Annotated in this window: 45 protein-coding genes, 2 tRNA genes, 1 pseudogene and 2 riboswitches; of the genes and pseudogenes, 39 read left to right on the top strand and 9 right to left on the bottom strand. The window is 44.0% G+C overall.

Annotated features, from left to right (window positions below; translation table 11 throughout):
• The 6 genes and pseudogenes from C232_RS19375 to C232_RS0108885 form a co-directional block, all read left to right on the top strand.
• Positions 1–161 (top strand): annotated as a pseudogene (locus C232_RS19375) (tRNA uridine-5-carboxymethylaminomethyl(34) synthesis GTPase MnmE); the annotation flags it as partial.
• A 207-nt stretch (positions 162–368) separates the two neighbouring features.
• Entirely contained in the window at positions 369–2,258 is a 1,890-nt protein-coding gene (mnmG, locus tag C232_RS0108905) for a tRNA uridine-5-carboxymethylaminomethyl(34) synthesis enzyme MnmG (protein WP_018663495.1), read from the top strand.
• A 75-nt stretch (positions 2,259–2,333) separates the two neighbouring features.
• On the top strand, positions 2,334–3,050 hold the full coding sequence (rsmG, locus tag C232_RS0108900) for a 16S rRNA (guanine(527)-N(7))-methyltransferase RsmG (RefSeq protein WP_018663493.1): 717 nt from the start codon (positions 2,334–2,336) through the stop codon (positions 3,048–3,050).
• A gap of 196 nt (positions 3,051–3,246) precedes the next feature.
• Positions 3,247–4,095 (top strand): nucleoid occlusion protein, encoded by an 849-nt coding sequence (gene noc, locus C232_RS0108895; protein WP_018663491.1) that lies wholly within the window; start codon positions 3,247–3,249, stop codon positions 4,093–4,095.
• A 226-nt stretch (positions 4,096–4,321) separates the two neighbouring features.
• Positions 4,322–5,083 (top strand): ParA family protein, encoded by a 762-nt coding sequence (locus C232_RS0108890; RefSeq protein WP_018663488.1) that lies wholly within the window; start codon positions 4,322–4,324, stop codon positions 5,081–5,083.
• The gene (locus C232_RS0108885; RefSeq protein ID WP_018663485.1) at positions 5,076–5,936 is read left to right on the top strand and encodes a ParB/RepB/Spo0J family partition protein; all 861 of its coding nucleotides are present in this window, start codon (positions 5,076–5,078) and stop codon (positions 5,934–5,936) included. The genes C232_RS0108890 and C232_RS0108885 overlap by 8 nt, the downstream gene beginning before the upstream one ends.
• A 283-nt stretch (positions 5,937–6,219) precedes the next feature.
• Here C232_RS0108885 and yyaC read toward each other — a convergent pair whose 3' ends face one another.
• Positions 6,220–6,843: a spore protease YyaC gene (gene yyaC / locus C232_RS0108875; RefSeq protein WP_018663481.1), complete on the bottom strand. Its 624-nt coding sequence runs from the start codon at positions 6,841–6,843 to the stop codon at positions 6,220–6,222.
• A 313-nt stretch (positions 6,844–7,156) separates the two neighbouring features.
• On the opposite strand from yyaC, the gene C232_RS0108865 reads away from it, so the two are divergent.
• The 25 genes from C232_RS0108865 (at position 7,157) to C232_RS0108745 (ending at position 31,786) form a co-directional block, all read left to right on the top strand.
• On the top strand, positions 7,157–8,065 hold the full coding sequence (locus C232_RS0108865; protein ID WP_018663477.1) for a mechanosensitive ion channel family protein: 909 nt from the start codon (positions 7,157–7,159) through the stop codon (positions 8,063–8,065).
• Positions 8,055–8,258 (top strand): DUF951 domain-containing protein, encoded by a 204-nt coding sequence (locus tag C232_RS0108860; RefSeq protein ID WP_018663475.1) that lies wholly within the window; start codon positions 8,055–8,057, stop codon positions 8,256–8,258. The genes C232_RS0108865 and C232_RS0108860 overlap by 11 nt, the downstream gene beginning before the upstream one ends.
• Positions 8,259–8,474: 216 nt before the next feature.
• The gene (ychF, locus tag C232_RS0108855; protein ID WP_018663473.1) at positions 8,475–9,575 is read left to right on the top strand and encodes a redox-regulated ATPase YchF; all 1,101 of its coding nucleotides are present in this window, start codon (positions 8,475–8,477) and stop codon (positions 9,573–9,575) included.
• Between the two features lie 83 nt (positions 9,576–9,658).
• Positions 9,659–9,799, top strand: a riboswitch (FMN riboswitch).
• A 133-nt stretch (positions 9,800–9,932) separates the two neighbouring features.
• Positions 9,933–11,045: a bifunctional diaminohydroxyphosphoribosylaminopyrimidine deaminase/5-amino-6-(5-phosphoribosylamino)uracil reductase RibD gene (ribD, locus tag C232_RS0108850; protein ID WP_018663471.1), complete on the top strand. Its 1,113-nt coding sequence runs from the start codon at positions 9,933–9,935 to the stop codon at positions 11,043–11,045.
• Entirely contained in the window at positions 11,026–11,679 is a 654-nt protein-coding gene (ribE, locus tag C232_RS0108845) for a riboflavin synthase (RefSeq protein WP_018663469.1), read from the top strand. Before ribD ends, ribE begins: the two co-directional genes overlap by 20 nt.
• A gap of 26 nt (positions 11,680–11,705) precedes the next feature.
• The gene (locus C232_RS0108840) at positions 11,706–12,899 is read left to right on the top strand and encodes a bifunctional 3,4-dihydroxy-2-butanone-4-phosphate synthase/GTP cyclohydrolase II (protein ID WP_018663467.1); all 1,194 of its coding nucleotides are present in this window, start codon (positions 11,706–11,708) and stop codon (positions 12,897–12,899) included.
• 14 nt (positions 12,900–12,913) lie between these two features.
• Positions 12,914–13,381, top strand: coding sequence for a 6,7-dimethyl-8-ribityllumazine synthase (gene ribH / locus C232_RS0108835; RefSeq protein WP_018663466.1), 468 nt, complete (start codon positions 12,914–12,916; stop codon positions 13,379–13,381).
• 261 nt (positions 13,382–13,642) lie between these two features.
• Complete coding sequence (gene rpsF / locus C232_RS0108830; RefSeq protein WP_018663464.1) at positions 13,643–13,930, top strand: 30S ribosomal protein S6; 288 nt, start codon at positions 13,643–13,645, stop codon at positions 13,928–13,930.
• Between the two features lie 63 nt (positions 13,931–13,993).
• A complete protein-coding gene (gene ssb / locus C232_RS0108825; RefSeq protein WP_018663462.1) occupies positions 13,994–14,494 on the top strand; it encodes a single-stranded DNA-binding protein in 501 nt (166 codons plus the stop codon).
• 92 nt (positions 14,495–14,586) lie between these two features.
• Positions 14,587–14,823 (top strand): 30S ribosomal protein S18, encoded by a 237-nt coding sequence (gene rpsR / locus C232_RS0108820; protein ID WP_018663460.1) that lies wholly within the window; start codon positions 14,587–14,589, stop codon positions 14,821–14,823.
• Positions 14,824–14,946: 123 nt separating this feature from the next.
• Positions 14,947–15,885 (top strand): YybS family protein, encoded by a 939-nt coding sequence (locus C232_RS0108815; RefSeq protein WP_155891556.1) that lies wholly within the window; start codon positions 14,947–14,949, stop codon positions 15,883–15,885.
• Positions 15,886–15,937: 52 nt separating this feature from the next.
• Complete coding sequence (locus tag C232_RS0108810) at positions 15,938–17,911, top strand: DHH family phosphoesterase (RefSeq protein ID WP_018663450.1); 1,974 nt, start codon at positions 15,938–15,940, stop codon at positions 17,909–17,911.
• Positions 17,908–18,351, top strand: a complete 444-nt coding sequence (gene rplI, locus C232_RS0108805; RefSeq protein WP_018663448.1) for a 50S ribosomal protein L9 — start codon at positions 17,908–17,910, stop codon at positions 18,349–18,351. Before C232_RS0108810 ends, rplI begins: the two co-directional genes overlap by 4 nt.
• A 269-nt stretch (positions 18,352–18,620) precedes the next feature.
• Complete coding sequence (gene dnaB / locus C232_RS0108800) at positions 18,621–19,976, top strand: replicative DNA helicase (protein WP_018663447.1); 1,356 nt, start codon at positions 18,621–18,623, stop codon at positions 19,974–19,976.
• Positions 19,977–20,161: 185 nt separating this feature from the next.
• The gene (locus tag C232_RS0108795) at positions 20,162–21,451 is read left to right on the top strand and encodes an adenylosuccinate synthase (protein ID WP_018663444.1); all 1,290 of its coding nucleotides are present in this window, start codon (positions 20,162–20,164) and stop codon (positions 21,449–21,451) included.
• Positions 21,452–21,619: 168 nt separating this feature from the next.
• Positions 21,620–21,695 (top strand) — tRNA-Asp (locus tag C232_RS0108790).
• A gap of 27 nt (positions 21,696–21,722) precedes the next feature.
• A tRNA-Phe gene (locus C232_RS0108785) sits at positions 21,723–21,795 on the top strand.
• Positions 21,796–22,168: 373 nt separating this feature from the next.
• Positions 22,169–22,876 (top strand): response regulator YycF, encoded by a 708-nt coding sequence (gene yycF, locus C232_RS0108780; RefSeq protein ID WP_018663442.1) that lies wholly within the window; start codon positions 22,169–22,171, stop codon positions 22,874–22,876.
• A 3-nt stretch (positions 22,877–22,879) separates the two neighbouring features.
• Complete coding sequence (gene walK, locus C232_RS0108775) at positions 22,880–24,700, top strand: cell wall metabolism sensor histidine kinase WalK (RefSeq protein ID WP_018663440.1); 1,821 nt, start codon at positions 22,880–22,882, stop codon at positions 24,698–24,700.
• Complete coding sequence (locus C232_RS0108770) at positions 24,697–25,986, top strand: YycH family regulatory protein (RefSeq protein WP_018663439.1); 1,290 nt, start codon at positions 24,697–24,699, stop codon at positions 25,984–25,986. The genes walK and C232_RS0108770 overlap by 4 nt, the downstream gene beginning before the upstream one ends.
• Positions 25,973–26,758 (top strand): two-component system regulatory protein YycI, encoded by a 786-nt coding sequence (locus C232_RS0108765; RefSeq protein ID WP_018663438.1) that lies wholly within the window; start codon positions 25,973–25,975, stop codon positions 26,756–26,758. The genes C232_RS0108770 and C232_RS0108765 overlap by 14 nt, the downstream gene beginning before the upstream one ends.
• A 17-nt stretch (positions 26,759–26,775) precedes the next feature.
• Positions 26,776–27,570, top strand: coding sequence for an MBL fold metallo-hydrolase (locus C232_RS0108760; protein ID WP_018663437.1), 795 nt, complete (start codon positions 26,776–26,778; stop codon positions 27,568–27,570).
• Positions 27,571–27,884: 314 nt separating this feature from the next.
• Positions 27,885–29,150, top strand: coding sequence for a S1C family serine protease (locus C232_RS0108755; RefSeq protein WP_026314541.1), 1,266 nt, complete (start codon positions 27,885–27,887; stop codon positions 29,148–29,150).
• Between the two features lie 386 nt (positions 29,151–29,536).
• The gene (gene rlmH, locus C232_RS0108750; RefSeq protein WP_018663431.1) at positions 29,537–30,016 is read left to right on the top strand and encodes a 23S rRNA (pseudouridine(1915)-N(3))-methyltransferase RlmH; all 480 of its coding nucleotides are present in this window, start codon (positions 29,537–29,539) and stop codon (positions 30,014–30,016) included.
• Between the two features lie 264 nt (positions 30,017–30,280).
• Complete coding sequence (locus C232_RS0108745; RefSeq protein WP_018663428.1) at positions 30,281–31,786, top strand: malate:quinone oxidoreductase; 1,506 nt, start codon at positions 30,281–30,283, stop codon at positions 31,784–31,786.
• A gap of 143 nt (positions 31,787–31,929) precedes the next feature.
• On the opposite strand, the gene nspC is transcribed toward C232_RS0108745, so the two are convergent.
• From nspC to C232_RS0108730, 3 genes are all read right to left on the bottom strand, one after another.
• The gene (gene nspC / locus C232_RS0108740) at positions 31,930–33,057 is read right to left on the bottom strand and encodes a carboxynorspermidine decarboxylase (protein WP_018663426.1); all 1,128 of its coding nucleotides are present in this window, start codon (positions 33,055–33,057) and stop codon (positions 31,930–31,932) included.
• 2 nt (positions 33,058–33,059) lie between these two features.
• A complete protein-coding gene (locus tag C232_RS0108735; protein ID WP_018663424.1) occupies positions 33,060–34,259 on the bottom strand; it encodes a saccharopine dehydrogenase family protein in 1,200 nt (399 codons plus the stop codon).
• A gap of 678 nt (positions 34,260–34,937) precedes the next feature.
• Positions 34,938–36,392 carry an alpha-amylase gene (locus tag C232_RS0108730; RefSeq protein ID WP_018663422.1) on the bottom strand — a complete coding sequence of 485 codons (1,455 nt, stop codon included), beginning with the start codon at positions 36,390–36,392 and terminating at the stop codon, positions 34,938–34,940.
• 509 nt (positions 36,393–36,901) lie between these two features.
• Here C232_RS0108730 and ytxJ point away from each other — a divergent pair.
• The 5 genes from ytxJ (at position 36,902) to poxB (ending at position 42,606) form a co-directional block, all read left to right on the top strand.
• Positions 36,902–37,228: a bacillithiol system redox-active protein YtxJ gene (ytxJ, locus tag C232_RS0108725; RefSeq protein WP_018663420.1), complete on the top strand. Its 327-nt coding sequence runs from the start codon at positions 36,902–36,904 to the stop codon at positions 37,226–37,228.
• A gap of 86 nt (positions 37,229–37,314) precedes the next feature.
• A riboswitch (PreQ1 riboswitch) is annotated at positions 37,315–37,361 on the top strand.
• A gap of 118 nt (positions 37,362–37,479) precedes the next feature.
• Positions 37,480–37,980, top strand: coding sequence for a preQ(1) synthase (gene queF, locus C232_RS0108720; RefSeq protein ID WP_018663417.1), 501 nt, complete (start codon positions 37,480–37,482; stop codon positions 37,978–37,980).
• Positions 37,981–37,991: 11 nt separating this feature from the next.
• Positions 37,992–38,633: a queuosine precursor transporter gene (locus tag C232_RS0108715; RefSeq protein WP_018663415.1), complete on the top strand. Its 642-nt coding sequence runs from the start codon at positions 37,992–37,994 to the stop codon at positions 38,631–38,633.
• 247 nt (positions 38,634–38,880) lie between these two features.
• Entirely contained in the window at positions 38,881–40,377 is a 1,497-nt protein-coding gene (locus C232_RS0108710; RefSeq protein WP_018663413.1) for an aldehyde dehydrogenase family protein, read from the top strand.
• 504 nt (positions 40,378–40,881) lie between these two features.
• Positions 40,882–42,606, top strand: a complete 1,725-nt coding sequence (gene poxB / locus C232_RS0108700; protein WP_018663409.1) for a ubiquinone-dependent pyruvate dehydrogenase — start codon at positions 40,882–40,884, stop codon at positions 42,604–42,606.
• 54 nt (positions 42,607–42,660) lie between these two features.
• Here poxB and C232_RS0108695 read toward each other — a convergent pair whose 3' ends face one another.
• Both C232_RS0108695 and uraA read right to left on the bottom strand, forming a co-directional pair.
• A complete protein-coding gene (locus C232_RS0108695; protein ID WP_018663406.1) occupies positions 42,661–43,497 on the bottom strand; it encodes a formate/nitrite transporter family protein in 837 nt (278 codons plus the stop codon).
• Positions 43,498–43,654: 157 nt separating this feature from the next.
• Positions 43,655–44,935, bottom strand: a complete 1,281-nt coding sequence (gene uraA, locus C232_RS0108690; RefSeq protein ID WP_018663404.1) for a uracil permease — start codon at positions 44,933–44,935, stop codon at positions 43,655–43,657.
• A gap of 561 nt (positions 44,936–45,496) precedes the next feature.
• On the opposite strand from uraA, the gene C232_RS0108680 reads away from it, so the two are divergent.
• A complete protein-coding gene (locus C232_RS0108680; RefSeq protein ID WP_018663401.1) occupies positions 45,497–47,011 on the top strand; it encodes a DHA2 family efflux MFS transporter permease subunit in 1,515 nt (504 codons plus the stop codon).
• 69 nt (positions 47,012–47,080) lie between these two features.
• On the opposite strand, the gene pepT is transcribed toward C232_RS0108680, so the two are convergent.
• From pepT to C232_RS0108660, 3 genes are all read right to left on the bottom strand, one after another.
• Positions 47,081–48,313, bottom strand: coding sequence for a peptidase T (gene pepT, locus C232_RS0108675; RefSeq protein ID WP_018663398.1), 1,233 nt, complete (start codon positions 48,311–48,313; stop codon positions 47,081–47,083).
• 294 nt (positions 48,314–48,607) lie between these two features.
• Entirely contained in the window at positions 48,608–51,022 is a 2,415-nt protein-coding gene (locus C232_RS0108665; protein ID WP_040400034.1) for an immune inhibitor A domain-containing protein, read from the bottom strand.
• Positions 51,023–51,415: 393 nt separating this feature from the next.
• Positions 51,416–52,786 (bottom strand): MATE family efflux transporter, encoded by a 1,371-nt coding sequence (locus C232_RS0108660; RefSeq protein ID WP_018663389.1) that lies wholly within the window; start codon positions 52,784–52,786, stop codon positions 51,416–51,418.
• Positions 52,787–53,301: 515 nt separating this feature from the next.
• Between C232_RS0108660 and C232_RS0108655 the strand changes: the two genes are divergently transcribed.
• Both C232_RS0108655 and C232_RS0108650 read left to right on the top strand, forming a co-directional pair.
• On the top strand, positions 53,302–54,480 hold the full coding sequence (locus C232_RS0108655) for a ParM/StbA family protein (RefSeq protein ID WP_018663387.1): 1,179 nt from the start codon (positions 53,302–53,304) through the stop codon (positions 54,478–54,480).
• Positions 54,481–54,491: 11 nt separating this feature from the next.
• Positions 54,492–55,064, top strand: coding sequence for a hypothetical protein (locus tag C232_RS0108650; RefSeq protein ID WP_018663385.1), 573 nt, complete (start codon positions 54,492–54,494; stop codon positions 55,062–55,064).
• Positions 55,065–55,346 lie beyond the last annotated feature (282 nt).

The following is a 55,346-nucleotide window of genomic DNA, read 5'->3' as shown; positions in this document are numbered from 1 at the left end:
CAATAGAAGACGTATTGAATGGCATAAAAATGGGAACCCCGATTGATATAATCCAAATCGATTTAACAAGAACATGGGAACTGCTCGGTGAAATCATCGGCGACACCGTCCAGGAAAGCCTGCTAAATCAACTATTCTCCCAATTCTGCCTCGGGAAATAGAAAAGCGGAGGGCGCTAGATTATCGGCGACAGGCAACTGGGCCGGCACCAGGGAAGTCCGCCCTATGACTTCAATGGGGCAGGACCGGTTGACCGCGAGCCGATAGCGCCCGCAGCTGGACAATAGAAAAGCGAAAAGCTAGCTCATCGGCGACAGGCAACAGTCCTACGATAGAATCTTTTATTGAACAAAGGAGCGATTCAAGCAATGCAACAATATGATGCAGGGCAATATGACGTCATTGTTGTCGGTGCCGGCCATGCCGGATGTGAAGCAGGCCTGGCCGCCGCAAGAATAGGCGCCAAAACTTTAATGATCACGATCAATTTAGACATGATCGCCTACATGCCATGCAACCCGTCTGTCGGAGGCCCGGCAAAAGGGATTGTCGTCCGGGAAATTGATGCACTGGGCGGGGAAATGGGAAGAAATATTGATAAAACTTATATTCAAATGAGAATGCTGAACACCGGCAAAGGCCCTGCTGTCCAGGCATTAAGGGCACAAGCTGATAAAGTGGAATACCAGCGTGAAATGAAACGAACCATTGAAAATCAGGAAAATCTGACCTTGCTGCAAGGTATGGTAGAGGAATTGGTCATCGAGGACGGCGTCTGCAAGGGAGTTGTCACCAAAACAGGCGCAAAATATACAGCTAAGACTGTTGTTTTGACAACCGGCACTTTTCTGCGCGGTGAAATCATTATCGGCGAATTAAAATATTCAAGCGGGCCAAACAACCAGCAGCCGTCGGTCAGGCTTGCAGAAAACCTGCAGGACATTGGTTTTGACCTCGTCCGCTTTAAAACCGGGACACCGCCGCGCGTCAACAGCAATACGATTGACTACAGCAAAACTGAAATCCAGCCCGGTGATGAGGAGCCGCGGGCATTCAGCTATGAAACGACTAAATACATCACAGACCAGCTCCCGTGCTGGCTGACATACACAAATGAACGGACCCACGCGATCATTGATGCCAATCTCGGCCGCGCACCGATGTTTTCCGGCATGATCAAAGGGACAGGACCGCGTTACTGCCCGTCGATTGAAGACAAGGTTGTCCGGTTCCATGACAAGCCGCGCCACCAGCTCTTTCTCGAACCAGAGGGACGCCATACAGAAGAAGTCTATGTCCAGGGGCTGTCAACAAGCATGCCGGAAGAAGTGCAAAGAGAGATCCTTGGCTCCATTGAAGGGCTGGAAAACGCAAAAATGATGCGCCCCGGCTATGCCATCGAGTACGATGCGATCACGCCGACACAGCTTTGGCCGACACTTGAAACGAAGCAATTAGCGCATCTATATACTGCCGGCCAGATAAATGGCACTTCCGGTTACGAAGAAGCTGCCGGACAAGGAATCATCGCCGGCATCAATGCAGCCCGTAAGGCAATGGGTAAAGAGGAAATTATATTAAGCCGCTCGGATGCCTATATCGGCGTTCTGCTTGACGATTTGGTGACAAAGGGGACAAGGGAACCTTACCGCCTGCTGACGTCCCGTGCGGAATACCGGCTGCTTTTGCGCCATGACAACGCAGACTTGCGATTAACCGAAATCGGCTATCAAGTCGGCTTGATCTCTGAAGAACGCTACCAGAAATTTTTAGTAAAAAAGCAAGCCATCGAGCAGGAAATCAAACGGCTGAAATCGATCATCATTAAACCGAATGAGAAGACACAGGAACTGATTCGAAAAGCAGGCGGAAGTGAACTAAAAGATGGGATTCGTGCCGCTGATTTACTGAAACGGCCTGAGATGAACTATCAGCATATCAACATGCTTGCCCCTGCGGAAACCGCGCTTCCGCCTGAAGTGGAAGAACAAGTGGAAATCCAAATCAAATACGAGGGCTATATTGATAAATCACTGCAGCAAGTGGAAAGAATGAAAAAACTGGAAGATAAGAAAATTCCAGCCGATATTGATTATGATGCCATTAACGGACTGGCAACAGAAGCGCGGCAAAAGTTAAACAAAGTCCGCCCAATTTCGATTGCCCAGGCGTCGCGGATTTCAGGCGTTAACCCGGCTGATATTTCAATCCTGCTCGTGTATATTGAGCAAGGCAAAATTGCAAAAATGCATGGATAAGCAAGCAGTGAAGCTGGACAAATAACTTTCCGGCTTCATGCTTTTACATAGCTCTTGATTTGAAAGGATGGAAAAATGAATACCGAACAATTCATTCATCTGCTCGCTGAAAAAGGCATTGAACTTGATGAAAAGCAAATGAGGCAATTTGAAACATATTACGAATTGCTGATCGAATGGAACCAAAAAATGAATTTAACGGCTATTACAGACAAAGAAGAAGTTTACTTAAAACATTTCTACGATTCCGTCACTGCTGCAATGTATACCAATCTGAATCAATCAATCCGGATTTGCGATGTAGGTGCAGGCGCAGGCTTTCCAAGCATCCCGTTAAAAATCTGTTTTCCGCAGCTCGATATTACAATCGTTGACTCTCTGCAAAAGCGGATCTCTTTTTTGCAAAACCTGACAGAGCATCTCGGATTGACCAAAGTTTCATTGTTTCATGACCGCGCCGAAACATTTGCCCAAAGCCAGGCACACCGTGAAAAATATGATCTGGTGACAGCGCGGGCCGTTGCGAGAATGTCTGTCCTTTCGGAACTTTGTTTGCCGCTGGCCAGGCAAGGCGGCCAATTCGTTGCCATGAAAGCCCAGCATGCCAAAGATGAGTTAAAAACGGCTGAAAAAGCCATCAAGTTGTTAGGCGGGGACATAGAAAATATTTTCTCATTCAGCCTCCCTTTTGAAGAAAGCGAAAGAAGTATCATTATCATAAAAAAAGTAAAAGCAACTCCTAAAAAGTATCCGCGTAAGCCGGGCACACCAAACAGGCTTCCGTTGGAATAATCATCCCGGAACCAGGCCCTGTTTGAGGCAGCCCCTTTTTCAAAAAAATGCCATGCCTCACCATAAAATGCCAGTTTTCATCAATCATGGATAGGTATCATTGTTGATTATTCGAAAAATAAACCAGGCGAAGCAGGAACTTGTCTTATAATAGAGAATAAATAGTTAGGGAGAATCTATAAGGTGGTGTACGATCATGAAGCATCCTTTCTCTCGTTTTTTTGGGGTGGATGAAGAAATTGAAGGTGAACTGGAAGTAGAAAATGATGAAATTAAAAAAATATCCGTTGCACATATTATTCCCAACCGGTTTCAGCCAAGATCCATTTTCAATGAAGAGAAAATAGATGAATTAGCCCGCACAATCCATACCCATGGCATCATCCAGCCAATTGTTGTCCGTGAGTATGACACGGGCGAATATGAGATTATTGCGGGAGAACGCAGATTTCGGGCCGTACAGAAGCTGGGATGGGAAACCGTTCCCGCCATCATAAAAAATTTAAGTGATACGGAAACCGCATCTGTCGCTTTAATTGAAAACTTGCAGCGTGAAGAGCTCACTCCGATTGAAGAAGCCATGGCTTACGGAAAACTGTTGGAACTTCACCATTTAACACAGGAAGCTTTAGCACAGCGCCTCGGAAAGGGGCAATCTACTGTTGCGAATAAGCTGCGCCTTCTTAAGCTGCCCCGGGAAGTACAGGATGCCTTGTTGCAAAAAGAGATTACAGAACGGCATGCACGTGCATTAATTCCTTTAAAAGAACCTGAGAAGCAAATTCGCGCCCTCCAGGAAATCATTGCCAAAAATTTCAATGTCAAACAAACAGAAGATTATATTACACGTTTGTTGAATAAACCGGAGAAAAAAGCGAAGCCGCGCCGGCAGGCTTTCAGTAAAGATATGCGGATTGCCGTGAATACCATCCGCCAATCGATGTCGATGGTAACGGACAACGGCATACACCTGGATTCAAAGGAAGAAGATTTCGATGACTATTACCAAATCACAATCCGCATTCCGAAAAAAACAAAATCATGAAGAAAGAAACTTGGAAGACAGGTTTCTTTTTTCAGAGTTCGTTTTAATGAATTTCCGGGCTAAACGAATCTTATAAACTTTGATACAATAGGATTATGTGTTTTTCATTCTATAAAGCTGCGAAAATTGTATAAAGAAGTGCCCCGCAACCGGATGTTTACACGGTATACTGGCACAAATAACAAAAAGGAATCATTTTGTTTTCAAAAAAAGGTAGGTGGCAACCGTGGGAAAAGTGATTTCAATTGCCAACCAAAAGGGCGGCGTTGGAAAAACAACCACTTCTGTCAACTTAGGTGCCTGCTTAGCATATATCGGAAAAAAAGTGCTGCTGATTGATACAGATCCCCAGGGAAATGCGACAAGCGGCGCAGGAATTGATAAAGGCGATGTACAGCAGTGTATTTATGATGTATTAGTAGACGATGTGGATATTAAAGAAGTCATTCAAGCAACAACAGTAGAAGGGCTTTATTCTGTGCCTGCTTCCATCCAGTTAGCGGGCGCTGAAATTGAACTTGTTCCAACGATCTCGAGAGAAGTCCGTTTGAAACGGGCACTTGCTTCGGTAAAAGATGATTATGATTTTATTATTATTGATTGCCCTCCATCATTAGGGCTGTTAACTTTAAATGCACTGACTGCCTCGGATGCGGTGATAATCCCCGTCCAATGCGAGTATTATGCACTGGAAGGGTTAAGCCAGCTTTTGAACACCGTCCGGCTCGTGCAAAAACATTTGAATCATGAACTGATGATTGAAGGGGTTCTGCTTACGATGCTGGATGCGCGGACCAATTTGGGACTTCAGGTGATTGAAGAGGTTAAGAAATATTTCCGGGATAAGGTTTACCATACGATTATCCCGCGCAATGTCCGCTTAAGCGAGGCACCGAGCCACGGGCAGCCCATTATTATTTATGATCCGAAATCACGCGGGGCAGAAGTTTATTTAGACTTAGCAAAGGAAGTGGCGGCAAATGGCTAAAGGTCTTGGCAAAGGTATCAATGCTTTATTTGCCAATATGGATGTTGACAAGGAAGATTCCGTACAGGAAGTAAAGATCAAAGAATTGCGGCCGAATCCTTATCAGCCGCGTAAAGTCTTTGAGCCGGAAGCGCTTAATGAATTAAAAGAATCCATTATCCAGCACGGGATCCTGCAGCCGTTGATTGTCCGGAAAAGTATTAAAGGTTACGAGATTATTGTCGGCGAACGAAGGTTCAGGGCCGCAAAAGCAGCGAAACTCACTACTGTTCCTGTTGTTGTCCGTAATTTATCGGATCAGCAAATGATGGAACTCGCGGTCTTGGAAAATTTGCAGCGGGAAGATTTAACGCCGATTGAAGAAGCCAATGCTTACCAGTTTTTGCTTGAAAAACTGGAGATGACGCAGGAAGAACTTGCGAAACGGCTCGGGAAAAGCCGTCCATATATTGCCAATCACCTCAGAATTTTATCTTTGCCGGCAGCCATAAAGGATTTGATGTCAAATGGGAAATTATCCATGGGGCATGGACGGACTTTGTTAGGACTTGAAAACAAAGAGAAAATGCAGGAATTGGCGGATAAAACCATTGCGGAAGGGTTAAGTGTCCGCCAGCTTGAAAAACTCGTCCAGAGCATCAACCAAAACGTTTCACGTGAAACAAAAAAAGAAAAACCGGAGAAAGATATTTTTATCCGCGAGCATGAAACGGTACTTCGCGAAAAATTTGGGACCACTGTGACCATTAAGCAATTAAAGAAAAAAGGAAAAATTGAAATTGAATTTTTGTCAAACGATGACTTAGAGAGAATTCTGGAAATACTGGATGCCCATTCCCCACTAGAATCATGATCAATAGATGTACGAAGCAAATGCGATGGAGAAATAGTACTGACTTGAATAAGGATAAACGGAATGAACATTGGGATCAGCTCATTTTTGGGAAGGGTGCAGAATCATATCCCGGAAAATGTTTTCGGTACCGTTATGAATGACAGCAACAGGCGGCATGATGATTTTGGTGACCGGCTAAAAATATTTCAGGGGTGGCAAACATAGCCATTGCAAATTTTTCCGCCGTATAAATGTGTGGCATGTTTATCGTACTGTATTTTACCTGTCGCGTGATCATGGCTTACATCAGCTTTTCTTTCGGCTGGTCGTGTTTCAAGGAAATCATCGAGTGCTGGTACTGCAGATGCAGATTTGCCCGGCTGATCCCGGCAGCAATGAGTTTTGCCATTTTCAGCACTAAATTGAGGCGGGTATTCTGTAAAACGGTAAATTCCATAAAACCGCTGATGTTGACAATGCCAGTGATATGGATATCGCCAACAGGCGGCAATTCTTTTTTGACGCCGGCTCCGGGTTTAACCGGACCATCGCCGATTTGGATCATGCCGACACTCTTCATCTTTCCGAGGCAGGCATCAACCGCAATGACAAAGGGATGATGGTGGTTCCTGTAAACCATTTCAATCTTTTCTTCTAAATTTAAAGCATGAATTGGTGCATCAAGCGTTCCGTATACTGTAAAACAATTCATTGCCTTTTCTTCCAAAAAGGTACCCGTCAGCGGTCCGAGCGAGTCGCCGGTCGAACGGTCCGTACCGATACAAACGACTACCAGATCACGATTTCTGCGGCTGGGAAGCGCTGATAAAATCTGATTTGAAATCACTTCTTTTGCCATCATTTCATCGTGAAAAACCTTTATGCTATTTCCGCTCCATTCAAACTGCCCTTTTCTTAGATTCATATCAGCCACTCCCTCGTCGTAATAGTACCAGTATACGGAAAAAGCAAAAAAACTATACATACATCTTCTTGTTACCCGATAGCCCGGTTTTTACACTCAAACCAAGCAGGCGGGGAGGGATAAATTTTAAAGGGGCATATTAGGTGGAAAGCCATCAGGATCGGCCCGCTTCCCAATCATCTGTAACAGCTGGATTCATATGGCCTGTATTTTTTTCTGGAAATGGCCGGCAAATGTCGAGGAACTCCGTAATTTTTGTTAAAATAACAGTAGTGCAGAAAACCGGTTGAAAAATGAAAGTTGGTGTTTTATGGTGAATCATCTTGAATCCTATTTAAAACATACAAAATGGTTTAATGAAGAGGTATGGCTTTCCATTGGGGAAACCATTCTGAAAATGATCGTGGTGCTTTTGGTTGCTTCTTTGATTATAAAATTCGGGAAAAAGGCAATCAACAAAATATTCCAGGTTCGTGCAAGGGCTCCGCTTCGGTTTTCTGAAAGGCGCGAGGCCACTCTTATGCGGCTCATGGAAAATACTTTGACATACGTGGTCGGTTTTATCGCAATTGTTACTGTTCTCTCCTTGATGAACATCAATGTTCAGGGCTTGCTGGCAGGGGCCGGTATTGTCGGGCTGGCTGTTGGTTTTGGTGCGCAAAGTTTGGTAAAAGATATTATTTCAGGATTTTTTATTATTTTTGAAGACCAGTTTTCGGTCGGCGATACGGTTTCAATTGGAAAATTTGAGGGCGTCGTGGAAGAAATCGGGCTGCGGACGACGAAAATAAAAAACTGGACCGGGGAGTTATACATCATCCCAAATGGAAATATTACAAATGTTACTAATTTTTCCATTCATAACAGCGTGGCTGTCGTGGACGTCCATATCCCATATGAAGAGAATATTGATAAAGCGGAAAGAATTATCCAGGGATTACTTGAATCATTTGCCGGCCAGTATGAAGAAATTGTGAGCGAACCGGAATTGCTGGGTGTCCAGCAATTAGGCACGTCAGATGTAACCTTAAGGATTGTTGTCGAAACGCTTCCGATGTCGCATTGGTTTATCGCAAGAGCTTTAAAGAAAGATATTAAAAAGGTGTTGGACGAACACCATATCCAGGCGCCCTATCCAAAAATGGTGACCTATTCCCGCAATGAAGAGGAACAGGCGTATAGCGGACATCCATTCATGAGGGGGGATCAAGATGGAAGATAAAAACTTTGAATTGAATGATATTGTGGAAATGAAAAAACAGCATCCATGCGGCACAAACCGCTGGAAAATCATCAGAATGGGAGCCGATATCCGCATCAAATGCGAAGGATGCGGCCACAGCGTGATGATTCCAAGAAGGGAATTTACACGCAAACTGAAAAAAATCCTCGTAAAACACCAAGAACAAGCGTAAAAAGAAAAAAGCAATCTTCATGTCACCCGGCCGGCAATTGCACGGCCGGCTTGTATTTTGAAAGGTAAATCCCTATAATTGTGAGTGGCCTCTTGTTTTATTGGATGGAGGCTGTTTTTACAGGTATAACATCACATGATGCCCTGTGGTAATCGTATTCATATTTGTTGCTTTATATAAATAAGTTTAACCTGAGAATTAGAGGAGTGACCATATATGGCGCTGACAGCCGGAATTGTGGGCTTGCCGAATGTCGGGAAATCCACATTATTTAATGCAATTACAAAAGCAGGTGCGGAATCTGCCAACTACCCTTTTTGCACAATTGATCCGAATGTGGGAATGGTGGAAGTTCCCGATGAGCGTTTAGATAAATTAACAGAACTTTACCATCCGAAAAAAACAGTTCCGACCACATTTGAATTTACCGATATTGCCGGGATTGTAAAAGGTGCAAGCAAAGGGGAAGGCCTGGGAAATAAATTCTTATCCCATATCAGGCAGGTGGATGCAATCTGCCATGTTGTCCGCTGCTTTGAAGATGAAAACATTACCCATGTATCCGGTAAAGTGGATCCGATTGATGATATTGAAACGATTAATTTGGAGCTGATTTTAGCAGACCTTGAAACAGTCGATAAACGGATCGCCCGCGTTGAAAAAATCGCCAAACAAAAAGACAAGGATGCAGTAGCTGAATACGAGGTACTCGTCAAACTGAAAGCTGCGTTTGAAGCAGAAAAGCCTGCCAGGTCGGTTGAATTGTCTGAAGAACAGTTGAAAATTGTGAAAGGGTTTCAGCTTTTGACGAGCAAGCCGGTTCTCTATGTTGCCAATGTCGGTGAAGATGAACTCCAGGATGCATCCGAAAATGCTTATGTGCAACAGGTACGCGATTATGCAAAAAATGAAAATGCAGAAGTCATTGTCATCTGTGCCCGCATCGAAGAAGAGGTCGCAGAACTTGAAGATGATGAAAAGGCAATGTTTTTATCGGAACTCGGGATTCAAGAGTCTGGTCTCGATCAGCTGATTAAAGCAGCCTACAGTTTGCTCGGCCTTGCCACATATTTTACTGCCGGTGAACCGGAAGTCAGGGCGTGGACTTTCAAAAAAGGCATGAAAGCCCCGCAATGTGCAGGCATTATCCATACCGACTTTGAAAAGGGCTTTATCCGCGCTGAAACCGTTTCGTATGAGGACTTAATGGCATACGGCAGTATCGCCGCAGCAAGAGAAGCCGGAAAAGTACGGTTGGAAGGCAAAGATTATGCCGTTCAAGATGGCGATGTCATGCATTTCAGGTTTAATGTGTGATCGCGATCATTGCCTTTTTCTTTAAAAAAGAAAAAATAAGTGTCAATACTGGAATGATTATGTTATAATTTAAAGTAATCGAATAAATCCTTCGGGGCAGGGTGTAAATCCCGACCGGCGGTGATGAGGCAAGCCTCTAAGCCCGTGACCCATATTTTTATAATATGGTGGATTTGGTGAGAATCCAAAGCCGACAGTTAAAGTCTGGATGGGAGAAGGATCAGTACGAACCCATGTTAATGGTATTTAACGTTTATTTCATGATGCATTTATGCCCCGCACACATTGTTGTGCGGTTTTTTTGTCAAAAAATAGGCGAAGCAAGTTCGGCGGGAATTTCATAAGGGAGAGATGCGATTGAAGAAAGAAGATTACATGAATTTAGCATTTTCTCTTGCAGAAGGTGCAGCAGGCCAAACTTCTCCGAATCCGCCTGTTGGAAGTGTTGTCGTAAAGGACGGGAGAATGGTTGGCTATGGCGCACATTTAAAAGCAGGAGAGAAACATGCAGAAAGAATGGCAGTTGAAATGGCCGGAAACCTGGCAAATGGCGCAGATGTTTATGTCACGCTTGAGCCATGCTCCCACTACGGAAAACAGCCTCCATGTGCGGATTTTCTGATTGAAAAAGGCATTCAGAACGTGTACGTGGCAGCAATAGATCCCAATCCTGCAGTAAGCGGAAAAGGGATCAGCAAGCTAACACAGGCCGGCGTTCGTGTGGAAACAGGAATTTGCAAAACAAAAGCAGATATTTTCTATCGGCCGTTTTTCCATTATATTCAAACCAAATTACCATTTGTCACCATTAAAACCGCCGTGACGGCAGATGGTAAAATTGCAGCCTATACACATGACAGCAAATGGATCACAAGTGAAGCGTCCAGATTGGATGTTCACGAGTTAAGGAACAAGCATGATGCAATACTCGTTGGAATTCATACCGTTCTCCAAGATAATCCCCTTCTTACTACCCGGCTGCCCCAGGGTGGAAAAAATCCTATTCGAGTTGTGTTAGATACGCACTTGCGCATACCGGCAAGTGCAGCTGTGTTAAACCAGGAAGCTCCTGCCATCATTTTTTGCGGAAAAGGCGCTTCAAGAGAAAAAGCGTCAGCGTTAGAAGCATTCGGTGTTGAAGTCATCAGGCAAGACTATGATTCTATTTGTTTATATGAAATGTTAAAGGAACTTGGAGCCCGCGGCGTGATGACGCTCCTTGTTGAAGGCGGCGCTAAAGTAAATGGTTCTTTTCTGAAGCAAAAGCTGTTTCAACAATTGATTTTGTATATGGCACCGAAATGTATTGGAGGCACAGAGGCTCCGTCTGCTTTTGGCGGCCCCGGTTTGGAGGCGATGAGATTCGCGATGCCCCTTAAGTTTGAAAAGATAGAACAGATTGGTCCGGATATTAAAATTACAGCTTCTGTCCAGCAGGAAGGAAATGAACATGTTTACGGGAATCATTGAAGAAATCGGGGTCTTGAAAAATATCCGCCAGAGGCCAGCCTCTCTTCAATTGGATATACAGGCTAAAGAGGTTTTGAATGATGTCCGGGCGGGAGACAGCATATCAGTGGATGGCGTCTGTTTAACCGTGACTTCTTTTACGAAAAAAGAATTCTCTGTTGATGTGATGCCCGAAACTTTTCAGGATACGACCCTTGCGCAGTTACATTCGGGAAGCGAAGTCAATCTTGAACGTGCAATGCGTGCAAATGGAAGGTTTGGTGGTCATTTTGTTTCGGGACATGTAGATGGGACTGGCACGATCCGGTCTTTAAAAAGAGTGGAAAATGCGCTTTATATTTCGATTGCAGTATCAGATTCCCTTGCTCCTTATTGTATCCCAAAAGGTTCAGTGGCTGTTAATGGAACATCTCTGACAATTTTTGAAGTGAAGGGAAATCTATTGACGATTTCTTTAATTCCGCATACCCGGCAGCTGTCAAACATTGCGAAAAAGAAAGTAGGCGAAAAAGTCAATATTGAATGCGATATGTTGGCCAAATACATCGAAAGCATGTTGCAGCACATGAATGGGATGGAAAGAAAGCCCAATACAATGGACTTATTAAGAAAAAATGGGTTTTTGTCTGAATAGACATAACTGTGAAGGGATGGGGTTCTATGTTTCACACAATTGACGATGCTCTGGAAGACTTGAAAATGGGGAAAGTTGTGATCGCAGTGGATGATGAAAACAGGGAAAACGAAGGCGATTTTATTGGCCTGGGCGAAAAGGTGGCACCTGAAATGATTAATTTTATGGCCAAAGAGGGGCGCGGGTTAATTTGTGTCCCTGTTTCAAAGCAAATCGCCAATAAGTTTCGCCTTCAAATGATGACGAACGATAATACCGATCGACATGAAACGGCTTTTACAACAAGCATTGATCACCGGGCAACAAGTACCGGAATCAGCGTCTTTGAACGCGCCAAAACCATTCACGAGCTCGCAAATGAAAACGCGGTGCCGGAAGATTTTCACCGGCCGGGGCATGTTTTTCCTTTAATTGCAAAGGATGGGGGCGTATTCACCAGGAGGGGGCATACGGAAGCAGCAGTGGATCTGGCAAAATTAGCCGGCACAAAACCGGTCGGCGTGATTTGTGAAATTATGAATGAAGATGGCACGATGGCACGTCTTCCCCAGCTGCAAAAGGTCGCAAAACGGCTTAATCTGAAACTCATCACCATTCAATCATTGGTTGAATACCGAAGAAAACATGAAAAATTAGTCAAAAGAGAAGTAGAAATTACGCTTCCCACCCACTTTGGTCAATTCAAAATGATCGGCTATACGGAATTATTATCGGGAAAAGAACATATTGCGTTGATGAAGGGCGATACTCAGGTAAATGCCCCCCTATTGGTAAGGGTCCATTCAGAATGCTTAACCGGGGATATTTTTGGTTCCTATCGCTGCGATTGCGGCCCCCAGCTTGCCGCTGCGCTTGCCCAAATTGAAAAAGAAGGGCGCGGAATTCTACTCTATATGAGACAGGAAGGACGCGGCATTGGCTTAATCAATAAATTAAAAGCTTATAAACTTCAAGAACAGGGTTTTGATACAGTCGAAGCCAACCATCAGCTTGGATTCCCTGCTGATATGCGCGATTACGGGATTAGTGCCCAAATTTTAAAAGACTTGGGGGTAGGTAAGTTACGGCTATTAACCAATAACCCTTTGAAAATGACAGGTCTGAAAGATTACGGGCTGGAAATTGTGGAACGCGTACCGATTGAAATGCCAGTAAAAAAAGAAAATGAGCACTATCTGCGCACAAAAGCAGAAAAAATGGGACATTTACTACACCTTTAAGGAGGCTTTTCATGATGGGAAAAATGTACGAAGGAAATCTGGTTGGAACCGGGCTGAAAATTGGGATTGTTGTTTCGCGTTTTAATGAATTTATTACCAGCAAACTTCTCAGCGGGGCAGAAGATGCGCTCTTGAGGCATGGTGTGAGCGAACAGAATATTGAAGTTGCCTGGGTACCGGGCGCATTTGAAATTCCGCTGATTGCAAAAAAAATGGCAACTTCAGGCATGTATGATGCGGTATTAGCGCTTGGAACCGTAATTCGGGGAGCAACAGCACATTTCGAGTATGTCAGCAGTGAAACCGCAAAAGGGGTTGCACAAGCCGGTTTACAATCTAATGTACCGGTGATATTCGGTGTTTTAACGACGGATACGATTGAACAAGCAATAGAGAGAGCCGGCACAAAAGCAGGTAATAAGGGTTGGGATACAGCGGTTAGTGCCATTGAAATGGCGAATCTTTTGAAACAATTTACTTGATAAGGGCTTCTTGGCAATAACTGAACAGCTGGTAAAAATTTTTTCTAAAAAGGGCTTGAAAACAGAACGTATGTTTTATATACTATGACATATACAAAGTCTGTTTCACCATACATGGCATGATGATTCCGGTTTTCCCGTCATTGCTTTTCATGAATGACTATGATATAATTTCAACTTGTGAGTAATGAACGTGTAAACCATTGCTCCTTGCCCTTTTTTTGAAAAGGGCCGCATAGTCCATAAGGAGGTGACAATCAGATGAGAAAGTACGAAGTGATGTACATTATCCGCCCTACAATTGAGGATGAAGCAAAAAAAGCGCTTGTTGAGCGATTTGACAATGTTTTAACATCCCAAGGCGCGGAGATCATCGAATCAAAAGATTGGGGTAAGCGACGTCTTGCATATGAAATCCAAGACTTCCGCGATGGTTACTACCATATCATCGATGTGAACGCTGAACCGGCAGCGGTGCAGGAATTTGACCGTCTTGCTAAGATTAATGGCGATATTATCCGCCATATTGTTGTAAAAGAAGAAGCATAATCCATTAAAAATAAACTTGTTTCACGTGAAACAGACTTTGAATCATGAGAGGGGTTGATTCTGATGATGAACCGTGTTGTTCTTGTAGGCAGGCTGACAAAGGATCCTGACCTGCGTTATACGCCAAACGGGGTAGCGGTTGCCACTTTTACCCTGGCTGTGAACCGCACTTTTACAAACCAGCAAGGCGAAAGAGAAGCTGACTTTATTAATTGTGTTGTTTGGAGAAAACAGGCGGAAAACGTCGCCAACTATTTGAAAAAAGGAAGTATGGCAGGCGTTGACGGCCGGATTCAAACACGCAATTATGAAGGACAGGATGGCAGACGTGTGTATGTGACCGAAGTGGTGGCAGAAAGCGTCCAATTTCTTGAGCCGAGAAATGCCGGCCATGATCGCGGAGGCAGCCAGGATTATGGGAATAACCAGGGTACGCCTTTTCCGGGCCAGAACCAAAGTCAGAATCAGAATCAACGCAATCAAAATCATTCGAAGTTTGATGAAGATCCATTCTCAAATGATGGACAACCGATTGACATCTCTGATGATGATCTTCCGTTTTAAAGATAAATATGACCTGTCCCCTGTTTACTGATGGGGTTATACAGTCAAAAATATGTTATCTTCTAACTTAATATTGAAGGAGGGAAATGAAAATGGCAGGTGGACGCAGAGGCGGACGTAAACGCCGTAAAGTATGTTACTTTACATCCAACCATATTACACACATCGACTTTAAAGATGTTGACTTGTTGAAAAAATTCATCTCGGAACGCGGAAAAATTTTACCGCGCCGTGTAACCGGTACAAGCGCAAAATATCAACGCAAATTAACCATTGCAATTAAACGCGCGCGTACAATGGCATTATTGCCATATGTTTCCGGAGAATAATAATGAAGCGTAAAAAAGGCATCCTGCTCAGGTTGTCTTTTTTCTTTTTCACTTTATTTTTGTTTCAGTTGCCGGTATGGTAAAATGAGGGAAAATGGCTTGTTTTTTGAAGGGAGTATTGATGTGAAGAAAACAAAAATGCTGACAGAAGGGGCATTACTTGCAGCCGTTTTCGGGATCTTCGTACTGGTTTTGTCTTATGTTCCATTGATTGGCCCGGTGGCAATTTTTTTTCTTATATTGCCTTTTTTAATTTTCTGTTCCAAATATCCGCTCAAATATTTGATTGTATTCTCAGCCGCCTGCCTGTTCATTTCGATGCTCGCGGGAACAACAGCATTACTTCCGTTTGCATTATTATACGGAGGCACGGGCTTTGTAATGGGGTACTGTATTCAGCTTAAAAAATCTAAACTTTTTATCTATCTTGCTTCCAGCCTCACGTTTCTTGCTGGTTTGATTATCGGCCTGTTTGTTTCAATCAAATTTTTCCATCTTAATATCATCAATGAAAACCTGAAACAACTGCGGGAATCTGTTAATCAATCGAGAACAATGCTCGAACAATTCGGTCAGCAGTCTTCAATTGAAAATCTCAATAAAATGGCGGATTCAATGGTGTCTCTTTACCAGATCTATCTGCCGAGTTTCCTGCTGTTGTTTTCTTTCCTTGCAGTGTTTGTATTAATGGCAGTAAACTTTCCGGTTGCAAAAAGATTAGGTGTTCCCGTTCCGAAATGGAGCCCTTACCGCGAATTTCGTCTGCCAAAAAGTGTGTTATGGTACTATGTGATTTGCCTGGTGCTTTCGATGTTCATCGAAACGGATGCAAGCAGTTTTTTATCGAAAGCAGTCATGAATTTATTACTCATTTTTGAAATCCTGGTTTTAATGCAGGGTTTTTCCCTAATCAATTTCTACAGCTATGAAAAAAAGTGGCCGAAAGTGTTCTTCGTCATGGCGGTTATTTTTGCGATTATTTTCAGCCCGCTTCTTTATCTTGTGATGATATTAGGTATAATTGATATAGGATTTGATTTCAGGCGCTACATCAGAAAATAGCTGGACAATCTACATACTAGCAACAAGTTTTCTCTAAATAGGAGCTGAAGGTATGCCTTCTTATTACAATAAACGGTTAATGCGGTATCCTTTATATGGTTTGATTGCTGTTTCTTTCGTTTTGCTCGGGATCCTCTTCTTTTACCACTGGTGGATTACAGCGATCGGGCTGCTCATATTAGGGGTGTTGTTCTACTATGCCTTTTATTTAGAGCAGAAATCCAATGAAGAAATAGAGCATTATATCTCCACGCTCTCCTACCGTGTTAAACGTGTGGGTGAAGAAGCATTGTTGGAAATGCCGATTGGAATCATGCTTTATAATGAAGATTATATCATTGAATGGACCAATCCTTTCATGGCATCCTGTTTTAATGAAGATACGCTTGTGGGCCGTTCCCTGTATGATGTAGCGGAAGTACTGGTGCCGCTGATCAAGCAGGAAATGCATTATGAAACCGTAAGCCTGAATGAAAGAAAGTACCGTGTTATTATCAAACTGGAAGAACGTCTGCTTTATTTTTTCGATATTACTGAACAAGCTGAAGTGGAACAATTATACGAGAATGAACGGACGGTTATCGCAATTATTTTTTTGGACAATTATGATGAAGTGACACAAGGAATGGATGATCAGACAGTCAGCAGTTTGAACAGCCTGGTTACCTCTATTTTGAATAAGTGGACAATGGAGTTTGGCCTGTTTTTCAAACGGATTTCATCTGACAGATTTATCGCTGTTTTTAACGAGCGTATTCTCCGTGAACTGGAGAACAATAAATTTTCAATTTTGGACGAAGTCAGGGAAGCCACTTCAAAACAAAATATTACGCTCACTTTAAGTATCGGTGTCGGCGCCGGGGTTCCTTCCCTGCCTGAACTCGGGGAATTGGCGCAGTCCAGCCTGGATATTGCACTTGGGCGCGGCGGCGATCAGGTTGCCATTAAGCAGGCGAACGGGAAAGTCAAATTTTACGGGGGAAAAACCAATCCGGTGGAAAAGCGGACAAGGGTAAGAGCCCGCGTCATCTCTCATGCTTTGCGCGAAATTATGTTGGAACGGGATAAAGTCATGATCATGGGCCATAAGTTTCCGGATATGGACGCGGTCGGTGCGGCCATGGGAATACGGAAAGTGGCAGAAATGAACCATATAGAGGGTTATATTGTTTTAAACCCGTCTGAAATTGATACGAGTGTCCGGCGTTTGATTGATGAAACGAAACAGTATCCGGAACTTTATTCCCGCCTTATTACACCGGATGAAGCGCTGGAAATGGCTACTGAAGAAACATTGCTGGTCGTCGTGGACACGCACAAGTCGTCATTGGTCATTGATGAACGGCTTGTCCGGCGCATCGAAAATGTTGTTGTGATCGACCATCACCGGCGTGGCGAAGACTTTATCAAAAACCCGCTGCTGGTTTATATGGAACCCTACGCCTCTTCAACGGCCGAGTTGGTGACAGAGCTGATGGAATACCAGCCGAAAAATGGAAAAATCAATATGCTTGAAGCAACAGCCCTCCTTGCTGGTATAATAGTGGATACAAAAAGCTTCACATTACGGACAGGCTCAAGGACATTTGATGCGGCCTCATACTTGCGTGCCCAGGGCGCTGATACCGTTTTGGTGCAAAAATTCCTGAAAGAGGACCTGCGCTCGTTTATCCAACGTGCAAAACTCGTGGAAACCGTGAAATTTCCGCTGAATGGCATTGCCATTGCAAAAGGAAAGGAAGATACCATTTACAACCCTGTATTGATGGCCCAGACAGCTGATACAATTTTGACAATGAGTGGTGTCGATGCCTCTTTTGTGATTGGACGACGCAATGAGGATGAAGTCGGGATCAGTGCAAGGTCATTAGGAAAGGTAAATGTGCAGGTCATCATGGAAGCGATGAATGGCGGCGGCCATCTTTCGAATGCGGCGACACAGTTGGAAGGCGTGACTGTACAAGAAGCGGAAAACCAATTAATTCAAGTCATAGAAGAGTATTTGGAAGGGAGCCAGGACACATGAAAGTAATATTTTTAAAAGACGTAAAAGGCAAGGGGAAAAAAGGTGAAATCAAAAATGTGGCCGACGGATATGCCAATAACTATTTGTTTAAAATGGGAGCCGCCGTTGAAGCCACGCCTGCAAATTTAAAGAAAGCGGAGGCCCACAAAAAGAAAGAAGAAAAACTTGCTTTGGAAGAATTGGAAGAAGCGAAAAGACTGAAGGAAAAACTGGAAAACCTGACCGTTGAAATAAAAGCAAAGTCCGGAAAAGACGGCCGTTTGTTTGGATCCATTACAAGCAAACAAATCGCTGAGCAGTTAAAGAAAAGCTTTGATATCAAAATAGACAAAAGGAAAATTGAACTGGAGGATGCCATCCGGGTATTGGGCTATACCAAAGTACCGGTTAAACTGCATTCCGAAGTAACGGCCACCTTAAATGTCCATGTTTCCGAGTAAAACTAAATTTCCCAGCAACTTTTTGGGCTGTGCCATGATACAATAGATGCGTGAAGAGAAAATCGGAAAGGAAAAATGTGATCTTTTATCCAACGGTCACATTTTTTCTTTGTTCATACAGGATCGTTTAAAGGGGAGTATCCTCCTGATTTTAAATGCTGTAAAATTTGCGGGGAAGCGCTTGGCGGCAAACAGCCCCCCCTGCCGGATGCATTTTTACAGGAAGGCGGATACCTGTTTTCGATTTTAATACAATTGGAGGGTGAAGAATGAGTGAAATAATGGATCGCATGCCTCCCCAAAATATCGAGGCCGAGCAAGCCGTACTCGGTGCGATTTTTCTTGAGCCTTCATCGTTTATTACGGCTTCTGAAATATTGGCAGCGGAAGATTTCTACCGGAACGCCCATCAGAAAATATTCCAGGTCTTTATGCGGCTGAATGATGCCGGAAAAGCGGTTGACCTGGTTACGGTCGCGGAAGAACTTTCGGCAACACAGCAATTGGAAGATGTCGGCGGTATTTCCTATTTAAGCGAACTTGCTACAAGCGTTCCGACTGCAGCCAATATTGGGTATTATGCACAAATTGTTGCTGAAAAATCTTTATTGCGCAGGTTGATCAGAACTGCCACCAATATCGCCCAGGAAGGTTATACAAGAGAAGACAATGTGGAGGACTTACTGGATGAAGCGGAACGCAGTATCATGGAGGTCGCCCAGCGTAAAAACAGCGGGGATTTCCAGCATATTAAAGATGTTTTAGTCAGCACATATGACAACATTGAGATGCTCCATAACCGCAAAGGTGATGTCACCGGAATTCCCACCGGGTTTTACGAACTTGACCGGATGACAGCCGGTTTTCAGCGCAATGACCTGATCATTGTGGCAGCGCGCCCTTCTGTCGGGAAAACGGCGTTCGCCCTGAATATTGCTCAAAATGTCGGAACAAAGACAGAAGAGAATGTTGCGATTTTCAGTCTTGAAATGGGTGCCGAACAGCTCGTCATGCGGATGTTATGCGCGGAAGGAAATATCGATGCACAGCGGCTGCGGACGGGTGCTTTAACGGATGAAGACTGGCGGAAACTGACAATGGCGATGGGCAGCCTGTCAAATTCCGGGATTTTCATCGATGATACGCCGGGTGTAAGGATCAGCGAAATTCGTTCCAAATGCCGGCGCTTAAAACAAGAACAGGGCCTCGGTATGATTGTCATTGACTATTTGCAATTAATCCAGGGAAGCGTAAATTCACGCGAAAACAGACAGCAGGAAGTTTCCGAGATTTCAAGATCACTAAAGGCACTGGCAAGGGAACTCGAAGTGCCTGTCATTGCATTATCGCAGTTGTCCCGGAGCGTGGAGCAGCGCCAGGATAAACGGCCGATGATGAGTGATATCCGTGAATCGGGAAGTATTGAGCAGGATGCCGATATTGTAGCCTTCCTTTACCGCGAAGACTATTATGAACAGGATACAGAGAATAAAAATATTATCGAAATTATCATTGCCAAACAGCGGAACGGCCCGGTCGGCACCGTACAGCTGGCCTTTGTTAAAGAATATAATAAGTTTGTGAATTTAGAAAGAAGATTTGATGATGCCCCTGTCCCGGCATAGAACAGGGATAAAAGGAGATCCTTTAAAGAAAGGCTCCTTTTTTAATGGCCTGAATTTGCTATTTCACGAATAAAATTATCATCAAATTCCATAAATGTTCGGATTTACATTGACTATTTTGTATGAATACTGGTAAAATGAGGGTTGGAAAAAATGATTTGCAAAATAATGCGGAGGTGCACAGAATGTCGTCAGTTGTTGTGGTAGGTTCACAATGGGGAGATGAAGGTAAAGGAAAAATTACCGACTTTCTTTCTGAAAATGCAGAGGTCATTTCCCGATACCAAGGCGGAAATAACGCAGGCCATACGATCCGTTTTGATGGGGTTACTTACAAATTACATTTGATTCCATCCGGGATCTTTTATAAAGATAAGATCAGCGTCATTGGGAATGGAGTGGTTGTCGATCCGAAGGCGCTTGTTGAAGAATTAAATTACCTTCATGAGAGAGGAATTTCCACTGATAATCTACGCATCAGCAACCGTGCGCATGTGATACTTCCTTACCATATTAAACTGGATGGTGCGGAAGAAGACCGTAAAGGCCATCATAAAATTGGGACGACGAAAAAAGGAATCGGCCCCGCATATATGGATAAAGCCGCGCGAACCGGTATCCGGATTGCTGATCTCCTTGATTATAATGAATTTAAAGAAAAGTTAGCGCGTAATCTTGAAGAAAAAAACCGTTTGTTTGAAAAAATTTATGAAACAGAAGGCTTTACATTGGAAGAAATTTTAGAGCCTTATTATGAATATGGACAGCAGTTTAAGCAGTACGTTTGCGATACATCTGTTGTGCTGAACGATGCCCTGGATAATGGCAAACGTGTGCTATTCGAAGGTGCCCAGGGGGTTATGCTTGATATTGACCAGGGGACTTACCCGTTTGTCACCTCATCAAATCCAATTGCAGGCGGCGTAACAATCGGTTCAGGTGTCGGCCCTTCGAAAATCAATCATGTGGTGGGAATTGCCAAGGCTTATACAACGCGTGTCGGTGATGGGCCTTTCCCGACTGAATTGCTGGATGCAACGGGTGATCAGATTCGCGAAACCGGCCACGAGTATGGTACAACAACAGGAAGGCCGCGCCGCGTCGGCTGGTTTGACAGTGTTGTCGTGCGCCATGCAAGGCGTGTCAGCGGCCTCACAGACTTGTCTGTGAATCTGTTGGATGTTTTAACCGGCATTGAAACACTGAAAATTTGCACGGCTTATCAATACAAAGGAAAAATCATCGAAGAATTTCCGGCGAGTCTGAAGGTATTGTCTGAGTGCGAACCGGTTTATGAAGAGCTGCCTGGCTGGGAAGAAGATATTACCGGCTGCCGTTCACTGGATGATCTGCCAGCTAACGCCCGCCATTATCTGGAACGCATTTCGCAGCTGACGGGCGTGCCGCTGTCCATCTTCTCTGTCGGCCCGGACCGCTTGCAAACCGTTATCGTACAAAGTGTTTGGCGGGTATGATGAAAAAAGTGTTGCCGGTGTTACCAGGCGGCACTTTTTTACGTTTATTATTATCCATATGAAAATGAGAAAAAGGTTAAAAAAATTGTAGAAATATGTTGCAAACTTAACAAAGATTGTGTTAAGATTGTCTTTGTTGTTACAAAGATGTTATATATACATATACCAGGTCCTGTGGTGTAGCGGTTATCACGCCTGCCTGTCACGCAGGAGATCACGGGTTCAATTCCCGTCAGGACCGCCATTTCTACATAACTATTTATTGGATTTCGGCTCGGTAGCTCAGTCGGTAGAGCAAAGGACTGAAAATCCTTGTGTCGGCGGTTCGATTCCGTCCCGAGCCATTTATTAAAAAGCACTGCGATGACATAGACTCTCGTAGTGCTTTTTTTAATTACATTGGACAATTTTAATAGAAGTACGTTAAAATTGTAATATACACTCCGAATGCTATTGCGGAGCAAAATGATTTAAACTGATGGTCATTCATAAAGAGAGGATTCATTATATATTTGTATTTAATAGAGCAGAGGATGCCTCTGAAAATTCCGGAGGCATCCCTGTTCGTATGCTATCCCCCGGTGTGGGCGGAACGCTTTTTTTTAATGTAAGGAAATGATGACAAAGATAACGGGCCATGTAAGATATAGTTGAATGTTCCTGGCAGTTTTCATACCAAGGAAAAACTGCATCCATTTTGACAAAGGAGTTTTGAAGATGGACAAGAAAATATTGGTTGTCGATGATGAAAAACCAATTGCAGATATTCTGCAGTTTAATTTAACAAAAGAGGGATATACGGTTTATTGTGCTTATGACGGGGATGAAGCACTTGAAAAGGTTGAAGAAGTACAGCCGGATCTGATCGTGCTTGATATCATGCTGCCAAAACGGGATGGCATGGAAGTCTGCCGTGAAGTCCGTAAAAAATATGAAATGCCGATTATTATGCTGACGGCGAAGGATTCGGAAATCGACAAAGTGCTGGGCCTTGAATTCGGTGCCGATGATTACGTCACAAAGCCGTTTAGCACAAGGGAATTGATTGCGCGTGTCAAAGCGAATTTGCGGCGCCACCAACAGGTTGCCCAGAATGCAGCTGAGGAAGAGACGAATGAAATAGCGGTTGGCTCTTTGGTCATTCACCCGGATGCGTATATTGTTTCCAAACGCGGGGAAACCATTGAATTGACCCATCGCGAATTTGAACTGCTCCACTATCTGGCCCGGCATATCGGCCAGGTTATGACGCGGGAACATCTGCTTGAAACCGTGTGGGGCTATGATTACTATGGAGATGTCCGGACTGTTGACGTGACGGTAAGGCGGCTCCGCGAAAAAGTGGAGGATAACCCGAGCCATCCGGAATGGATTGTGACAAGACGGGGTGTCGGCTATTATTTGCGCAATCCTGAACAGGAGTAAATCATGAAAAAGGTAAAATTTTTCCAATCCATCCATTTCAAATTTGTTCTGATTTATATCTTGCTGATCATTGTCGCAATGGAGATTATTGGTGTTTATTTCATTAATAAACTGGAAAACCAGCTGGAAACCAATTTTAAAAAGTCCATTTATGATCAGGTGGATGTTCTGGAATACAGTATCCAGAACCTGTTGACGAAAAAACAGAACCAGGCTGATGATGTCACAGTTGAAGTCAGAAAGGTGCTTGCTGATTTTAATAACTCGGATGTGTCTGAAATCCGGCTTATTGACGGCCGCAGCGGCGTAATAATGGGTACTTCTTCCAATAACCAGGAAATTGTCGGCCAAAAAACGACAGAAGATATCATCAAACGCGCCATCGCGGTGAATCAGCGGGAAGACAAGATCTACATGGATAAGCAGACTGGCGAGAGAATGTGGGTACTCGCTTCCCCGATCAAGTCAAATGGCGAAGTGATCGGTTTTATTTATCTCGTTGCCAAAATCGAAAAAGTTTACCGGCAAGTCCAGGCGATTAACCAGATTTTTATGACCGGTACCGTTATTGCCATGATGATTACCGCCTTGCTTGGGATTATTATCGCACGCACAATTTCCAGACCCATTGCCGATATGCGAAAACAGGCGATGGCAATGGCGCGGGGGGATTTTGCCCGCAAAGTTAAGGTCAAGGGGAATGACGAAATCGGCCAGCTTGCCTACTCCTTCAATCATATGACGAAAAAGCTGCAGGAAGCACAGGCCAGTACAGAAGGGGAAAGAAGAAAACTCGATTCCATCCTTACCCATATGACTGACGGTGTCATTGCAACAGACAGAAGAGGGAGAGTTATCTTAATCAATGAACCTGCCGCAGACATGCTGGATGTTTCACGTGAAACAGTATTGTCCCAGCCGCTGATTTCCATTTTAAAAATAGAAAAAGAGCACCAGTTTGAAGATTTGTTGACGGAACAGGATTCACTCATTCTTGATTTCAGCACCGATGAAGAACCGTATATTTTACGTGCCAATTTTTCAGTCATCCAAAATGAAGCCGGTTTTGTCAGCGGGCTGATTACCGTATTGCATGATGTAACCGAACAGGAAAAGATAGATATGGAGCGCCGCGAATTTGTCGCCAACGTCTCCCATGAATTAAGAACGCCGCTGACTACGATGAGAAGCTATCTGGAAGCATTGACAGACGGGGCCTGGAAAGATGGGAAAATCGCCCCGCAATTTCTCAATGTTACCCAGAACGAGACAGAGCGTATGATCCGCCTTGTAAACGATCTTTTGAAGCTGTCCAAAATGGATAGCAAGGATGAACGTTTAAATAAGGAATGGGTTAATTTTATCGTGTTTTTCAATCATGTTATTGATCGTTTTGAAGTAGCGAAGCAGCAAAATGTAACCTTTAAACGCAAATTGCCGAAAACGGAAATCTTTGTCGAGATTGATGAGGATAAGCTCACACAGGTCTTATATAATGTGATCTCTAATGCCTTAAAATATTCACCGGAAGGCGGCCAAATCACCTTTAAGGTAAAAGAATTTGATGATAAAATCGAAGTCAGCATATCCGACCAGGGTGTGGGGATCCCGAAAGAAAATGTGAAGAAAATTTTTGAGCGTTTTTACCGCGTAGATAAAGCGCGCAGCCGCAAATTGGGGGGGACAGGCCTGGGGCTTGCAATCGCCAAGGAAATCGTGAACCTGCACGGGGGAAATATTTGGGCAAGCAGCAAAGAAGGTAAAGGCACGACCATTTATTTCACCCTTCCCTACGAACCTGCACAAGAGGATGAGTGGTCATGAGTTTAGAAAAAGTAAAAACCCTTTTATTAACGATACTGGTCATCGTCAGCGTCTTGTTAACATGGCTCATCTGGAACAACCAGCCGAATTATGACTGGCTGAATTTGAAGGATTTGGATAACATCTCCATTGCCAAAGAAAAAAAGGTTTCTGAAGTCGTGCTCCCGGTAAAGGTTCTTTACCATGAAAACAATGCTACGGTTGGGACTGTTCATGAGGGAGAAATTTCCCGTGTCATGAAAATCCTGCAAAATTGGAATTTCGATGTCAGTAACACGAAGATGCTTCCCAAAAATAATCTATATGCACTGATGTCCGGCCCTAACCGGATAGAACTGGACTTTCCAAATCCTGTCCCTTTCAGCGTCTACCGAAACGTATTCAATTTTACCAATAAAAAAATGCCCAATGCCAATTTCGACCACATCGTCCTGGAACTAAAAACGGGAACGAAAAATTCAAACCATGTTTACTTCATTTCACTGGAAACCAATCAAGTGTTTGAGGCAAGCATTGATCAAAAAGAGACCCAGTATTTAATCAAAAAGTTAAAAGACAACCAAGACCTGTACAAGCCTTACAGTGCTTTTCCGCTCGCAGGGAACCGAAAAATCTACCTGCCTGATGCAAGCCCGGTGGTCAATCGATATAAATACGCCACGACAGATATTGATATTGATAAATTTAAAAAAGCACTGTTCCGGGACCCGAACTTCGTAAAAAAAGTAACCGATGAATACACAAATGGAAACAGTCTGCTGAAAACAGATGATGACAACCAGGTGTTTTCTTTTGTCAATCCCGGAGAAGACATGAGTTATGGCATCATGAATAATCACTTGTTGATGCGGGCCATTGATTTTATTAACCAGCATAGCGGATGGACGGATCATTTTCAGTATTTTGAAATGAATGAGAAGAAGAATGAAGTCACTTTCAAGTTGTTTAAAAACGGCTACCCCGTATTTAATAGCGACGGAATGGCGGATATTCAGGAATTCTGGGGGGGAAATGAAATTTATAAATATACGCGCCCTTACTTCCTGCTCTCTTTAAATTTGCCGATTAAGCCGGCTAAAGTGGAACTTGACCCCGCAAAGCAGGTCGTAAGCCGATTACAAAATGATACATCTATTAATATGAATAAGGTTGAAGAGATTACAATTGGTTATCACTTATCAAAAGACGGGAACGGTGAAGGAATCCTCTCGTTTCAGCCTGCGTGGTATTATTGCTATAATGGAACATGGAAGAAGGTAGGAGGGGATGGAAATGGACTGGAGTAAAACGAAGACAATGTTTATTCTTGTCTTTCTAATCCTCGATATTTTTTTAGCCTTCCAATTGTACCATAAATATATGAAGAACCAGCTGGAGGTGCTCGACAATCCGACTACTGGTGTGCAAAGCCTGAAGGCCGCGAATATTACGTATGATGAACTGCCGAAAGGGAAAACAAAAAAGCCCTATATCAGTGCATCGGAAAAAACATTTACTGAAAAAGACACAAAGAAATTGGTTGGACAGCATGTTGAAATTATAAACCACAAAAAATTAATTTCCACTTTTAACAAACCCATTAAGCTTGGGAAGAAAATAGAAGCCGGGCAGCTGGAAACAGTCGTAGAAAAAAATATTTTATTCGGGGACCACTATAAATTCTGGAACTACGATAAACAGCTGAATCAGGTTATATTCTACCAGACCTATGAGGGAAGCATGATTTTCAATAACAAAAGCGCCAGGCTGACCGTCTATTTGGATGATAAAAATGAAATAGTTTCCTATGACCAACAATATTTAAGTGATATTACTAAATATAAAAAAGAAGAAGAGACTTTGTCAGCCACAAAAGCATTGGAGGCCTTGTATAAAAAAGGCATGTTGAAACCGAACAGCAAAGTGGCAGGTGTTGAGCTTGGCTACTATACAAGAGTACCTGAGCTTCAAGTATTGGTTCCCACCTGGCATTTTGTCGTCAAGCATGATGATGAAACGGACCATCTGTTTGTGAATGCTTTTGAAGGGCAGGTCAATCAGCTTGATAATGACGAATGATTTGGAGTGAAGCGATCATGGCAATGCAGTTTAGTGTTCTCGCAAGCGGGAGTACGGGGAATGCAGTATATGTGGAAACGGACGAGCATGCTTTTTTGGTGGATGCCGGTTTAAGCGGAAAACAAATGGAATTGCTCTTTCAGCAAATCGGGCGCAATATCGCAGACTTAAGCGGCATCCTTGTTACGCATGAACACAGTGACCATATTAAGGGAATCGGTGTACTGGCGCGCAAGTATAAACTGCCAATCTACGCCAATAATAAAACATGGTCAGTAATGGATGGCATGATTGGAGAAATTCCAACCGATTTGAAGTTTTCTTTTGATATGGAATCTGTCCAATCATTTGGCCATTTGCAGATTGAATCATTTGGCGTTTCCCATGACGCCATCCAGCCAATGTTTTATGTTTTTCACGAAGGCGGCAAGAAGCTTGCTGTCATTACGGATACAGGTTATATCAGCGACCGCATGAAGGGAACGATTTCAAACGCCAATGTATTCGTTTTTGAAAGTAATCACGATGTAGAGATGCTGCGGATGGGAAGGTATCCATGGAGCGTCAAACAGCGGATTTTAAGCGATATCGGGCATGTATCCAATGAGGACGCCGCACTTGCAATGAGCGAAGTCATTGGTGATCAAACGAAACGGATATATCTGGCACATTTAAGTAAAGATAATAATATGAAAGAATTGGCGCGTATGGCGGTTTCGCAAACCTTGCAGGAACAGGGGCTGGCGGTTGGAGAAGCGTTTGAATTGTATGACACCGACCCCAAAACCCCAACCATCCTTTCTGCGGTATAAAGACTGCCAGGTTTTAAATGGTATAGAGATGAAATACACATCGTTATGAATAGCAGCTGCCCTTGTTTATTCATATACAATGAATAAACGCTTACTGTTTTTAATTTTGTTTTAATCATGATTGATTATAATAAGGGCAAAGATTATTGGAAAAATTCATCTTCATGCTGGTCAGGGAGTCTCATCCGGCCTTCTTTTCCGAGCTGGATTCTTCTCCCGGATCTGATTTCGGCAGGCATGCGGAAATTACAGGTTGCAGCTGTCATTTTAAGGGTATTTACATTCTTATCATTGTTGAAAGGATTTGGTGGATAATGGGGTATTATGATGATCATCACGAAGAAGGAGTAAGAGCCAAAAAAAACAGGCGCGGAGGCAAATTCGGATACTTTCTCTCCGGGTTAATCGGCGTCATTGCGGGGGCTTTAATCGTCGCGCTTATTTTCCCGAGTTTCTTAGGAAACAACACGGAAACAGACTCTGCAACCGTTAAGTCAAATTCGGCAGCAAATACAAACACGGCGAACCCGGAAACGGCAAAAACCGTTTCCCTGAAAGTCACAACGGATATTACGAAGGCTGTGTCAAGAGCGGAAAAGGCGGTTGTCGGGGTCTCCAATATTCAAAAGCAAAGCGTGTGGTCCAATTCGGCTTATGGCAGCCAGGATTCCGGTTCATCCTCCTCTTCTTCTGAGGAAGGATCCGGTTCAGGGATTATTTATAAAAAATCCGGCGATAAAGCCTTTGTCGTCACGAATTATCACGTTATTGAAGGGGCCGATTCCCTGGAGGTTACCCTTTCATCAGGCAAAAAGCTTTCCGCTAAATTAGTCGGCGGAGATGTATGGACAGACTTGGCTGTGCTCGAAGTCAGCGGCACCCAAGTTGATACAGTTGCCCAATTTGGCGATTCCGATGCCCTCAAACTCGGGGAAACCGTCATTGCTATCGGAAACCCGCTCGGTGAAGAATTTTCAGGTTCTGTTACACAAGGGATTGTTTCAGGTGTTGACCGTACAGTGCCAGTTGACTTAGACAGTGATGGTACAGAGGACTGGCAGGAAGAGGTCATCCAAACCGATGCTGCCATTAATCCGGGTAACAGCGGCGGCGCCTTGATCAATGTTTCCGGCCAGGTTGTCGGCATCAACTCCATGAAAATTTCAAACGAGGCTGTTGAGGGAATAGGCTTCTCTATCCCGATCAATGCAGCAAAAACCGTAATCAATCAACTGGAAACAAAAGGGAAAATTGAACGCCCGGCAATGGGGGTCGGCCTTCAGAATGTTTCGGATATCTCCGCTTACCATCAGCGGGAAACCTTAAAACTGCCGGAAAATGTAACGAGCGGTGTGATGGTTGGTACCGTGGAAAACAATTCTCCGGCTGATAAAGCAGGCTTGAAGGAACTTGATGTGATTTATCAAATTGACGGCCAAAAGATTAATAATATTATTGCGTTGCGGAAATATTTGTACACCAATAAGCAACCGGGTGATACCATTAAGGTAAAGGTATACCGAAGCGGCGAGTCAAAAACATTCACGCTGACATTAACGACAGCGTCCGGAACCAATTAATCGCAAGGAAAAGGAAAGGCGCTTATGCTTTTCCTTTTTCCTTGTACAAATTTTTTAAAAGTTGTTCACAATTTAGTCCAGAGTTGTGGATAATCACCTGCCAGTTTGAAGATGTGGATTAATCAGTTCAGATCTGGTGTCATCCATTCCAGCGGAGTTTTTGGAAAAGAGAACGCCTTTTGAGGAATATTTAGAATAAAATGATGTAAAAAAACTAAGGTTTTGCAGAAATTGCTCGAAAAATAGGATATCTACAGCCTGTACATAGTGAAATTGTAAAGAATATATCTTGTGGGGAACGAGCATTCCTACACAAAATGTGGATAATTTTTGTGGATATGTGGATAACTCATGTAGATAGCCTGTTAGTAAAGTGGGGGTAAATTGTGAATATCTCAATTGTGGCAGTTGGAAAATTAAAAGAAAAGTATCTGAAACAGGGCATTGAAGAGTATGTAAAACGTTTATCGGCTTACGCAAAAGTAGAAATTATAGAAGTCGCAGATGAAAAGGCGCCGGAAGTATTAAGCGACGCTGAAATGGAAATTGTGAAACAGAAAGAAGGCAAGCGGATCCTGGACAAAATCAGCCCGGATACTTATGTCATCACGCTCGCCATTGAAGGAAAAATGAAAACTTCGGAAGATCTGGCGGCAGGTATCGACCATTTGGCCACATACGGAAAAAGCAAAATCGCCTTCGTTATCGGCGGCTCTCTTGGCTTAAGCCGCGATGTCATGCAACGCGGCAACGAAAGCCTCTCTTTCTCGAAAATGACCTTCCCGCACCAATTGATGCGCCTGATATTGGTCGAACAGATATACCGGGCATTTCGGATTATCCGGGGTGAACCGTACCATAAGTAGGACGTTTTTTAGGATGGAGCCGGCGTGCATAGCCGTTTTGCAAATTAGGAGATTAAACAGCTAAGAAAAATATATAATATTTTTCCCCTGATCATCAGAAACTATAAAAATATATATTATAATTTATACACAATTTTGATAAACTATGATTAGGGTATAATGGATATGGGAAAGGTGCAGGACAATGTTGACCGTTGGCTTGGTGTGATGTCAAAAGGAGTGTCTGTATCCTTTCTGTAAATCTTAAAAAAAGGGATGTTAAAGATGAGCAATGGGGAAAATAAAACGAAAACAGAGGTTATCCTGATTGGTGCCGGTATCATGAGTGCGACATTGGGGACAATCCTGAAAGAATTAGCGCCCGACTGGAAGCTTACAGTCTTTGAGAAACTTGACCAGGCAGGCAAGGAAAGCTCTAATGAATGGAATAATGCGGGAACAGGGCACTCTGCATTATGTGAGCTTAATTATACTGTTGAGAAACCGGATGGATCTTTAGATATTAGTAAAGCAATTAAAGTTAATGAACAGTTTCAAGTATCAAGGCAGTTTTGGTCTTACCTTGTCAAACATGAGCTGATCCGTAACCCGCATGACTTTATCAGGCCATTGCCACATATGAGTTTAGTGCAAGGAGAGCAAAATGTGGCTTTTTTAAAGAAAAGATTTAAAGCGCTGTCAAATTATCCGCTGTTTAAAGGAATGGAATTTTCCGATGACCCTCAAAAGCTGAAAAAATGGATTCCGCTCATCATGGAAGGCCGTACATCGAAAGAACCCATGGCGGCAACAAAAAATGATGCTGGAACGGATGTCAACTTTGGCGCTTTGACCCGGATGTTATTTGCGCACTTAAAGAATAAAAACGTGGAGATCAACTATAGACATAAAGTTGAAGATATTAAACGAACAAAAGACGGTTTGTGGGAAGTAAAAGTGTATAGTGATAGCGGGAAACTTGAGTACCGGACTGCGAAATTTGTCTTTATCGGTGCCGGTGGCGGAAGCCTGCCTTTACTGCAAAAAACCGGTATTCCTGAAAGTAAGCATATTGGGGGATTCCCTGTAAGCGGATTATTCCTGGTATGCAACAATCCGGAAGTAATCGCAAAGCACCATGCAAAAGTGTACGGCAAAGCTGCAGTCGGTGCACCTCCAATGTCTGTTCCGCATCTTGATACACGCTATATCGACAACAAAAAGTCATTACTGTTTGGACCGTTTGCCGGCTTCTCACCTAAGTTTCTGAAAACGGGTTCAAACTTGGATTTATTGGGTTCCGTAAAACCGAATAATGTCTTTACCATGTTAGCGGCAGGTGCAAAAAATGCACCATTGACAAAATACTTAATTCAACAAGTTTTATTATCGAAAGAAAAACGTATCGAAGCGTTACGGGCGTTTGTCCCAAGCGCCAGAAGCGAAGACTGGGATATAGTGGTAGCAGGGCAGCGTGTACAAGTAATTAAAGATACGGCAGCCAGAGGCAAGGGAACACTCCAATTCGGCACGGAAGTTGTAAGTGCCGCAGATGGATCAATCGCTGCATTGCTCGGCGCTTCCCCGGGTGCATCTACCGCTGTTCATGTAATGCTTGAAGTCATTAAAAAATGCTTCCCGCAGTATATAAAAACATGGGAACCGAAAATCAAAGAAATGGTTCCTTCCTATGGCGTGCCATTAGGAGAAAATCCGGAGCTATTCGATAACATTTTTACTTCAACGGCACATACGCTTGGACTAAGCGAAAAATTGCCGGTTTATCATTAACTTCTTGGATCATCAAGGCCGGATAGTTGAATTAAACTGGAAGCTGTCTTTATATTCATCATTAGTAAAATAGCCGGGGTCCTGCTTTTTTAAAGCAGAACCCCGGCTTTGATATTAATCAAACGTTTGATTAACATGGACAATTAAGCCAGCCGCATCTTAAAATCCTCATAACCAAATTCCCGGATAACCTGGCAGTCGCCATTTTGATCCTGGACGGCTATAGCCGGGAGCGGCATGCCATTAAATGTCGTATTTTTAACCATCGTATAGATGGCCATATCACCGAAAACCAGACGGTCGCCGCATTTTAAAGGCTCATCGAAAGAATAATCCCCGATTACATCACCCGCAAGGCAGGTCTGGCCGCCGAGCCGGTACGTAAATGGTTTCTCTCCTGCTTTGCCCGATCCGAGCAGAGGCGGGCGGTAAGGCATTTCCAGCACGTCCGGCATATGGCAGGATGCGGATGTGTCAAGAATGGCAATCCCCATACCGTTTTGAAGCGTATCAAGTACCGTCGTAACCAGAAAGCCTGCATTCAGCGCAACAGCTTCTCCCGGTTCGAGATAAACTTCCAAACCGTATTTCTCCTGCATGCTGCGGATACATTTTTCCAGCAGCGGAATGTCATAGTCTTCCCTTGTGATATGGTGGCCGCCGCCAAAATTAATCCATTCCATTTGCGGAAGCCATGGGCCGAATTTTTCTTCTACGGCTTTTAAAGTTGTTTCCAAATCATCTGCGTTTTGCTGGCAAAGGGTATGGAAATGCAACCCGGTAACTCCTTCAAGCGATTCAGGGCGGAAATGTTCTAATGTCGCGCCAAAGCGGGAACCTGGCGAACAAGGGTCATAGATGGCATGACCAGCCTGCGTGGAACACTCGGGATTGATGCGCAAGCCGGCTTTTTTACCGGCTTTGAGCACCTTGTCTTTAAATTTCTCAAGTTGTGAAAACGAATTAAAAATGATATGGTCACAAATCGAGATGATCTCGTCAATTTCATCTTCACGATAGGCTGCGGAAAAGACATGGTTTTCTTTTCCCATTTCTTCGTAACCAAGCCGCGCCTCGTATAAGCCGCTTGCCGTCGTTCCACTTATATACTTTCCAATGAGCGGATACATCGTATACATTGAAAAGGCTTTTTGCGCCAGCACAATTTTACAACCTGTACGCTCCATCACGCCGTTCAAGATTTTTAAATTTTTTTCTAAAAGGCCTTCATTGACAACATAACATGGGGTAGGCACTTCTTCAAATTTCATCTTTATTCTACTAGCTCCGGTTCAAAGCTTTCTTTCCATGGCAGACCCCATTTATTGAGTGCTTCCATGAACGGGTCCGGATCAAACTCTTCAATATTGAATACGCCTTTTTGGTCCCATGTTCCTGTCATTAACATCATGGCGCCGATCATGGCAGGAACGCCGGTCGTATAGGAGACCGCCTGCGAGCCAACTTCCTTGTAGCATGCTTCATGATCACAAACATTGTACAGGTAATACGTTTTGTCTTTGCCGTCCTTTTTGCCGCGGAAAATACAGCCGATGTTCGTCTTGCCTTTTGTACGCGGCCCGAGTGAAGACGGATCCGGCAGCACCGCTTTTAAGAACTGCAGCGGCACGATTTGTTTGCCTTCGAATTCAATGGGTTCAATTGAAGTCATGCCGACATTTTCGAGGCACTTCAGGTGGGTCAGATAGCTCTGGCCAAATGTCATGAAGAAACGGATCCGTTTAATGCCCGGCATATTTAAAGCGAGTGATTCGATTTCCTCGTGATGCAGCAAATACATATCTTTCTCGCCAATTTCAGGGAAATTATAAACGCGTTTGATTTCCATTGGTTCTGTCTCCACCCAATGGCCGTTTTCCCAATAGCTGCCCTTTGCAGAAACTTCACGAATATTGATTTCAGGATTAAAATTCGTCGCAAACGGATAGCCATGATCACCGGCATTACAGTCAAGAATATCAATGTATTCAATTTCATCAAAATGGTGCTTCAGGGCGTATGCAGCAAAAACACTCGTGACACCGGGATCAAAACCGCTGCCTAAAAGGGCTGTAATGCCGGCTTCTTTGAAACGGTCACGGTATGCCCATTGCCATTTGTATTCAAACTTTGCCGTATCTTCCGGTTCATAGTTTGCCGTATCCAAATAATTGGTTTTGGTTGCCAGGCAGGCATCCATGATCGTTAAATCCTGATAAGGCAGCGCCAGGTTCATGACAATGTCCGGTTTGACTGCTTCAATTAAAGCGATTAATTCATCGACGTTATTTGCATCCACTTGTGCCGTCGTAATTTTCGTTTTGCCGCCATCCAGTTTGGCTTTTAAGGCATCACATTTCGATTTTGTCCGGCTTGCAATGCAAATCTCTTCAAATACTTCGCTGTTCTGGCAGCATTTATGGATGGCTACGGATGCTACGCCGCCGCAGCCGATAATTAGTGCTTTTCCCATTCATTAATCTCCTAACTTCATAGATTTTTACAACCAAGGCCGGCATGTTAGCCAGGCAGTGATGTGAACAAAAATAAATGGTTGCTATTTTCAAAAAAGAAAAAAAGCAAGTGTAATATGCATCATCATTGCACACAACACTTGCCTCGATAAAGTTCTCCTATTAAAAAAGCATCAATACAGCCCGCTAAAAAGCAGCCATATGGATACTTCTGCTAAAAGTCCGAAGACATAATGGCAGAAAGCTCTTTAATATTCAAAATCTATCATTACAGGATCAGAGTCTATATAGCAAATAATTACTTTTTCCACTCTTATTGACCGTTTCACAAGTTGATGTGCGGATGCACCGGTTGTAAAGTAACCAACTTATAAAATTTGAGCTTTTAACTCAATCAATAAGGCAACTAAAGTTGCCAATCGGCATTTGACCCGGCTGTCCGTATGGCCTTAACTTCCTTGGTCAAAATTATCTGCTTGGAAAGACTCGAAGTTTTGAATATCCGCCTTCCAAATTTCGCTTCTTTATCTTATCAGTATCAGCGGAAAATAGCAAGGCAAAAATTAAAAAGCAGCAACGCCAGGATGTTTACATAGTGACTATACCGATGATTGAACGGAGCAGCCAGCTTCATAAGAAACCACACTCCATAAGCCCGGGCAGCCTTCTTTCTTCTCTTATTCGGATTCTGCCCATACCGAAACGCTGCCCCCTGTAACCGGAAATACGCCATATCCGTCTTTTCCGATTGTAATCTGTTCTTTTCTTGAGCGGGTGATATCATGCCAGGTTTGCCCGGCGCGTTCTTTTCCGATTAGCATGCGCTTTTCACCGTCTTCCCCGTTTGAAATGACGACTGCGCAGCCGGAGTGCGCAATTTCCGGAACACCGCGGCGTACCCAGCCGATGGTGTTGGGATGGTCAAAATAGTCGTCCTGTTCACCGTAAGCTTTTTCCTGGCGCGCATACAGCAAAGGTGTAAGGGCGTCTTTTTTGCCTGTTATCGGATGATCGCCGCCAATGCCGAAAAAGTCCCCGTAAAATACACAGGGGTAGCCGTCTTTACGAAGCAGGATTAAAGCATAAGCACTTGGTTTAAACCAGTCTTCCACCCAGGATTCAAGTGATTCATCCGGCTGCGAATCATGGTTATCAACAAATGTGACGGCATTGAGCGGGTGGGTTTTGACTAAGGTATTGTCGAAAATGGTGGTTAGGTCAAAATTTCTCCCCTTAATGGAAGCTTCATGCAGTTTATAATGCAAGGCGACGTCAAATAAATCAATTTTAAATTCGACATGGTCCAGGTACTTTTGGCAAGCTGCGAGCTGAGGATTCCAGAATTCGCCCACGAAGTAGAAGTTCTCGCCGCGGTGTGCCATCAGTTCGGTGGCAAATTCTTTAATAAAATCGTGGTTGATATGTTTAATGGCATCGAGGCGGTAGCCGTCACAGCCAGTTGTATCGGCAAGCCACTTTCCCCAGGAAACCATTTCTTTTTTTACGTCCGGATGATTATAGTCAATGTCTGCATACATTAAATAGTCAAAGTTTCCAAACTCGTTATCTACGTTCTCATTCCAATGTTTATTTTCCCCGACAATGCGGAATATCCCTTTGCGGTCGTTTTTTTGGTCATAGTCCGTACCGCTGAAATGGCTGTAATTCCATTTAAAATCCGAGTACTTGCCATGGCGGTTTTCATAGTTGAATTTTGTCCAGCCTTCAATTTCAAAAGGCTCCGATATTTCTTTATTTCTGTCCATCGGATCCACTTCGACAACTTGAAACGTTTCTGTCTCGTCAGCCCCTGCCAAATGATTCATGACGACATCGATATAAACAGATATTTCGTTTTCGTGGCATACTTGAATGGCATCAAGCAGTTCCTCCTTTGACCCGTATTTTGTCTTGATTGTGCCTTTTTGATCAAACTCACCCAAATCATAATGGTCGTATACCCCATATCCGTTGTCCTGCGCAGACTGCCCCTTTGTAACCGGCGGAAGCCAGACAGAATCAAGCCCATTTGCTTTTAGCTGCGGCGCCAGTTCTTTCAGCCGTTTCCAATGGTTGCCGTCAGCCGGTGTATGCCATTCAAAAAACTGCATAATAGTGTGATTCCGTTCCAAGAGAATTCTCCTTCCAAAAAAAGAAGTCATGAATCATAATGGTACAAGTATAGAAGTTTATGGTGAAATTTTCAATAAATTGGAATTTTTTGCGTGTAAAAAAGGCAGGTAAAAACAAAACGATGTGCCTGCCTTAGAAAACAAGCAAATACGCTGAGACACAGAAATGATATTCCCTGTTTTCCCGGCCCGAAAACGCTAAAAACAGCCGGCTGCAAAAATCCAGCTGGCTGCTTTGGCAGGCCTCCAATGTATTTTTGGTTTGTACTCAGTGAGGCTCAAGATTTAAAACAAACGTCCTTACCGCATAAGGAGGCGATCTCCCCCGGAGTGGTGACGGCCATTGTCGTGCTTCCGCTGCCCGTACCTGCTATCACGACAGTGCCTGGCTGTTATGCTTTCCGGCCGGGCAAACGATGTAAGAAAAAACGCTTAAGCATTTTTCGTGAATGGCGGTAAAGGACTTTGATACACTAAACAAAAGAAGACCAAATGGGAGGAATCTATAAATGGCAGTGGAACAGCTTCACACAGTGGAAGAATTGAATCAGTTTATTGATCAGGGCGGCAAACGGCTCCTCTTCAAGCATAGTTCAAGATGCCCGATCAGTGCAAAAGCGCATGAGGAATTTCTGGCCTATGTCAAGGAAACCAATATACCGGCAGCAGAGATTCTGGTGATTGAAGACCGCCCTGTTTCAAACCAGGCGGCAGAAGTATTCGGCATCCGCCATGAATCTCCGCAAATTTTTCTTTTGGAGAATGGAAAAGTGCAATGGAACGAAGACCACGCGGCGATTACCAAAGCAGCCATCGAGAAAGCCGTACAATCCTAAAGGCTCAATGAATTGAATTCGAAAAATCCTTTTTGGGTTTACATTTTTCAGGAGTTTGATTAATATAAGAAACAGAACATACCCGATCGGGAGAGGTTCATAGCTTAAACCCTCTATAAAAAACTATGGATAAATGACGAACTATGCCATATCCATAATGGATGTGGTTTTTTTCATCTTATTCGTAAACAGGGTTGCATGGTCTCTCTTGGAAAAAATGGCGGGGCACATTTTTTACAGGAGGTTTTTTTATGTCTGGAAGAAAGCAAGAAGAAGGATTAAAGGATTTAACGCTGTTGGGAAATCAAAAAACAAAGTATCCGGCAGATTATGATCCGGCTGTCCTGGAAGCTGTTGATAATCTGCATGCAGGCCGGGATTATTTTGTAAAATTTAACTGCCCGGAATTTACAAGCTTATGCCCGCTTACCGGCCAGCCGGATTTTGCAACGATGTATATTTCGTATATACCGGATATAAAAATTGTCGAAAGCAAATCTTTGAAACTCTATCTTTTCAGTTTCCGGAACCATGGCGACTTTCATGAAGACTGTGTCAATATCATTATGGATGACCTGATTCAACTGCTTGATCCCCGTTATATTGAAGTATGGGGAAAGTTCACTCCGCGCGGCGGGATTTCCATTGATCCGTGGTGCAATTACGGGAAGCCGGATACGAAATATGAAGATATGGCGAATTTCCGCCTGATGAACCACGATCTTTATCCTGAAAAAGTCGATAACCGCTGAGGAGGATGAACATGAACGCTTATTTAAATGGCATTTTTGTCGGCTTGCTGATTTTGTCCAATATCGTTTCTGTCAAATTATTTCATATTGGGGATGCAATAATACTGCCGGCTGCCGCAATTATCTATATTTTTACTTATCCGCTTATTGATGTGACGGTTGAGGTGTACGGCAAAAAGGCTGGTCGGGCGACCGTACAAGCCGGCTTTATTACACAGATTATGGCCATGGTCTTTATTATAATTACGATTAACATCCCTGCTGCACCTGCCTTTCAAAACCAGTCCGCATTTGAAACGATATTAAGCGGCAGCTTTCGCGTCATTTTGGCAAGCCTGGTGTCTTATATCATCAGCCAAAATCTCGATGTCTTGGTATTTAACCGGTTAAAAACGCTGCACGGGCGTAAAAAATTATGGCTGCGCAATAACGCTTCGACAATGCTGAGCCAGCTGATTGATACGACTATTTTTATCCTCATTGCTTATTACGGGACGGTGCCGGTTCAGGTGCTTGGCACATTAATCCTGACGCAATATATCTTTAAATTTGCTGCTTCGGTCGTTATGACGCCTGTTGTCTATTTGCTTGTCGGCTTGATCAGGAAAAATGAACAGACCGGAAAATCACAGAAAGAACAAACATTTGCATAATGTTCGTCTAAAATGAACCACTTCCATTCTAATCCCGGGGTGGTTCATTTTGTATTAAAAAGTGCGAGCGTTTTCTTTTTTATTTTCATAGAATTAGGGTAAAATAGATTTACAGTGTTTATCCCGTGTTAACGGGAAGTAAGGCGCTTACTTTGAAAGGTGGGCATCGGCGGGGGGTGAGAGGAAAGCCCTGCTGATAGAAGTTTCACATGATCTTAAATTCAAAAACGGAAAGGAGCCTTCCATCATGAGCATGGTATTAAATGACATTAAACATGCAGTTGACCAGCAGTATAAACTCTATATCGGCGGCAAATGGGTTGAAGGAACCAGCGGCAGAAAATTGGAAAGCTATAATCCGGCTAATGGCGAAAAACTCGCGGAATTCGTGGATGCAAGCCATGCGGATGTGGATGCGGCCGTTGAAGCGGCAAAAGAAGCTTTTCAATCTTGGAAAAAGGTAAGCGTACAGGAAAAAAGCCAAATGCTTCTTAAAATAGCTGATTTGATTGATGAAAATCAGGAACATCTGGCATTGGTTGAAACATTGGATAATGGCAAGCCTTTAAGGGAAACAAGCGGAATCGATGTCCCGGCAAGTGCTGACCATTTCCGCTATTTTGCCGGCGTGATTCGTGCAGAAGAAGGGACAGCAAAGGCACTGGACGATGAGACGCTGACGATTAATTTGAAAGAACCGATCGGTGTCGTCGGGCAGATTATTCCTTGGAATTTTCCGTTATTGATGGGGGCCTGGAAAATAGCGCCGGCGATTGCAGCCGGGAACACGGTAGTGATCCACCCGTCCTCTTCTACATCACTCAGCTTATTGGAACTGGCAAAACTGCTCGATCAAGTACTACCGGCCGGGGTTGTGAATGTGATTACAGGCAGAGGCTCTGATTCGGGTGATTATATGTTGAAACATCCGGGTTTCAGCAAATTGGCATTTACCGGTTCTACTGAAATCGGGTACAATGTGGCAAGAGCAGCAGCAGATCAATTGATACCGGCAACATTGGAGTTAGGGGGCAAGTCGGCTAATATCTTTTTTGACGATGCCCCATGGGAACAGGCCATTGAAGGCGCCCAGCTCGGAATCTTATTTAACCAGGGCCAGGTTTGCTGCGCGGGATCCCGTTTATTTGTGCAGGAAGGGATCTATGATAAATTTGTGAGTGAATTAAAAACGGCATTTGAAAAGGTGAAAGTCGGCCTGCCATGGGAAGACGGTGTGCAAATGGGGGCCCAGGTCAACAAACGCCAGCTTGAAAAAATACTGGAATATGTTGAAATTGGCCAAAAAGAAGGTGCTAAACTGGTTACCGGCGGCCGCCAATTGACGGAAAACGGTTTAGATAAAGGCGTATTCATGGCACCGACGCTTTTAGCGGATGCGACCAATGATATGCGGATTGCAAAGGAAGAAATATTTGGCCCTGTCGCAACGGTGATTAAGTTCAAAACGGAAGAAGAGGTGATCCGTTTAGCGAATGATTCTGAATACGGCCTTGGCGGTGCAGTCTGGACGACTAACTTTAACCGTGCGATGCGGGTTGCACGCGGTGTCGAAACCGGACGGATGTGGATCAATACGTACAATCAATTGCCTGCAGGTGCCCCGTTCGGCGGTTATAAGAAATCCGGTATCGGCCGTGAAACCTATAAGAGCATTTTGGATGCCTATACGCAAACGAAAAATATATTTGTAAACCTCAAAGAATCACCTTATGGCTTATATTGAGGACAGGAAAAAAACTGCGCTCCCGGTTTGGGGGCGCAGTTTTTTTTGGATCTTTTTGGATCAAATGCCTGCTTTGCCGGCAATCAGTGCTTTATTATTTATGTAATCGCTTTAAATATGTGTACTAATATTTATTTCATATTAAGTAATACAGTATTGGATATCAATCATTTATTTTTTTCTTTTCTTATGCAAAACCCTTGTAATCACAATACAAGTAGGTGTAGGATAAAAATGTGAAATTTTTGTGTCTGTCTTTATTTTTTAATACAGATGAAAACATAAATATAACAGATGATGAATCTGTCAAACTTTTGCCCGCTGTGTTGTAATGAAATGGTTTTTTCAATAGGGTTTATTTTGCGGGCCGGGGGAAACGATAAAGTAAAGAAAGGGATGAAGGGTGGAAAAATACGACGTTTCGTGAACTGGGGATTTTGATTTTTTTCGAGTCTTTCTTAAGGGAAATTTTATAAAACAATTGTGATAGAAGGAGATAAACCAATGGCAAAAACAATTGCTGATTTACTCATTGATTCATTATTAAATGCTGGTGTGAAAAGAATTTACGGGATTGTAGGAGATTCATTAAATGCTGTGCTCGATTCAATCAGGCGCTCCGGGAGAATTGAATGGGTCGGCGTAAGGCATGAAGAAGTTGCTGCATTTGCCGCAGGCGCCGACGCAACTTTAAACGACAGCATCGCGGTTTGCGCAGGCAGCAGCGGCCCGGGAAACCTGCATTTGATTAATGGTTTGTACGATTGCAATCGTTCGCGTGTGCCGGTGCTCGCGATTGCAGCCCACATTCCAAGCAGTGAAATTGGAAGCGAATATTTCCAACAAACACGGCCTGAACTGATTTTTAAGGATTGTGCCCACTTTGTGGAGACAGTTCAGCGCCCGGAACAAATGCCTTTAATGGTGAACATGGCCATGCAGCAGGCTGTTGCAAAACAAGGGGTATCGGTATTGGTACTGCCTGGTGATGTTGCCGGCCTTGATGACAATGTTGCGGTGCCGAATGTATCCGTCCATGTCGCAAAACCGGTTGTACAGCCATCACCGGAAGATTTGACAACACTTGCAGCCTATTTGAACGAAGCCAAAAAAGTGACGCTGCTTTGTGGTGCAGGCTGCGCGGGTGCACATGACCAGTTGATGGAACTATGCGAAAAAATAAAATCCCCGATGGTTGTGGCATTGCGCGGAAAAGAACATTTGGAATATGATAATCCTTACTATGCCGGATTAACAGGCTTAATCGGTTATTCTTCCGGTTATGATGCAATGATGGATTGCGATACGCTTTTGATGCTTGGAACGGACTTCCCGTACCGCCAATTCTATCCGAAGAATGCCAAAATTTTGCAGGTTGACATCCGTTCAGAACATCTGGGACGCCGTACCCCGCTTACTTTCGGGCTTGTCGGCGATGTAAAAAATACAGTTGAAGCCCTGCTGCCGATGCTAAAAGAACAAGACAACAGCAAGCACTTGGAAAAACATGTGAAGGCATACCAAAAAGTCAGAGCAGGCTTGGATGATCTTGCAGTTGGGAAACCGGGACGCAAACCGATTCACCCGCAATATTTGACAAAAGTTGCAAGCGACCTCGCGGATGAAGATGCCGTCTTTACATGTGATGTTGGCACCCCGACTTTATGGGCAGCACGTTACTTGAAAATGAACGGAAAACGCCGCCTGCTTGGTTCGTTTAACCACGGCACGATGGCAAACGCTCTTCCGCAGGCGATCGGTGCCGCGGTTGCACAGCCGGGAAGGCAGGTCGTAGCGCTTTGCGGTGATGGCGGTCTTTCGATGTTAATGGGTGATCTGTTAACTGTCCGCCAGCATAAAATGCCGGTCAAAGTCGTAGTATTTAACAATAGTGCGTTAAGCTTTGTGGAAATTGAAATGAAGGCAGCCGGCTATCCGGAGACGGGAACTGGCCTTGAAAGCCCGAATTATGCCGCGATCGCCCAGGCGATGGATATGCAAGGGATCCGTGTAGAAGACCCGGCTGATCTTGAAGACGCCATGAGGCAAGCTTTCGAACATGACGGCCCTTCGATCATTGATGTTGCCGTCAATCGCCAGGAATTATCCCTGCCGCCAAAAATTACTTACGAACAAGCACATGGTTTCACACTTTGGATGCTCAAAGCCGTACTAAACGGGCGTGCAAGCGAATTGGTCGATTTGGCAAAAACAAACTTGATCAGATAAAGCAATATGCCTGAAGAAAGGCCTGGTTTCTGTTATCGAAACCAGGCCTTATTTCTATGAAAGGTTATCCTCTTCTTTTAATGAAATCACTTCTTTGTCTTCTATAGACACATCTTTTTCCACATACGGTTTATTTGCATAATAGTACATCCAGCCCATCATAAATCCGCCGCCGACGAGATTGCCCAGTGTGACCGGGATGAGGTTATGAACCACACCCCGAATGCTGGTGGATACCGGGTGTTCCAGGACAAGGGATATGGCAAATGTGCACATATTGGCAATGCTGTGCTCATAGCCCGAAATAAAGAAACAGAACACGAACAGCATCATTGTGAACAGCTTCGGGCCGTCACCCTTTAATGTCATGGGAATAAAAAATGCCAAACAGACGAGCCAGTTGCAAAGGATACCTCTGAAAAACAATGGCATGGTGGGGACATGTACTTTATTATCTGCCACGCTCAATAAAAATCCGTTCACATTCGGATCATTAAACAGCTGTGTAAAATGAATGAAGAGGGCAAAAACAATTGCCCCCAAAATATTGCCAATATAACAATAGATCCATAACCGGATTACAACTCCCCAGCTCATTTTTTTACGCAGGGCGGCGAAAGTGTAATAAAATGTATCTCCCGTAAACAAGTCGCCGCCCCCGTATGCGATTAAAATAATGGCTGTGCCAAAGGTCAATGCCGCAAGAGGATAGGCAAAGGGGGAATGTTCAAGATAAAAAAAGTTACCTGTTTTAAAGGCGACGATGACGCCAAATCCGATAAACATGCTCGCCAGCATCGCCCTTGCGATATAAATCAACGTACTTTTTTGATAAATATCCTGTTTTTTTAGCGCCAGTTTTTCAACTTCTATTAATGCTTTATACTCCACCGGCCATCACCACCTAGTGATAACGTGCCCTAAGAACAACACATGTATGCAGCCTGAAAGCCTGTACTGCAAGCGAAAGAAAGCCCCCTTAAGCTGGTTTTTGAGTCCAACTAAGGGGGCTTTCTTCCGGCTTTTAAAATAGCAGCCGTTTTTTCTCTTATTCATTTGCTAATTTAAAGACATTCAGCAATTTAAAGAACAGGCTGAGGATGATGGCGACAACGGTTGCCAGTCCCATTCCGCTTAGTGAGGCGGTACCAATGTTGATGGTTGCGCCGCTTAAGCCGACTGCCAAAACGACACAAGTTAAAATCAAATTTTGTGAACGGCCATAATCAACTTTTGCTTCAACAAGCATTCTCAAACCGCTGGCGGCAATCACTCCGAACAGCAGTAAGGAGATGCCGCCCATGACCGGCTGCGGAATAGATGAAATGAGCGCCGCCAATTTCCCGCAGAAGGAAAGAATGATGGCGATAACAGCCGCCCCGCCGATCACCCATGTTGAGTAGACACGCGTAATGGCCAGCACTCCGATGTTTTCACCGTAAGTTGTATTCGGGGTAGCCCCAACAAAACTTGAAAGTATCGTGGAGATCCCGTTTCCCATTAATGATTTGTCCAGGCCCGGTTCTTTTGTTAAATCTTTATTCACGATATTGCCGGTCACGATTAAGTGCCCGATATGTTCCGGAATGATTACAAGTGCTGCCGGAAGAATAATCAGAATGTCTGACAGGTTAAATTGAATTTGATAATAAGTTGGCAGGGAAATCCAGGCTGCTTTCTGGACACCTGAAAGATCAACGATGCCAAACGCAAGTGAAATCAAGTAACCGCATATAATTCCGATTAAAATGGGAATGATTTTTAAAAATCCGCGCAATGTTACCCAGCAGATAACCGTGATGCCAAGCGTTAATAAGGACACGGTAATGGTTTGCGGGTCAGGGCTCCAGTTTTTCACCGCTGGATTTGAATTGACCAGCCCGGCCATTTGTGCTGCTGTCGGAACAAGTTGCAGGCCGATGACCGCGACGATTGCACCCATTGCAGCAGGCGGAAAGACAACATCAATCCACGTAGTGCCGGCGGCTTTAATAATCAGCGATACCAGTACAAGAATAATCCCGACGGCTAAAAATCCACCCAAGGCATAACCATAGCCCTGTCCGCCGGCATACTTGGCCATAACCGCAAAAACAGGCGAAATAAATGCAAAACTGGAACCGAGGTACGCGGGTATTTTCCCTTTGGTGATAAAAATGTAAAGCAGTGTGCCGATTCCGTTCATTAATAAGATGGTTGCCGGGTCCACTTTAAACAGGACCGGAACGAGAACGGTTGACCCGAACATTGCAAATAAGTGCTGGAAGCTTAACGGCAAACTTTTGAGCAGCGGCAGTTTCTGATCAATCCGGATTTCTTGCTGTTCCATCGTGTTCTCCCCTTTATGTTGTGAGTAGGCAGATGCCTCTGGTTTGGTTTTGCGCCTTTTTTATCGGCTCCTGAAAAATAAAAGCACCCTGCCTGGTAATGCGGGCAAGGTGCATGGGTATCGCGTATTTATCCGAAACCTTGCCAGCCTCACAGGACTGTTTTTAAAGGCAAATACATACAATTGTCGTTGCTATTATGGCAGTTCCTGTCCCGTTTGTCAAACATTTTTTTGTCGTGTTTTTTGTGAAAAAGCCCCATTGCCGGCAGTTTCACTTTTCAATTGCTTGACTTCACACGAAAAATAGCTAGAATAATTAGAGTGCCGAATATTTAGCTAGTGAAAATAACTACCTCTCTCTCTCGTTACAATTAGCGGGAGTTTTCTTCTCATTAATACACACCATTGGCTTTAAAAATCCGGATTGGGCCGTTGACCGCTAGAAGCTCTGAAGGGTAATGAAGCTTTTTCTTTGCGTGCCTGAAAAGCATAGACTGCTTCTCCAAAGCTCAAACTAAGTTCTAAAAAATGATTTTAAAAAATTTGAATGGGGGATTGCGTATGGATTGCGTCAACACAAATACAGTTAACCGTTCCATAAAGATTGTGCCGTTTTTTGCCGTGGTTATGGCCGGGGCTGTCGTTGCTTTTTTAAATCAAACTTTAATTAATGTGGCATTGCCGCAAATTATGAATCACTTGCATATCACGGCTTCAACTGCGAACTGGCTGTCGACGATTTACATGCTGACAAATGGAATTGTGATCCCGGTTACGGCCTATTTAATGAGCCGTTTTACAACAAGGCAATTATTTCTTTCTGCAATGGGATTGTTTTCTGCCGGGACATTGATTTGTGCAATTGCACCGGGGTTTTCGGTTCTCCTGATTGGACGTGTGGTGCAGGCTGCCGGAGCAGGAATTATTTTTCCGCTTTTGACGAATGTAATTTTTGTACTTTTCCCGCCAAATCGCCGCGGTTTTGCCATGGGGATTTTTGGTGTAGCGATGAACTTTGCGCCGGCAATCGGCCCGACACTTTCAGGCTGGATAGTGCAGAATCACTCGTGGCGGACATTGTTTTTCATTATTCTGCCGATTGCCATCATGGATCTTATTTTTGCTTCCTTTATTGTGAAAAATGTTACGGAAACAAGCCGTCCTAAATTGGATAAACTCGGTGTTATCCTATCATCATTAGGTTTTGGCGGTATTTTATACGGATTTTCTACAGGCGGGGCAAAAGGATGGGACAGTACTGAAGTATTGCTGACACTGGCTGTTGGCATTATTTCACTTGGATTATTTGTATGGCGCCAATTTACTGTTGATCATCCGATTCTGGAGTTTCGGATTTTCCGCTACCCTGTATTTTCTTTGACGATGGTCATTAACATTGTCGTAACGATGGCGCTCTTTTCAGGCATGATTTTAATGCCGATTTATATGCAAAATGTGCGTGGGTTTACACCGTTTATGTCAGGCTTGATGCTGCTTCCAGGCGGGATTGTCATGGGAATTATGTCGCCGATAACAGGCCGCCTGTTTGACCGCTATGGGGCAAAATGGCTGGCAATTAGCGGCCTGGCAATTATGATTGTCACGACTTATGCCCTCACAAGATTGAAATTGGACACGACATTTACGTATGTGGTGACGGTTTATACGATCCGCAGCTTCGGGATGTCAATATTATTGATGCCGATCTTTACAGCGGGTTTGAATGATCTGCCGCTTGCCCTGAATAAATTCGGCACGGCGATGGTAAATACATTCAGGATGGTCGCAGGAGCGGTCGGGACAGCCTTTTTTGTATCCATTATGACCAATAAAGGGCTGATCCATACGAAAGCGATTATGGCCGCCGAGCATATCACGCCGTCTGACAAAATGCATGCTTTACTGGCAGCGAGAGAGGGTGCGGTAATGGGCATTAATGATGCCTTTATGGTCGCCACCTATCTCTCTGTGCTTGGGTTTATCCTCGCATTTTTCATTAGAAAAACTGCACCGGGAGACAAGCTGCGTGAAAAAACTGTACAGCCTGCTAAAGCAAGGGCGGCAACAAATTCATAAGGATAAAAAAGGCTAATCCGCCATATGCGCAGGATTAGCCTTTTTTTTCATCCACTTTTTCGTTGGTCTTTAAGCTTTTTGTTCAAAACGTTTTGCAATCTCAACGATCACCTGCACGGCTTTTTCCATGGTTTCAACCGAGACATATTCATATTTGCCGTGCATGTTTTCCCCGCCGGCAAAAATATTCGGGGTAGGCAGGCCCATATAGGATAACTGGGAGCCGTCCGTGCCGCCGCGGACAGGGGAGATTTCCGGCTCAATATCAAGGCTCTTCATGGCTTCGTATGCGATATCGACAATTTCTTTGACCGGTTCAATTTTCTCTTTCATGTTATAGTACTGGTCTTTGAGTTCCAGTGAAATGTTCTCCTGCCCGTATTTTTCCTTCATACTGTTAACGATAGACTGGAGGTTTGATTTTTTCGCTTCAAATTTGGTGCGGTCATGGTCACGGATAATGTAAGAGAGCTTGGTCTGTTCTACATCACCATGGATGGATAAAAGGTGATAGAAGCCTTCGTATCCTTCTGTCAGTTCCGGCACCTCATCTTCAGGAAGCAGGCTATGTAATTCCATGGCGATTTTTGCGGAATTAACCATTTTTCCTTTGGCGCTTCCCGGGTGGATGTTATTTCCGCGGACAATAATTTTTGCCGAAGCGGCATTAAAGGTTTCGTATTCCAATTCTCCCAGTGGGCCGCCGTCCATGGTATAAGCAAAATCCGCCGCAAAAGCGTCAACATTAAATTTATGCGGGCCCCTGCCGATTTCTTCATCCGGCGTGAAGGCTACCCTGATCTTGCCATGCTTGATTTCGGGATGGTGAAGCAAATAATCCATGGCTGTCATGATTTCGGCTACTCCGGCCTTATCATCTGCCCCGAGGAGCGTTGTACCGTCCGTTGTAATCAGTGTTTGGCCGAGATAATGTTTTAAATTTGGATACTCGTCAGGAGACAAGATCACACGCAGATTTTCATTTAAGACAATCGGTTTGCCGTCGTAATTTTCGACAATTTTCGGGTTAATCTTTTTTCCCGTAAAGTCAGTCGCCGTATCAACATGAGCCAGGAAGCCGATTGTCGGGACTTTTTTGTCGGTATTTGCCGGCAAGGTTGCAAAAACATACCCGTTTTCATCAATGGTTACTTCATCCATGCCAATTGCTTTTAATTCATCCACCAGCATATTCAATAATGTTAATTGGCCTGGGGTGGAAGGGCAGGTTTCACGATCTTCATTGGATTGTGTATCGACTTTTACATAGGATGTAAATCTGTTGATCAGATCTTGTTTCACTTTTTTCACTCCTTCTTAAAACGTATGTGTATATTTTACCAAAAAGGGATGCATGACACAGGATTTAGAGCCTGTTTCGTGATATTTTTTGTAAAAGAGCGTACATGCCTGGAGGAGGAGAGCCATGGTTTAGCTTTCCCGCAATCATGGATAAAAATCGTACACTAAGGAGAGATGCGCTTTACTAAAAAAGTAATTCAGCCGGAAAAGGCGCTGACATCATTATTAATATAACCGAAAAAAGCCAACGGGCCGTAAATGCCGCTGCCCATTGGCCGGAACTTCTTTGATCCTTTATTTATAAAGTAAAATTTCTCCAACCCTCCCATCCTTGCTGTCTGCTTTCAGCTTCACTTTTAATCCGAGTTTCGGCACTTTACGGCCGACATCAGGATTTTCCGGATTGCTGTAGTCTTTTGCGTCATCAAACAGCAAACTTTTTTTCCTATGGTTGTCAATCAAGTAAGAGGATGCTCTATCGCCAATTCTCACAACTTTTCCTTTGTCAAGGCTGAATGCCGCATCATGCATTTGGTAGCTGTTCGAAGCCAGGCATCTGCTGGCGCCGCAAGTTTCTCCTGTGCGGTCATGCCAAATATTGTTGTGCTGGTCGGCATCCACAATGCCCAGAAATCCTTCACCAGGGTGGTAGCCCGGACCTGTCCAGTTGTTATCATAGGATTCATCCACATACCAGACGAGCAGTCCCGGATCATAGGAAAGCATTGTACCGCGCCGGTTGACATGGGCAAGCCCGGCATCTGTCCCGTTTTGCGTTCTCCATTCAAGCAAATAGTACTGTGCCGTTTTCTTTGTTCCATCGGATAATGAAAAACCGTCAAAATCGAAAGCTGGATCCCCTTCCGCATTATCAGATAAAAGGAGATTGTGATCGCCGCTTACTTTGATATCATCCGCGAAGAATCCGGCTTGTGCTACTCCCGGGTCAGTATCATAGTTGAAGCTTAGTGTAATTTTTTGACCTGCATAGCGGGATAGATCGAAGCTTGCGTCCACCCATCCGTTCGATTCACCGGTGATGCCATTCCCGGGATTTGCTTCATTCGGGTTGCTGGTTGTTGTGATATTTCCCGGAATGGATTTCCCGTTGACTTTTATCGAGGCATAATCATAGTCCTGCTCGATTGAATACCAGGCTTTAAACGTTAATTGGGCGGAAGATACAGCTGAAAGATCAATTGTTTTTGTCATGGCGGTACTTAAATCGTTGCCACTGCCGCTGAAATATTCATGATTGCCGCTTGCCGGCTTGTTGATTTCTGTCACTTTGTCCGGCAGTTTGACTTTAACCGCGTCATTGTTGGTCCCTTTGGAACTGGCTTCGTCCAGCAGGTATGTTTTTCCTGTGGAAGTAATCTCGTTGAAATCGACTTCTGTGCCGGTTTGCCAATTTGGCGTGAAACCGTCCGTCGTCATGGAAGCCTGCAGGTACGCTTTATCGTACGGGCTGAAACCGGATGGCTCTGTTCCCGGAATGGCGCCGGCCCAACTGCCGCTTGACATGATTGACCAAAAGCTGATCGGTTCACCTGACCCGCTGTACAGCGTATCATACTCATCCGGAAGGCCAAGATCATGGCCGAATTCATGTGCAAATACGCCGGCTGCGCCATCTTCCGGTTCGATTGTATAATCGAAGCCTGCCAGGTTTCCGCCCCAATAAGGAACATCAGTTTTTGTATTTGGAATATTGTATGGGCTTGCCAGCGACCAGCTGTGTGACCATATGGCATTTTCACCGAGGCTGCCGCCGCCCGCTTCTTCACCGACGCCGGAATGGATAACCATCAGATGGTCGATAATCCCGTCCGGTTCACGTTTATTGTTGTCGCCATCAAGATCATACGTATCTTCCTGGTCATATTTGCTTAAGTCTACTGAAGAATCCTGGGCGGCCTTGGCAAGCGCCTCTTTGACTAAATCTCTTGGGTTGGCGTCATTTCCGTCTGTGGCAGAATGGGCGCCGTAATAGGCAGCAGGGTGGCTTGCCGTATACCAGCCGGCAACCGTCCCGTCAATGGTATAACTGCCGCCGGACTGCTGTTCATAATATTGTTTCATGGAAAGCTTTGTTTTGCCATCAGGCCCGGTGTAACCATTGTCTCCGAAAATCATATCCTGATAATGCTGGTGTGAATAGGCGTCACTTCCGCTGTAGTACATATCCGTGTCATCTTTGGAAATTTTCCCATGCGGCAAATCGGGAAAATCAATCAATAGTACGAGCACATCATCTTTGCGTGTGCCGCCTGTCCATTTTTCAGGCTGGAACGCAGCTACTTTATTCGATTTCGAATGATATTTTGACGCCTTCATTCCTTTTTTCTTCACTTTGTCCTTTATTTTTTCTTTCAGTGCCTCGCTCTTTTTGGCCATGGTTCCATTTGTCTGATTTTTTACAGCTTCATTTCTCTTTGCCAATTTTTCCAAATATTGTTGCAGGATTTTTTCTTGCTCATCCGCGGTGGCATTTTTGGGAATCGTTCCTTTTTCCTTTAGCATTTTGATTAGGCGTTCATCATTTGCAATCGCTAAATCCACCGGTGCACCCGGGTTTGCTGAATCGGTTTGCACTGTTTTTTCTTTTGCCTGGTCCGCTTTGCCTGCAGCGGGTGAATAGGAGGTCCCCAATACCAGGCCCGCTGTCAAAAATAGTATACTTACAATCTTTCCCCAGCTTCTCACCATATGTCCTCCTCATCTCAACTTTTATGTGTAAAAGCCAATTATTTGGCCGGTATTTGGTAATGATTCTCCACGCGTGCTTATAATCCTTTTAAAAATTTACAATAATTCAAATTGAGACTTTTGGAGTAAGCTTCCCCTCCTGCTTATGAACTACTTTGGAAATCGATTTTTTGCCGGGACTGGCGTTCATTTCGCGTATGAACAGCATTTGGGATAAAACTTTTGCTTAAGCCCGCGTTCGCTTCCACGTATGAACTGCACTTTTGCAATTCTTGACCGGGATTGCGTTTAACCCGCATATCAATAGTTTTTCATGTGGGGAAGGGGTTGGGGATTGATATTTAGGGGGGGAATAAAAAAGGAAGGTGCCGCTTTAGGACACCTCCCTGTCTTTCACAATGTATTTGGCTCAGCGCTAACGCGTACCAGTTCTTTTTTAAACCATGGCTTAGACAGCCAGCGCCGTGTCGCAAATACACCACGGAACCACTCATCAAGCCCTTGGGCAATCCAAATCCCCAGCAAACCAAGGTGGAAATGGATGCCGAATGTATAACTTAAGCTGACCGCAATCAGCCACATTGAAAAAATACCGATGTAAACCGGAAACCTTACATCTCCGGCCGATTTTAAAGAACTCATCAGGACAATATTCATGGCCCTTCCCGGTTCAGTAAAAACAATTGCCCATAAAATTGGCAGGCTGACGGCCAGAATACCGGGATTTTCCGTAAAGACATGGATAACCGGCGACCCGATCAAGGCAATGGCCAGTGATGTGATAAATGAAGCAGCCATCGCCAGTTTTAAGGTTTTAACGCCGCGGTGGAGTGCACGGTCATATTGCTTGGCACCGATATACCGTGCAATCAAAAGCTGTGTGCCGGAAGCAATGGCCAGTGTAAACAAATAACAAATCATAGAAATATTGGTGACATAAACCCGCGCTGCCAGCGATGAGGCACCAAGCGTTGCGATAAACCCGGTAATGATCAGCTGCGAAAACTGATAGGAAAAGTTTTCGCCCGCTGAAGGGATCCCGATTTCAAGAAGCCCGCGGATATCTTCTTTATTTATTCTTACAGTATCTTTAAATGTCAGTTTCAAAGCCAGTCTCCGATAAACAAAATGAAGCAGGGCCAGCACTGCGAAAAGGCGTGCAACCACAATTGCCCAGGATACACCGGCGACACCGGTAACTGGTAAACCGAAAATCCCGGTAATCGCGAGGATATTTCCGCCAATGCTGATCATGTCCATTAGAACGGTCACAAACATGGATTCCTTTGTGTATCCGTGGCTGCGCAAAACGGCACTCAGGGCCAGAGATAGGGATTCCAAAAATAGTGAAGCCCCGCAGATCTTTACAAATAACAGCCCGTATGCTTGCGTTTTTCCGTGAATATCAAAAAAACCCAGTAAATTTTCCCCAAAAACAAAAACGATCAAGCCAATAAAAATACCAAACCAAAAATTCAGCCCGAATGCTGAACGCGCCACCCGCCGTGCTTCCTTAATCCGGCCTGCACCGAGTTTTTGCCCGATCAGGATGACAGCACCGACAGAGGTCACATTAAAAACCAGAATAAACATCGTTAACAACTGGTTGGCGACCCCGACTCCTGCAGCGGCATCATCAGAATAATGGCTGAGCATCAAGGTTGCGATAATTCCGATTCCCATATGCAAAGACAATTCAATAAAAAGCGGCCAGGAAATATTGAGCAGGGTTTGATCTTGAAAATGGTTGCGCTGTTCGTTCAATTTTTAATCCCCTTTTATATAAAATATGATGAAATGCCGTAAGATACAGCAGGATGCATTGGCTGTTTCCCTCCAAATACTATGACTCATTTTAACCATTATTCGTACCCTGTCAATGACTTGATTCAATATTCTATTGAAATGTTTGTAGAAAATTATTCCAGCCCATTTATGGAGAAAAAATAAGCTATTTTGACAAGTTATAAACGATGTTTCAATCAAAGGAAAAGCTATCATTTCTTGTATGCGAAAGTCTGTAAACAAAATTGTTTACAAGTTTACAAGTTGCAAACCAATGTTTACAAAACTGTTTGCATGTTTGCGTATTTGCAAACAAATGTAAACAAATTTGTTTACATGTTTACAAACACGTAAACATATTGATATCACAACGATTCTCTAATGTTTACAAAAATGTTTACATGTTTACAAATCTATTAAAAAGTTTCCGACTATTGATTAATTTTACCAGCTCTTATATGCTTAACATATGAAAGAACAAGGGAGGAAAAAATATGAGTAAGACTCGGATTGCGGCAATTGATGTTGGCAATGATTCTTTAAAATCCATTTTCGGAAAATTTGATTACGAACTAAATATTCCCAATGTAATTGCGAGAGACATAGAAGACCGGCCGGTGATCGGGATTGAGGAATTGAATTCGAAAAACCCGCTTGAAGGGATCCATATAAAAGTCCACTCCCCTGCCCTGAAAGAAAATAACGTCATTTACCGTGTCGGGGAGCTGGCGACAAAAAGCGATAATGCAACAGAACTGGATCCGGGCAGCAGCAAGTCAGAAGAAGACCAGACGCTTGTCATGCTGTTTACAAGTTTGGCGCTGGATGCGGTCCGGGAAGAAAACGCAAAAGTTTTTACCCGAAATCAAAACGTTATTGACGCTAACTATACACTGGGGACCGGCCTCCCGCTCCGTGAAGTCAAAGAGGGGAAAGACGCGGGCTACAGATCTCAATTGCTCGGATCCGTCCACCAGGTGGAATTTTTGGTCACGCCGCGATACCAGGGGATGAAAGTAAATATAAAATTTGATGAGGTCAAAGTCTACCCGGAAGGTTTTGCGGCATTTATTAACCTTGTCATGGATAACGACCTCAATGTCATAAACAAAGAGCTGATTGACAAACGTATCTTAATCCAGGATATTGGGGGATTGTCAACGGATATTGCGGTCATTAAAAATAGGACAGTGGATGATGACAGGGCGCAAGGATTTAACCTCGGCGTATCGGAAGCACTTGAACAGATCCGCGAAGAAATTCGTACCAAATACGGGGTTGAGCTGGACAGCCGCCGCGATGTGGTCGATATTATTACGAAAAAACACGACCGCAATCATATTATGGTAAAAGGCAGCCGGACAAGCGTACATGAAATTACCGACCGCATTCTTTTTGATCTGGCAAAAAAACAATACCGCCTGCTGCGCAATGTATGGCAAAAGAATTCCCAGACTGAGATTTGCTATTTTGTCGGCGGGGGCTCCATTGTCCTAAAAGATTACTTGAAAACATTAAATAACAGCCTTGACGGTTATAACATCGACTTTTTTGAAGATGAAAAAGAAAGCATTTGGATGATGGCCAATGCTTATTATAAACTAGTCTCAGATTTTGTAAGAAGAAACAACAAACCGGAAGACAAAGGAAAGAAAGTTGTTGAAACCAAGTAAGGTGAAAAGAGATGGAGATAAAAAGAGGCCAGACAATTGCATTCCGGATTCCCTCTGATACACCAGACCATATTTTAAAAGAGATTCAGAAGTTAAAGGAGAAGGAAAAAAGAAATTTTTCAAGTAAAATCGCTGAATATGTCATCCAGGGCATCAATCAGACCCTTTTAAAAGATAAAGAAACGATCACAATTCCATTACCCCAAAAGCTGAATAAAGCGCAGTATGACTGGATGAAGCATGAACATTCAGAAGCGATGCTCGGGAGTATTGTTTATCAGTTGATCAGTGATCCGATGCGGGCAACAGCGTTATTTGCCGCATTAACGAGCCGGTCTACCGATATTGATGAGGCGCTCTATTTGCAGGAAGAGAACCCGGCAGAAGAAAGTAATCCGGTTTCGGATCAGCCCGTACAACCCCAAATCGAAGAACAAATGCCGGCAGAAGCAGCAGATGAAGATGATCTGGACCGGCTGGACTGGCACATCGCCACGCAAGAACAATCCGCGGCGGAAGAACCGGACAAGGAAGAAAAGCCGGAAGATTTGCTTGGCGACTTTTTAGCTGCCATGAATAAGTGAGTCAACTACCCACCTCTTATCGGCCTTACGGTCTGATTGAAGTGGGGGCTTGAAAAAAGCCCTAGTTGTCTACTCTAAGTCCATGTGGGCTACGTTATCTTTCATGTAGACACCCATGAATGATTCCCAAGTTCATGGCTCTGTCGTGGCTCTCTAAACAGTTCTGAGGGGAAGGAACAGTGAACCACGTTGCGAAGGTTAGATAACATTGAGGATGGGAAACCACTCCAATAAAGGAGGGACACTTCATGTTAGTGTTCGTACAAAGCAAGCATGGTGAAG

The sequence above is a fragment of the Heyndrickxia acidiproducens DSM 23148 genome (assembly GCF_000374345.1).
Lineage (GTDB): Bacteria > Bacillota > Bacilli > Bacillales > Bacillaceae_C > Weizmannia > Weizmannia acidiproducens.
This window is presented reverse-complemented; position numbering and strand designations above follow the sequence as displayed.

Coding starts and splice junctions, on each gene's coding strand:
- C232_RS0108710 (WP_018663413.1), top strand. CDS start 38,881: ATGAGCATGGTATTAAATGACATTAAACATGCAGTTGACCAGCAGTAT.
- mnmG (WP_018663495.1), top strand. CDS start 369: ATGCAACAATATGATGCAGGGCAATATGACGTCATTGTTGTCGGTGCC.
- ytxJ (WP_018663420.1), top strand. CDS start 36,902: ATGGCAGTGGAACAGCTTCACACAGTGGAAGAATTGAATCAGTTTATT.
- C232_RS0108755 (WP_026314541.1), top strand. CDS start 27,885: ATGGGGTATTATGATGATCATCACGAAGAAGGAGTAAGAGCCAAAAAA.
- ribE (WP_018663469.1), top strand. CDS start 11,026: ATGTTTACGGGAATCATTGAAGAAATCGGGGTCTTGAAAAATATCCGC.
- C232_RS0108665 (WP_040400034.1), bottom strand. CDS start 51,022: ATGGTGAGAAGCTGGGGAAAGATTGTAAGTATACTATTTTTGACAGCG.
- uraA (WP_018663404.1), bottom strand. CDS start 44,935: ATGGAACAGCAAGAAATCCGGATTGATCAGAAACTGCCGCTGCTCAAA.
- ribH (WP_018663466.1), top strand. CDS start 12,914: ATGGGAAAAATGTACGAAGGAAATCTGGTTGGAACCGGGCTGAAAATT.
- ssb (WP_018663462.1), top strand. CDS start 13,994: ATGATGAACCGTGTTGTTCTTGTAGGCAGGCTGACAAAGGATCCTGAC.
- C232_RS0108655 (WP_018663387.1), top strand. CDS start 53,302: ATGAGTAAGACTCGGATTGCGGCAATTGATGTTGGCAATGATTCTTTA.
- noc (WP_018663491.1), top strand. CDS start 3,247: ATGAAGCATCCTTTCTCTCGTTTTTTTGGGGTGGATGAAGAAATTGAA.
- C232_RS0108840 (WP_018663467.1), top strand. CDS start 11,706: ATGTTTCACACAATTGACGATGCTCTGGAAGACTTGAAAATGGGGAAA.
- C232_RS0108885 (WP_018663485.1), top strand. CDS start 5,076: ATGGCTAAAGGTCTTGGCAAAGGTATCAATGCTTTATTTGCCAATATG.
- walK (WP_018663440.1), top strand. CDS start 22,880: ATGAAAAAGGTAAAATTTTTCCAATCCATCCATTTCAAATTTGTTCTG.
- C232_RS0108860 (WP_018663475.1), top strand. CDS start 8,055: ATGGAAGATAAAAACTTTGAATTGAATGATATTGTGGAAATGAAAAAA.
- C232_RS0108735 (WP_018663424.1), bottom strand. CDS start 34,259: ATGGGAAAAGCACTAATTATCGGCTGCGGCGGCGTAGCATCCGTAGCC.
- rsmG (WP_018663493.1), top strand. CDS start 2,334: ATGAATACCGAACAATTCATTCATCTGCTCGCTGAAAAAGGCATTGAA.
- C232_RS0108680 (WP_018663401.1), top strand. CDS start 45,497: ATGGATTGCGTCAACACAAATACAGTTAACCGTTCCATAAAGATTGTG.
- rplI (WP_018663448.1), top strand. CDS start 17,908: ATGAAAGTAATATTTTTAAAAGACGTAAAAGGCAAGGGGAAAAAAGGT.
- poxB (WP_018663409.1), top strand. CDS start 40,882: ATGGCAAAAACAATTGCTGATTTACTCATTGATTCATTATTAAATGCT.
- yycF (WP_018663442.1), top strand. CDS start 22,169: ATGGACAAGAAAATATTGGTTGTCGATGATGAAAAACCAATTGCAGAT.
- dnaB (WP_018663447.1), top strand. CDS start 18,621: ATGAGTGAAATAATGGATCGCATGCCTCCCCAAAATATCGAGGCCGAG.
- C232_RS0108765 (WP_018663438.1), top strand. CDS start 25,973: ATGGACTGGAGTAAAACGAAGACAATGTTTATTCTTGTCTTTCTAATC.
- C232_RS0108770 (WP_018663439.1), top strand. CDS start 24,697: ATGAGTTTAGAAAAAGTAAAAACCCTTTTATTAACGATACTGGTCATC.
- C232_RS0108715 (WP_018663415.1), top strand. CDS start 37,992: ATGAACGCTTATTTAAATGGCATTTTTGTCGGCTTGCTGATTTTGTCC.
- rpsR (WP_018663460.1), top strand. CDS start 14,587: ATGGCAGGTGGACGCAGAGGCGGACGTAAACGCCGTAAAGTATGTTAC.
- ychF (WP_018663473.1), top strand. CDS start 8,475: ATGGCGCTGACAGCCGGAATTGTGGGCTTGCCGAATGTCGGGAAATCC.
- C232_RS0108760 (WP_018663437.1), top strand. CDS start 26,776: ATGGCAATGCAGTTTAGTGTTCTCGCAAGCGGGAGTACGGGGAATGCA.
- C232_RS0108810 (WP_018663450.1), top strand. CDS start 15,938: ATGCCTTCTTATTACAATAAACGGTTAATGCGGTATCCTTTATATGGT.
- C232_RS0108650 (WP_018663385.1), top strand. CDS start 54,492: ATGGAGATAAAAAGAGGCCAGACAATTGCATTCCGGATTCCCTCTGAT.
- C232_RS0108795 (WP_018663444.1), top strand. CDS start 20,162: ATGTCGTCAGTTGTTGTGGTAGGTTCACAATGGGGAGATGAAGGTAAA.
- queF (WP_018663417.1), top strand. CDS start 37,480: ATGTCTGGAAGAAAGCAAGAAGAAGGATTAAAGGATTTAACGCTGTTG.
- rpsF (WP_018663464.1), top strand. CDS start 13,643: ATGAGAAAGTACGAAGTGATGTACATTATCCGCCCTACAATTGAGGAT.
- C232_RS0108745 (WP_018663428.1), top strand. CDS start 30,281: ATGAGCAATGGGGAAAATAAAACGAAAACAGAGGTTATCCTGATTGGT.
- yyaC (WP_018663481.1), bottom strand. CDS start 6,843: ATGAATCTAAGAAAAGGGCAGTTTGAATGGAGCGGAAATAGCATAAAG.
- nspC (WP_018663426.1), bottom strand. CDS start 33,057: ATGAAATTTGAAGAAGTGCCTACCCCATGTTATGTTGTCAATGAAGGC.